At 59.0% G+C, this 57,671-nt stretch carries 40 protein-coding genes, 1 tRNA gene, 3 rRNA genes and 1 pseudogene (1 of these 45 running past the window's edge); 25 read left to right on the top strand and 20 right to left on the bottom strand.

The genetic code is table 11. The features are described from left to right. On the top strand, positions 1–92 hold the 3' end of the coding sequence (locus BN3002_RS00255) for a DMT family transporter (protein ID WP_082628453.1). Its footprint begins 295 nt before the window's first position; the window shows 92 of its 387 coding nt (coding positions 296–387); the start codon falls outside the window, past its left edge; the stop codon is at positions 90–92. A gap of 2 nt (positions 93–94) precedes the next feature. Here BN3002_RS00255 and BN3002_RS00250 read toward each other — a convergent pair whose 3' ends face one another. Then, on the bottom strand, positions 95–1,438 hold the full coding sequence (locus tag BN3002_RS00250) for a nicotinate phosphoribosyltransferase (RefSeq protein ID WP_058236060.1): 1,344 nt from the start codon (positions 1,436–1,438) through the stop codon (positions 95–97). 175 nt (positions 1,439–1,613) lie between these two features. Between BN3002_RS00250 and clpS the strand changes: the two genes are divergently transcribed. Genes clpS through BN3002_RS00230 form a run of 4 tightly spaced genes read left to right on the top strand, consistent with a single transcriptional unit; the run spans position 1,614 to position 4,220 of the window. Further along, positions 1,614–1,928, top strand: a complete 315-nt coding sequence (clpS, locus tag BN3002_RS00245; protein WP_227469160.1) for an ATP-dependent Clp protease adapter ClpS — start codon at positions 1,614–1,616, stop codon at positions 1,926–1,928. Next, positions 1,925–2,509 carry a DUF2017 family protein gene (locus tag BN3002_RS00240; protein ID WP_058236059.1) on the top strand — a complete coding sequence of 195 codons (585 nt, stop codon included), beginning with the start codon at positions 1,925–1,927 and terminating at the stop codon, positions 2,507–2,509. The genes clpS and BN3002_RS00240 overlap by 4 nt, the downstream gene beginning before the upstream one ends. 9 nt (positions 2,510–2,518) lie before the next feature. Then, positions 2,519–3,433, top strand: a complete 915-nt coding sequence (murI, locus tag BN3002_RS00235) for a glutamate racemase (RefSeq protein ID WP_058236058.1) — start codon at positions 2,519–2,521, stop codon at positions 3,431–3,433. Between the two features lie 10 nt (positions 3,434–3,443). Beyond that, positions 3,444–4,220: an MBL fold metallo-hydrolase gene (locus tag BN3002_RS00230; RefSeq protein WP_058236230.1), complete on the top strand. Its 777-nt coding sequence runs from the start codon at positions 3,444–3,446 to the stop codon at positions 4,218–4,220. 59 nt (positions 4,221–4,279) lie between these two features. On the opposite strand, the gene rdgB is transcribed toward BN3002_RS00230, so the two are convergent. Further along, positions 4,280–4,915, bottom strand: coding sequence for an RdgB/HAM1 family non-canonical purine NTP pyrophosphatase (rdgB, locus tag BN3002_RS00225; protein ID WP_058236057.1), 636 nt, complete (start codon positions 4,913–4,915; stop codon positions 4,280–4,282). Between the two features lies 1 nt (position 4,916). Beyond that, positions 4,917–5,699, bottom strand: coding sequence for a ribonuclease PH (rph, locus tag BN3002_RS00220; protein ID WP_058236229.1), 783 nt, complete (start codon positions 5,697–5,699; stop codon positions 4,917–4,919). 1 nt (position 5,700) lies between these two features. Here rph and nudC point away from each other — a divergent pair, with 1 nt between their 5' ends. Then, positions 5,701–6,786 (top strand): NAD(+) diphosphatase, encoded by a 1,086-nt coding sequence (gene nudC, locus BN3002_RS00215; protein ID WP_257525338.1) that lies wholly within the window; start codon positions 5,701–5,703, stop codon positions 6,784–6,786. A 12-nt stretch (positions 6,787–6,798) separates the two neighbouring features. Then, complete coding sequence (locus BN3002_RS00210) at positions 6,799–9,018, top strand: ATP-dependent DNA helicase UvrD2 (protein ID WP_257525337.1); 2,220 nt, start codon at positions 6,799–6,801, stop codon at positions 9,016–9,018. A 90-nt stretch (positions 9,019–9,108) separates the two neighbouring features. Here BN3002_RS00210 and BN3002_RS00205 read toward each other — a convergent pair whose 3' ends face one another. After that, positions 9,109–10,062 carry a hypothetical protein gene (locus BN3002_RS00205; protein WP_058236055.1) on the bottom strand — a complete coding sequence of 318 codons (954 nt, stop codon included), beginning with the start codon at positions 10,060–10,062 and terminating at the stop codon, positions 9,109–9,111. Positions 10,063–10,193: 131 nt separating this feature from the next. Continuing rightward, on the bottom strand, positions 10,194–11,792 hold the full coding sequence (locus BN3002_RS00200) for a zinc-dependent metalloprotease (protein WP_058236054.1): 1,599 nt from the start codon (positions 11,790–11,792) through the stop codon (positions 10,194–10,196). Positions 11,793–11,918: 126 nt separating this feature from the next. Between BN3002_RS00200 and BN3002_RS00195 the strand changes: the two genes are divergently transcribed. Then, positions 11,919–13,247 carry a YlbL family protein gene (locus tag BN3002_RS00195; protein ID WP_157843489.1) on the top strand — a complete coding sequence of 443 codons (1,329 nt, stop codon included), beginning with the start codon at positions 11,919–11,921 and terminating at the stop codon, positions 13,245–13,247. Positions 13,248–13,325: 78 nt separating this feature from the next. Here the strand turns inward: BN3002_RS00195 and BN3002_RS00190 are convergent, their stop codons facing one another. Further along, positions 13,326–13,898 carry a PPA1309 family protein gene (locus BN3002_RS00190; protein ID WP_058236053.1) on the bottom strand — a complete coding sequence of 191 codons (573 nt, stop codon included), beginning with the start codon at positions 13,896–13,898 and terminating at the stop codon, positions 13,326–13,328. A 401-nt stretch (positions 13,899–14,299) separates the two neighbouring features. On the opposite strand from BN3002_RS00190, the gene BN3002_RS00185 reads away from it, so the two are divergent. Beyond that, positions 14,300–17,332, top strand: coding sequence for a UPF0182 family membrane protein (locus BN3002_RS00185; protein WP_058236226.1), 3,033 nt, complete (start codon positions 14,300–14,302; stop codon positions 17,330–17,332). 294 nt (positions 17,333–17,626) lie between these two features. Next, a tRNA-Met gene (locus BN3002_RS00180) sits at positions 17,627–17,703 on the top strand. 407 nt (positions 17,704–18,110) lie between these two features. Here the strand turns inward: BN3002_RS00180 and BN3002_RS00175 are convergent. Both BN3002_RS00175 and BN3002_RS00170 read right to left on the bottom strand, forming a co-directional pair. After that, positions 18,111–18,491 carry a YbjQ family protein gene (locus tag BN3002_RS00175; protein ID WP_058236052.1) on the bottom strand — a complete coding sequence of 127 codons (381 nt, stop codon included), beginning with the start codon at positions 18,489–18,491 and terminating at the stop codon, positions 18,111–18,113. 128 nt (positions 18,492–18,619) lie between these two features. Continuing rightward, positions 18,620–19,216 (bottom strand): mycothiol-dependent nitroreductase Rv2466c family protein, encoded by a 597-nt coding sequence (locus BN3002_RS00170; RefSeq protein WP_058236051.1) that lies wholly within the window; start codon positions 19,214–19,216, stop codon positions 18,620–18,622. A gap of 139 nt (positions 19,217–19,355) precedes the next feature. Here BN3002_RS00170 and BN3002_RS00165 point away from each other — a divergent pair. Then, positions 19,356–20,513: pseudogene (locus tag BN3002_RS00165) on the top strand (alpha/beta hydrolase); the annotation flags it as partial. 274 nt (positions 20,514–20,787) lie between these two features. Here the strand turns inward: BN3002_RS00165 and BN3002_RS00160 are convergent. Together BN3002_RS00160 and BN3002_RS00155 are read right to left on the bottom strand one after the other, a co-directional pair. Beyond that, positions 20,788–21,870: a glycosyltransferase family protein gene (locus BN3002_RS00160; RefSeq protein WP_058236049.1), complete on the bottom strand. Its 1,083-nt coding sequence runs from the start codon at positions 21,868–21,870 to the stop codon at positions 20,788–20,790. After that, positions 21,867–24,326, bottom strand: a complete 2,460-nt coding sequence (locus BN3002_RS00155; RefSeq protein WP_371935760.1) for a sodium-translocating pyrophosphatase — start codon at positions 24,324–24,326, stop codon at positions 21,867–21,869. The genes BN3002_RS00160 and BN3002_RS00155 overlap by 4 nt, the downstream gene beginning before the upstream one ends. Positions 24,327–24,697: 371 nt before the next feature. Here BN3002_RS00155 and BN3002_RS00150 point away from each other — a divergent pair, with 371 nt between their 5' ends. Then, positions 24,698–26,008 (top strand): DNA recombination protein RmuC, encoded by a 1,311-nt coding sequence (locus tag BN3002_RS00150; protein ID WP_082628449.1) that lies wholly within the window; start codon positions 24,698–24,700, stop codon positions 26,006–26,008. On the opposite strand, the gene BN3002_RS00145 is transcribed toward BN3002_RS00150, so the two are convergent. From BN3002_RS00145 to BN3002_RS00125, 5 genes are all read right to left on the bottom strand, one after another. After that, the gene (locus BN3002_RS00145) at positions 25,977–26,606 is read right to left on the bottom strand and encodes a dihydrofolate reductase (RefSeq protein WP_058236047.1); all 630 of its coding nucleotides are present in this window, start codon (positions 26,604–26,606) and stop codon (positions 25,977–25,979) included. The genes BN3002_RS00150 and BN3002_RS00145 overlap by 32 nt on opposite strands. Then, positions 26,603–27,436: a thymidylate synthase gene (locus tag BN3002_RS00140; RefSeq protein WP_058236046.1), complete on the bottom strand. Its 834-nt coding sequence runs from the start codon at positions 27,434–27,436 to the stop codon at positions 26,603–26,605. Before BN3002_RS00140 ends, BN3002_RS00145 begins: the two co-directional genes overlap by 4 nt. 36 nt (positions 27,437–27,472) lie before the next feature. Beyond that, entirely contained in the window at positions 27,473–28,240 is a 768-nt protein-coding gene (locus tag BN3002_RS00135) for a VPDSG-CTERM exosortase interaction domain protein (protein WP_082628448.1), read from the bottom strand. Between the two features lie 4 nt (positions 28,241–28,244). Next, positions 28,245–28,694: an OsmC family protein gene (locus BN3002_RS00130; protein WP_058236045.1), complete on the bottom strand. Its 450-nt coding sequence runs from the start codon at positions 28,692–28,694 to the stop codon at positions 28,245–28,247. A gap of 168 nt (positions 28,695–28,862) precedes the next feature. Further along, entirely contained in the window at positions 28,863–29,363 is a 501-nt protein-coding gene (locus tag BN3002_RS00125) for a DUF2505 domain-containing protein (RefSeq protein ID WP_058236044.1), read from the bottom strand. 67 nt (positions 29,364–29,430) lie between these two features. Between BN3002_RS00125 and BN3002_RS00120 the strand changes: the two genes are divergently transcribed. Then, entirely contained in the window at positions 29,431–30,894 is a 1,464-nt protein-coding gene (locus BN3002_RS00120) for a sensor histidine kinase (RefSeq protein ID WP_058236043.1), read from the top strand. A gap of 113 nt (positions 30,895–31,007) precedes the next feature. On the opposite strand, the gene BN3002_RS00115 is transcribed toward BN3002_RS00120, so the two are convergent. Further along, positions 31,008–31,256, bottom strand: a complete 249-nt coding sequence (locus tag BN3002_RS00115; protein ID WP_058236042.1) for a WhiB family transcriptional regulator — start codon at positions 31,254–31,256, stop codon at positions 31,008–31,010. A 254-nt stretch (positions 31,257–31,510) separates the two neighbouring features. Next, entirely contained in the window at positions 31,511–35,122 is a 3,612-nt protein-coding gene (locus BN3002_RS00110; protein WP_070725626.1) for an FtsK/SpoIIIE domain-containing protein, read from the bottom strand. A gap of 216 nt (positions 35,123–35,338) precedes the next feature. Between BN3002_RS00110 and ligA the strand changes: the two genes are divergently transcribed. After that, on the top strand, positions 35,339–37,936 hold the full coding sequence (ligA, locus tag BN3002_RS00105; protein ID WP_070725625.1) for an NAD-dependent DNA ligase LigA: 2,598 nt from the start codon (positions 35,339–35,341) through the stop codon (positions 37,934–37,936). Here the strand turns inward: ligA and BN3002_RS00100 are convergent. Then, complete coding sequence (locus BN3002_RS00100; RefSeq protein ID WP_058236040.1) at positions 37,859–39,127, bottom strand: phospholipase D-like domain-containing protein; 1,269 nt, start codon at positions 39,125–39,127, stop codon at positions 37,859–37,861. The two genes, ligA and BN3002_RS00100, sit on opposite strands and share 78 nt — an antisense overlap. A gap of 109 nt (positions 39,128–39,236) precedes the next feature. Here BN3002_RS00100 and gatC point away from each other — a divergent pair, with 109 nt between their 5' ends. From gatC to BN3002_RS00070, 6 genes are all read left to right on the top strand, one after another. Beyond that, positions 39,237–39,533: an Asp-tRNA(Asn)/Glu-tRNA(Gln) amidotransferase subunit GatC gene (gene gatC, locus BN3002_RS00095; RefSeq protein ID WP_058236039.1), complete on the top strand. Its 297-nt coding sequence runs from the start codon at positions 39,237–39,239 to the stop codon at positions 39,531–39,533. After that, positions 39,533–41,041 (top strand): Asp-tRNA(Asn)/Glu-tRNA(Gln) amidotransferase subunit GatA, encoded by a 1,509-nt coding sequence (gatA, locus tag BN3002_RS00090; protein WP_058236038.1) that lies wholly within the window; start codon positions 39,533–39,535, stop codon positions 41,039–41,041. The genes gatC and gatA overlap by 1 nt, the downstream gene beginning before the upstream one ends. Further along, positions 41,041–42,543: an Asp-tRNA(Asn)/Glu-tRNA(Gln) amidotransferase subunit GatB gene (gene gatB, locus BN3002_RS00085; protein WP_058236223.1), complete on the top strand. Its 1,503-nt coding sequence runs from the start codon at positions 41,041–41,043 to the stop codon at positions 42,541–42,543. The genes gatA and gatB overlap by 1 nt, the downstream gene beginning before the upstream one ends. 282 nt (positions 42,544–42,825) lie before the next feature. Then, on the top strand, positions 42,826–44,379 hold the full coding sequence (locus BN3002_RS00080; RefSeq protein ID WP_058236222.1) for an ATP-binding cassette domain-containing protein: 1,554 nt from the start codon (positions 42,826–42,828) through the stop codon (positions 44,377–44,379). Between the two features lie 19 nt (positions 44,380–44,398). Next, positions 44,399–45,793 (top strand): ABC transporter permease subunit, encoded by a 1,395-nt coding sequence (locus tag BN3002_RS00075; protein WP_082628447.1) that lies wholly within the window; start codon positions 44,399–44,401, stop codon positions 45,791–45,793. Between the two features lie 127 nt (positions 45,794–45,920). After that, the gene (locus tag BN3002_RS00070) at positions 45,921–47,075 is read left to right on the top strand and encodes a substrate-binding domain-containing protein (RefSeq protein ID WP_058236037.1); all 1,155 of its coding nucleotides are present in this window, start codon (positions 45,921–45,923) and stop codon (positions 47,073–47,075) included. 45 nt (positions 47,076–47,120) lie between these two features. Here BN3002_RS00070 and BN3002_RS00065 read toward each other — a convergent pair whose 3' ends face one another. Continuing rightward, complete coding sequence (locus BN3002_RS00065) at positions 47,121–47,873, bottom strand: ATP-binding cassette domain-containing protein (protein ID WP_058236036.1); 753 nt, start codon at positions 47,871–47,873, stop codon at positions 47,121–47,123. After that, positions 47,870–49,030 (bottom strand): ROK family transcriptional regulator, encoded by a 1,161-nt coding sequence (locus BN3002_RS00060; protein WP_227469152.1) that lies wholly within the window; start codon positions 49,028–49,030, stop codon positions 47,870–47,872. Before BN3002_RS00060 ends, BN3002_RS00065 begins: the two co-directional genes overlap by 4 nt. A 173-nt stretch (positions 49,031–49,203) precedes the next feature. Here BN3002_RS00060 and BN3002_RS00055 point away from each other — a divergent pair, with 173 nt between their 5' ends. From BN3002_RS00055 to rrf, 5 genes are all read left to right on the top strand, one after another. Next, complete coding sequence (locus BN3002_RS00055; protein WP_058236035.1) at positions 49,204–50,418, top strand: ABC transporter permease subunit; 1,215 nt, start codon at positions 49,204–49,206, stop codon at positions 50,416–50,418. Between the two features lie 190 nt (positions 50,419–50,608). Continuing rightward, positions 50,609–52,036 (top strand): NAD(P)-dependent malic enzyme, encoded by a 1,428-nt coding sequence (locus BN3002_RS00050; protein ID WP_058236034.1) that lies wholly within the window; start codon positions 50,609–50,611, stop codon positions 52,034–52,036. Between the two features lie 439 nt (positions 52,037–52,475). Then, positions 52,476–54,026: ribosomal RNA gene (locus BN3002_RS00045) — 16S ribosomal RNA — on the top strand. A gap of 261 nt (positions 54,027–54,287) precedes the next feature. Continuing rightward, positions 54,288–57,388 (top strand): 23S ribosomal RNA (locus BN3002_RS00040). A 122-nt stretch (positions 57,389–57,510) separates the two neighbouring features. Next, positions 57,511–57,629: ribosomal RNA gene (gene rrf / locus BN3002_RS00035) — 5S ribosomal RNA — on the top strand. Together the 16S, 23S and 5S rRNA genes form the textbook arrangement of a ribosomal RNA operon. The last annotated feature ends 42 nt before the right edge of the window (positions 57,630–57,671 follow it).

Below are 57,671 nucleotides of genomic sequence, written 5' to 3'. Positions count from 1 at the left end.
GCCTCAAGCTCGTGTCCGGTGACGACGGTGTCGCTGCTGCCGCACCATCAGAGGGCGCAGGGGTGACGTCCACCACCGCCGGCGACAACTAAGATCAGTCCAGCTCCACGTAGCGCGTGGAGACTGCAGCTTCACCTTCAGACAGTCGCCACGCCTGGTAAGGCAGCTCGTTGCGTGATTTCAAGTGATGGTCGCGTGCCTGCTTGAGCGCATCGATGCTCCACAGTTCACTGCGAATCTCACCGTCGACAACCAGCGGGATCTGCAGAGGGCGCGCCTTCTGCTTCGTCAGCTCTTCTTCGGCAGCCTTCCGTGTCGAAGCCGTGACCAGGAGTTCCTCGTAGGCGTAGCCTTCCTCGTCGTAGAGGCGGCCGGCGTACTTGCGGCCACCGACCGTGCTCTTGGACTGCGATTTCTTGGCAACGGGCTGCATGACGCCGTCTGAATCTTCACGAGCCACCATCTTGTACACCAGCGCCGCGGTCGGAACCTTGGACCCGGTCACCAGGCGAGTGCCCACGCCGTAGGAGTCCACGGGTGCCGCGCCCAGGGCGGCTATCGCATATTCGTCGAGGTCGGACGTGACGGTGATCTTCGTGGATGTGGCGCCCAGTGAATCAAGCTGGCCGCGCACCGTGAACGCCTGCGCCACCAGGTCACCGGAATCGATGCGCACGCACCCGAGCTCCTGACCCACTGCGCGGGCAGCCTCAACAGCGTTGACGACCCCTTGCGGAATGTCATAGGTGTCAACCAGCAGCGTGGTCGAGGCGCCAAGCAGATCGATCTGCGCGTCGAAAGCTTCGCGCTCGCTGTCATGGAGCAGCGTGAACGCGTGAGCGGACGTGCCGATAGTCGGAATGCCGTAGCGGATACCTGCTTCCAGATCCGAGGTGCCGGCAAATCCGCCGATCACTGCGGAGCGGGCAGCTGAAACGGCGGCGCGTTCATGGGTGCGGCGCGCACCCATATCCAGGCAGGGACGGCCGTGAGCTGCGATCGTCATGCGGGATGCCGCAGATGCGATCGCACAGTCATGGTTGAGGACCGACAACAGCAGCGTTTCCAGCAGCACACATTCTGCGAAGGAGCCCTCCACGGTCAGCAGTGGCGAGCCGGCGAAATAGCATTCGCCTTCCTGGTAGCCGTCGATCGTGCCGCCGAAACGGAAGCCTCTGAGATAATCCAGCGCATCGTCGGACACGATTTTCTGATCGTGGAGCCAGTCGATTTGCTGGTCGGTGAATTCGAAACGCTCCAGCGCCTCGAGGATGCGGCCGGTGCCCGCAACGACACCGAAACGGCGGGTTGCTGGCAGGCGACGACCGAACAGTTCGAAGACCACTTTGCGGGACGCGGTTCCGCGTTTCATCGCAGCGTCCAGCATGGTCAGCTCATACATGTCTGTTAACAGAGCAGTTGAAGGTGAAGCAGGCATACCCTCAATCTACTCTCTTCTCACCGGAAAGACCGACTCGCCGGCAATCCGCTTGCCACTCAAAAGGCCAGTGGAAGCACCATGAAATGAGTGTGAATGGCCAGAAGCGGCGCGCGCGAAAATGCACTGCGTCAAAACGGCACGGCTAAACCTGCGGGGCCATACGCTTAGGAGCATGAGCGGGAGGTCTATGACAACGTCGTTTCACGACCGTGCGGTTCCTGATCAGCCGCGCGAGGATGCCTCGTCATGCCCATTGGCACAGTGGCAAACCGTGGTGTGGGATGACGTGGTGAACCTGAACGACTACGTGGTAGAAGTGCTGATTCGACACTTCGGATACTCGCGTCACGCTGCCGACGAACTGACTGCGCAGATCCACACATTCGGCCGGGCCGTCGTGTCAACTGGAATCAGAGAACGCATGGAAGCTGATGTGCTGGCCATGCACGGATACGGCCTGCACGCCACGCTGGAGCAACTCACATGATCACTGCGTTCGCACTGCAGGAAGCCGGATACGTCTGCAACGTGTCGACGCAGTTCCTGCACCTGTTGCGCCAGCTCATTGAAGAAATACTGGTCGTCCTCGACGAGCCGGGCGAACTGTCCACCTTCGTGCTCGCCGCCACCGAAGTGGAAACCACGCGCGATGAGCCACACGACCCGGCACTGGGGAGCCTGCTCCCGCCCATGAGCGACGACCCACCGGAGGCGGCGAATCTGCGGGCCCTGACCGAAGACTTCCTGCGTGCGGAAAAAGCGGCGCGACTGCGGCGGATCCACACCGAACTCTCGTCTGCAATCGGCACAGACACGGTGGTGATAATGGTCACCCACCAGGAAGTGTGGGACTGGCTCGCTGCCCTCAATGACGTGCGACTGGCTCTGGCGGGTGAACTGGGTATTGACTCACGTGAAGCGGAGAATAAAGTCGCTGAGCTTGCGCACGCATGTGACCTGGAGCAGCCGCTCAGCGAGGCAACGATGAGTGCCGGAATGTACATGATGGTCACGTGGTGGCAGGATTCACTACTGACAGCGGTGCGCGAGGAGGCCTGGTCGCATTAGTCTCCAAACATGGACAGTGCTCCGATAGGGATCTTTGACTCAGGTTTAGGCGGCTTGACGGTCGCCCGCGCCGTCATGGACAAGCTCCCTCACGAACGCATCGTCTATCTGGGGGACACAGCCCACACGCCGTACGGTCCGCGCCCAATCGCACAGGTCCGCCAGCTCGCGTTGACCTGCCTGGATGAACTGGTCGAACGCGGTGTGAAAGCACTGGTCATCGCCTGCAATACGGCGACCGCAGCAGCGCTGTCAGATGCCCGCGAACGCTACACGGCGCAGCAGGGAATCCCGGTCATCGAAGTGATCACACCGGCCGCGCGCTCAGCGATCCGTGCCACCCACAACCGCCGAATCGGCATCATCGGCACCTCCGCAACCATCCAATCCCAGGCATACAACCAGGCGCTCGCAGCAGTTCCGGACGTATCCGTCTTTTCAGCCGCATGCCCCCGCTTCGTGGAATTCGTCGAAGCAGGCATCACCACCGGGCCGGAGCTCGAGGCCGTCGCACGCGACTACCTGGCACCACTGATCGACGCCGACGTCGACACCGTCATCCTGGGGTGTACGCACTACCCGCTGTTGACTGGCATCATCAGCCAGACGATGGGTGAGGACGTCGCCCTCGTCACTTCGTCGGAAGCAACGGCCAACGACACGTACAAACTGCTGGTGGAGCGCGACATGACCGCTCCCATCCCCGAACAGGCCAGCACAGAGCAGTCGGTGCTCACCGAGCCTGCCCACGAATTCCTGACAACGGGAGCTCCTGAGACGTTCGAACACCTCGCGCGCCGATTCCTGGGACCGGAAGTGCGCTCGGCTCATAACATTCACGGTCCTGCATCTACCGCCGATGCACGGCTTGCGCGAGACGGAACGCCTCCGGATGCCGCACCCGACACACCACGGAAAGAGTGATGACATGTCAATGACGCTGACCATCATCGGATGCACCGGTTCAATGTCCGGCCCGCACTCACCTGCGTCCTGCTACCTGCTGCAGACGCAGGAAACACGTGAGGACGGCACGACGCGAACGTGGAATATTGCATTGGAGATGGGGCCGGGTGCCTTCGGGCAGCTCTGGCGCGTCATTGACCCGGCAGACCTGGACGCAGTGATCTTTTCGCACTGCCACGCCGACCACATGGGCGACGTGATTTCCCTGCACGTGCACCGCAGGTGGGGGCCGGGACGAGGCTGCGGCACACTCCTGCTGGCAGGTTCAGAACAACTGCCTGAACGGGTGCGCCAGATTGACGGGTGTGACCCGGCGGAGACGTACACCGATGAATTCGAGTTCTACCGGATGCGCCCGGGCGTTCCCTTCAACGTGGGCCCCCTGACCATCACGCCCAGCACCGCTCAACATACCGTCGAAGCCTTCGGCGTGCGCATTGAGGACGAGGGTGGCGCCACCATGTTCTTTACCGGCGACACCGACCAGTGCGACACGATTATTGAGGGTGCGCGCGGTGTCGACCTGCTGCTCAGCGAAGCCGGATTCACCGAGGCTGACACGACGCGCGGCATCCACATGTCGGGTGTACGTGCGGGCGAGGTCGCCACGCAGGCCGGTGTCAGGCGAGTGGTGCTCACTCACATTCAGCCGTGGACCCCGGTCGACACGGTGATGAGTGAACTGCGCCAGACCTGGCAGGGGGAGGCGCAGATCGCCCGCGCTGGTGACGTGTTCGAAATCTGAGGCGACCAGCCTGCGGCTGTGGGCAGTGAGCCTGCGGCTGAGGCCAGTTTCTTCAGAATTTAGGACGCCAGTACGCGTGCCACATGCGGGGCAAGCGCACGAAACGCAATGCCGCGGTGACTGATCGCATTCTTGTCCTCGGGGCTCATCTGGGCGGTTGTGCAGTCGAAGCCGTCGGGAACAAAAATCGGGTCGTAGCCGAATCCGCCGCTGCCGTGGCGTTCGCGCAGCAGGTGGCCGTGCACCTCGCCGCGTTCCACAAAAGTCTGCCCATCAGGTGTGACGAGCACTGCCGCTGACACGAATGCGGCACCGCGATGCCGATCGGGCACATCCGCAATCTGACTGAGCAGCAAGTCCAGATTCGCCGCGTCATCACCGTGATGTCCACTCCAGCGCGCTGAGAAAATCCCGGGCGCCCCGCCCAGCACGTCCACCGTGATTCCTGAATCGTCAGCGATAGTGGGCAGGCCGGTCAGTTCACACAGGTGACGCGCCTTGATCAGCGCATTGTCCTCAAAGGTGATGCCGTCTTCGACAGGTTCATCTGCGCCGGCCTGCGCCAGCGTCACGATGTATCCGTCGTGAACTCCCGGCACGAACGGATCCAGGATTGCGCGCAGCTCTGAGACCTTATGCGCGTTCGACGTGGCAAATGCCAGGACTGGTGTGGCCAGCGCGTCGCCCTCGTTCATCTCAATCCTCCAACGAGACGGTTGTGCCGACCTCGGCTTCCAGTGCGCGCTGCTGCAGGTTATGTAGCGTCGCATTGCCGGCGGTGGCCAGGTCGAGCAGCTGCCCGAGCTCCTCCCGGTCAAAGAGGGCGTGCTCAGCGGTGCCCTGAACTTCGACGAATTTACCGGAACCGGTTTGCACGACGTTCATGTCAGTCTGGGCGCGCACGTCTTCCTCGTACGGCAGGTCCAGCATGGGAACGCCGTCGATGATTCCCACTGAAATGGCGCTGACTGAGTCGGACAGCACGGGAGCGGACGCCTGTGGATGAATGAGGCCGTTTTCAGTTCCCCACCTGACAGCATCGGCCAGCGCAACCCATGCGCCGGTCACAGATGCGGTGCGGGTGCCACCGTCGGCGCGCAGCACGTCGCAATCCAGCACGATCGTGTTCTCACCGAGGGCTGCCATATCCACCACTGCGCGCAGTGAGCGACCGATGAGCCGGGAAATCTCCTGAGTGCGCCCCGAAATCTTGCCTTTGACAGATTCACGCTGACTGCGGTCCGACGTTGCGCGCGGCAGCATCGCGTATTCGCCGGTCACCCAGCCCAGGCCGGAGTCCTTCCGCCAGCGCGGGACGCCGGCAGTCAGGGATGCCACGCACAGGACGCGGGTGTTGCCTGATTCGATCAGTACGGAGCCTTCACCGGTCCCGGACCATCCGCGGGTCATGCGAACGGAACGAAGCTGGTCGAGTGCGCGCCCGTCGGCGCGAGTTTCTTCATTATTTTCAAGTGTCATAGTGACCACGGTAGTGCGAACCGTTACTGTGGTCATTATGGAACTCGATCTTCCACTGGCGCGCGGCGCACTCGACGCGATGACGACGATGCGCGAAAAATCCACCATCTCGCAGATTCTGGACGACGGTCCTGCCGCATTTCACGGCCTTGTCGACGGGGAAGTCAGCAATATTCGTCTCTTCTTCCTCGATTCGACAGGATCTGTCGGACTCATCCCATCAGGTGACGGACTTCACGTCTTCAGCGTGCCTGCCTCGTGCGCGTCCCTCTTCTCTTTCCCCATTGACGAGGACGACGCTGCCCTGATCGGACGCACTGGCAACGGGGTTGCCTACATCGCCATTGCACTGCCCACAGGACAGGAAGATGCTCTTGAAGAAACGCTCGGCGAGAGTGGGCAATCAGAGGGCATTTGCGATCTGAGTTGGCACAGCGTGCGCCGCGTCGGGCACCTGCTGAGTGACGATGACAGTGCCATGACAACCGCCGCAAGCGCCCTGCTGTTCTGGCGCGCCGCCACCAGCTTTTGTGCCCGATGCGGCGCAGCGGTGCGGCCCACAGGCTGCGGCTGGACCGTCACATGCAGTCAGTGCGATCACATCGAATACCCGCGTCAGGATCCGGCAGTGATCGTCGCCATCGTTGATGACGATGAGCGATTGCTCCTGGCACACAATTCAGGATGGAAGACGGGGTACTACTCGTTGATCGCCGGCTTCATGGAAGCGGGTGAGGCACCCGAACGTGCAGTGGCGCGTGAAGTGCGTGAAGAAGTCGGACTGGATGTGAGGCAGGTTCGATATCAGGGTGCGCAGCCGTGGCCATTTCCGCGCTCGCTGATGCTGGGATTCACCGCTCATGTCACGGGCGGGCACGACAGTGAGCCGGACGTGCGTCCCGATGGTTCCGAAATAACGAATGCCGCGTTCTATTCGCGCGACGAGTTCGCTCAGTGTCTGCGCGATGGTCGGATCATCGCATCAGGGCCGACGGCAATTGCACACGGGCTGATCGAACAGTGGTTTGGTGGCCCGTACCTGCATCTGCAGCAGGGCACACGGTCCGCAGATGCACGTGCCCACTGAGACAATGCCTCTATGACAGACAGCATGATGGAAGCGGAGCAGCTTCTGGACGCCCTCGATGAGGATCAGCGGCGCGTTGCCCAACAGGTACGCGGCCCGATGGCTGTCCTCGCGGGGGCAGGAACAGGGAAAACCCGCGCAATCACGTACCGCATCGCATACGGTGCGGCTACCGGCGCGTACGATCCGGTGAGCGTCCTGGCCGTAACCTTCACACAGCGCGCTGCAGCCGAGATGCGTCAGCGACTGCGGGATCTGGGCGTGGCTGCGGCTCAGGCGCGCACTTTCCATTCCGCTGCGCTGCGCCAACTGACGTATTTTTGGGAAACAGGGTTTGGCGGTAGGCGCCCGGACTTGATCGAACACAAGGCATCACTGGTTGCGTCAGCTGCCGCGCGCTGTGGGATCAGGGCGGACAAGACCACGGTTCGTGACCTGGCGGCAGAAATTGAATGGTCAAAAGTCTCCATCGTAGATGCCGAACGCTATGCGCCAGTGGCGCGCAGACAGGGACGTATCCCCCCGGCGGGCCTGGAGCACTCAGAGTTCGCTCGCCTGTTTGACGCTTACGAGGAAGCGAAAATGGATCGCGCCGTCATCGACTTTGAGGACGTGCTGATTTTGATGTGCGGCCTGATGGAAACACGTGAGGATATTGCCCGGCATATCCGCTCTCAATACCGCAATTTTGTGGTCGATGAGTACCAGGACGTGTCCGCGCTGCAGCAGCGCCTCCTGGACCTGTGGCTGGGGGAGCGCCATGACGTGTGCGTGGTCGGTGATGTCGCTCAGACGATCTATTCCTTTGCCGGGGCAGACGCATCCTATTTGGCCAGGTTTGCGCAGCGTCATCCAGGGACGCGCGTAGTGGAACTGACCCGTGATTACCGCTCAACCCCTCAGATTGTGTCGATAGCGAACCGAGTGATGGAACGGGCTGGCAGGTCGCGACTCAGTGCAGGCACCGCAGCAAGTGGTGCTTCGGGTGACGGCTCAGGGGCCCGTCCCTCGACAGGTGCGATGGCAGGTGCCGTCCACCTGGTGTCGCAGCGGCCATCCGGCGCTGCAGTGGCGTTTCGGACCTATGGCGATGACATGGAGGAAGCTGCTGGTGTCGCGCAGCGCATCGCAGCACTGGTCAAGTCCGGTGATACCTCCTTGCATTCATGCGCGATCCTGTACCGCACGAACTCGCAGTCAGAAGTTTTTGAAACGGCCTTGTCGCAGGCCGGGCTGTCATGTGTTGTTCAGGGCGGCAAACGTTTCTTTGAACGTGAAGAAGTCAAACGCGCCATGCTGGTTCTGCGGCGCGAGGCAACCGCGCAGCGCCGTCACGACGGTGAAGACTTTACCGACGGAGCAGATGACGGCGCAGACGGGGCGCACGCCCCTGATTCTGTGGACGTGAGCGGCGACACCGAACTGGTTGCCACGGTTAAAGAGCAGCTCGCCCTGGTGGGGTGGAGCCCGGACGCTCCACAAAATGCCGGTGCTGAACGTGAACGATGGGACAACCTCAATGCGCTGGTCAGCCTTGCTGAAGAACGCGCCCACCTGACGTTGCCCAAATTCGTCGATGAGCTGGGGGAACGCTCTGTTGCTCAAGCTGCCCCCACAGTCGATGGCGTCACGCTGTCCACGCTGCATGCAGCGAAAGGACTGGAGTGGGACAACGTGTTCCTGGTCGGTGCCAGCGAAGGGTTGCTGCCGATCTCACTGGCCACTACTGCGCAGGCACGGGAAGAAGAACGACGCTTGCTCTATGTTGGGTTGACGCGTGCGCGTGATCGCCTCGAAGTGTCGTGGGCGCGTTCCCGTGGCACTGGCCGCAGCCATAAGAACAGGTCACGCACATCGTTGCTCGATGGTATCTGGCCCAAGGAAGATAAATCCGCGCGCAGCGCCTCCCGTTCACGTGCGCGATCATCTCAGCCACGCCGCAAGGCTGACGATATGGAAGCCTTTGAACACGAGTTCGGGCCGCAGGCAGTGGCAGCATTTGAAGCGCTTAAACAGTGGCGTCTTGAACAGGCTCATGCCCAGTCGAAACCAGCATTTACCGTCTTTGTCGATTCCACGCTGCGCGACATTGCGTCGGCTCGTCCCAAGACGCTGCGTCAGCTTGGAGTCATCCGAGGCGTGGGTCCTGTCAAACTTGATGCCTATGGTCCTCAGGTTCTGGCTATCCTGCGCGGTCTGGACGACGCGGAGTCTGACGGGGCCTCGAAATAAGCAAGAAACCGACAGTGGGCGCGGATCCTGGTCGACCACACGATCTGGCACTTCACCACGCATCTTGCCGGGCGCGGCTCCAGAGCAGATTCACGAATAGGCGCGGATAGCGACCGGCTCGTGGGATGGAACGGCGTCTTCAAAGGGTGTGCCGTAAGCCCCGCACCCGCAGCGCTCATGTGGTGCGATCGCACTGAGCCTCACCTGCCCGTCGGAATCAACATGCGCGGTTAAGGCATCTGGCCCGCACATTTCGGACTCACCAAGTACCGAGTACCCCAGCGTTCGGGCGACGGCCGTGGCCGCACACAACGCTGCCTGACACTCACATGCCGGTGGCAAGGGGCCAACCGGCCACTGTTCCATCTGCGTGGCCAGCAGCGGCCACGACGCATCAGTATCAACTAAAGCCAGTGCCGCACACTGCGCGCACGGGGTGTGCCCAGGTATCACCAACGGTCCGATGACTACGGAGCGTTCATGGCGCGTCATCACCAGGTGCTGCTGGTCATCAGCCAGTAAGAACCCGCACGCAGCCAGGTCAAAACTTCTGGGCCGAGACACCACCGTCAGATCACTGCGCGACAGGGAACCGACAAACACGTGTGGAAAACGCGCTCGGATCATCTCGCCTGCAGCGTACGCGCGGCACGTTGCGAACGTGTCGGCGGGCATCAGATCAGCGAACCTCCCGATCGATGGTCGCGGATCACGAAACTCAAAACGTGAAAAACCGCTGCGTATCAGCAGTTCAACGAGGCGCACGCTCAGGGCATCCAGTCCGTCAATGCAGATCCCTTCACGCATGGCGGGTGCCTCACCCTCGTCAATGAGATGAGCCGCGCGCAAGCGGGAGACAAGAGGAAGCACGTGCGGCAGCATGCGGACAGGAGGGTCCTCAGGTGAACATGATGCAGCCTGCACGAGCCACTCGCGTTGCGCGGATGTGACCTGGGTGAACACGACACACTTGGATGGATCTGAACCAATCTGAACGGTCGTCGGGTCGCGCCAAAGGACCGCTGTTCCTGGGGTGATGCGCATACTGCCTCCTCGCATGTCATGGTGTCCTCATGGTCGGGACGGTCACCGGTAGTGCCAGTCCAGATTGTGACGCCCATGCATGCCTGAAGTCAGCAGCAGTGCGAGATCTGTGGATAACTGCGGGGCGGCGGCTAGTCGCGTGAGTCGGAGTCGTCAGGATCCGTCGGGTCAGAAGTGTCAGCGTCGTCAGGGCGGTCGGCCTCGTCGGACGTGCTGGCCTCGTGGGACGCGCCGGTATCAGCCTGGCCGTCTGACTCAGGCTCATCGTCGAGGATCACACCGGCTTCGCGCAACGAATCCATCTCCGGATCGTCACTCGGGCTCAGGCCCTCCGCCCAACCGAGCGTGCCATCCAACATGGCGCTCAACGCTTCATCAATGTCAGCCGATTCCTCGCGCTCGCGGGCACGTCGATCCAGGAACTCCGTCGGCTCGTCAAGATCCTGAGCGGTCGGAATCATGTCAGGGTGGTGCCACAGTGCTTCGCGAGCCTCGGTGCCCTGAGCCTGTTCAACAATCGTGAACAGCTTCGCTGCACCGCGCGCGCGACGAGGACGCATGGTCAGGCCGATCAGCGACCCCAACATCTGCTCGGCGGGACCACCCGTTGCGCGCCGGCGACGCATCAATTCACGCAGGCGATCCGCATGCGGCAGATACGGAGCGACGGCGCGGGCAGTGGTCACCTCCACCCAGCCTTCGACCAATGCCAGCAGCGTTTCCAGGCGTTCGAGTGCTTCGGTCTGACGCTCAGTTGGCTCTGTGGCAAAAATCTGATCAGTCATCGACGTGCTAAAGGATGACGGGTCCGCCGGATCGATGTTGCGAGCCGCGTCAGCGATCGCGTCCGTGTCGATCGCAATCTCAGCAGAGTACTTTTCCACCGCGCGTACAAGATCGGAACCAAGCCACGGAACGGATGCGAAAAGACGCTGGTGAGCACATTCACGCACAGCGAGGAACTGCTGGACTTCCTCACGCGGCATTTCCAGATCCTTGGTGAATTCGTGAATATTGCCGACGACGAGCGCGGTCTGATCCAGGCCCGCCAATGGAATACCCACATCGGTTGAACTCAGTGCTTCGCCGGCCAAGCCTCCCAGTGCCTGACCGATCTGCATGGCGAAAACCATTGCCGCCAGTTTCGGCATCATCTCACTGGTACGCCCGGCCAGCTCTCCAATACCTTCGGGCATTCCGGGCATGTGGAGCTGCGCCATCATCTGCGAATCACCGAACTGTTCCTGCATGGCCTCGACCAGTGCGCGAGACACATTCGACGCGACCGGTTCGCACATGCGTTTCCACATGTCGAGCGTGTGATCAATCCAGTCGACGCGTGTCCATGCCTGCCTGTCGCCACCGCGGTGCGTAAAAGACGTCACCGGGTCAAGCCACAAGTCGGCAACCGTCATCGCTTCACGTGCCTGCGCAGCTTCAGCTGCCGTCACGTTGGGGGACTGGCCAAAAGTGCTCTGACGTGCCAGATCGGAGGCAACTGACCAATTGACTGGGCCTGACGTCGTGTTCATCAGCGCGTTGAACTGACTCATCATCGCCTGCAGCTGGCCAGGGTTACTCATGAAAGACGGCATCTTCGATGAGTCAAACCCCTGCTCACGCATAGCACGTGCGGCCTCCTCGCCGGCATCTTCACCAAGCAGGCGGCGCAAAATTTCTTCCAACGGGTCGGGGGCAGAGTCATCCGGGCGGTCAGTTTCATCGCTCATGCCCTGAGCCTACTCGTTCAGATGCCCCAGCGGAACACGGGTGCGATGCGTGCGCTGTCAGCGGAAAAGCACAGGAGCGACGTATCGACTGATGCCGGGCGCCTGACAATATGTCACGATTGGATCGTGCACATTCATCGCGATCACTCATCTGCCGACTTTGAGACGACACCGGGCGGTACAGGAAACCAGCCCGAAGAAACACTGAAAGACAGCGCCGAGACGGCGAACACTGCGCGTGAAGTGACAACTGCAGATGCTGAAAACGATGAGAACCGGCAGCCGGCTGCAACCGGCAAGAAACGCCACGGTCTGCTGCGAAACCTGTGGTGGATAGTGCCGGGCATCGTCTTTCCGATCGTGTGCGCCCTCATCACCCTGATCCCGGTGCCCTATGTGGTCAATGCCCCCGGGCCCACAATCAACATTCTGGGAACTCACGAGGGCGCCCCTACCATTCAAATCAGTGGGAATGATCCGAAAACGGGCAAACCTGTCGAACTGGATCCCGTGCACGAAACTGAACAAGACGACGGTGACCGAACCGGGCAGTTACGTATGGTCACGGTCCTTCAACGCGGCGGACCAGGCAACAGTCTGGCAACGCTCGATCTGATTCGGGCATGGTTCTCCGGTCACGACGAAATTATTCCGTACCGGGAGGTTTTTCCTCCGGACGTGACCAGCGAAGAGGCCAAGGAAGCCGCTCAAATGCAGATGAAATCATCGGAATCAGCAGCGTCCGTGGTTGCCCTCGAGCATCTGGGATGGGACGTGCCCGCTGACGTGCAAGTTGAGGGCGCCGTTCCCGGATCAGACGCTGTAGGCAAGGTGGAGCAAGGTGACCAGATCGAATCCATCACCACGCCAGATGGCACAGTGCATCCAGTTGATTCGGGAGCTGTCCCGTTTGCGCTGATGCGGACTGTTCCGCCCGACTCGCAGATGACGCTCACGGTTGTGCGTAACGGGAAAACGATCGATATCCCGATCGTATCCAGCAAGAAAGCGCTGCCGGATCCTGACTCTGAAGAAGCCACCTCGTCATCGCTGCTGGGTGTGTACCTGTCTGTTCATCCGCAGCTCCCACTCGATATCGACATCACGCTTCAGGATGTGGGCGGTCCTTCGGCAGGAATGATGTTTGCACTGGGAATCTATGACCGGCTGACCCCGGGAGACCTGACCGGGGGAGTGACAATCGCCGGCACCGGAGCCTTGTCATTTGACGGCCAGGTGGAGCCGATCGGCGGCATCCAGCAGAAAATGGTGGGCGCGAACAACGACGGTGCTCAGTGGTTCCTGGCCCCCGGCACCAACTGTGACGAGGTAGTGGGGCATATTCCCGACGGACTGAACGTGACGCGCGTGGATACGTTCGACGATGCGCTCACCGCCGTCACAGCAATTGCGGCTGGAACAACGGATTCGTTGCCCACCTGCGAATCCAGGTAACAGCGCGCAGGTTCCCTCGTCACTTCGCTGAAGGCGCCGCGACACGCCACAACATGACGAGCTGCGCAGGTCCCCTCGTCAATCCTGACCGTCGTCACTCAAGGACGCGAGCAGTGCCTGCGACAGGCCCGGAACCAGATCCTCACCCACCGCAACCGCTTCATCCGTGTCGAAGGTACGCGTGCGCACCGCAGACCACGTCAGCCCCGTTCGCATCGCACCGACGACCAGGCGCACCTCCGTGCGAGACGGGTGCTCCGCGATGAACGCCAACGCCTCATCGGGATCATCAGGCGCCGCAGCCTCCACCTCAGGGGGCACCACGATGCGTTCAACGCTCAGAGCTGCGCCCGCAACGGAGCGCGGCCATGCCAACTGTGCCAGCACCGATTCCAGATCGTCAGAGTCGAGCGGCTCCTGAGCGATGGCAGACAGGTGTTCAGAGGAACCATCCCACCCACTCTTGAGCTGCTCGACCACGTCAGCTGGCATGGCGGGTTCATCTATAAGCTGACGCGTGGGGACCAGGGCGTACAGCATCGGCGGGCGGTCCCACCCCAGGCGCGCAGCAGCCCGCTCAATTTCACGCACACACGCCGCGAGGGCGCGTTGAGCAGGAGACAGGTCACGGTCACGTTCAGCTTCAGTCATGGTCTTATCGTGGCACGAGGGCGGCCCGGATGCGAGGAACGACCAAGCTTGAGGCGCCTAATAACGGTAGAATGGACAGCACATGCGGAAATCGAGTAAGAGAGGATGACGCGGTGAGCGCCTTCCCGACTAGCAGGTCCAGCTCCGGTGATTCGAAGCCTTCGGACGGAAACGGGCCATTTGATACCAGCGAGATCCTGTCTGCGCTGTTCGGCCAGCAAGCCGGCTCAGCAGCCGGACGATTCAAGGGGACAGGCCCCTTCCGTCAGCGTGCCGAAGACGGTGATGACGGTTCAGGCGACTCCGGATCAGGAGACGGCGGCGGTCGCGGTTCAGGTGGTGGACGCGGCTCAGGTGGCGGCTCCCACAGCTCATCATCCGGTAAGAGGCGCTTCGGTCCGCTGGCGACGACTCTTGCGATCCTGGCTGCCATTTTTGTGATCGTCTACGTTGCGTCATCATTTTGGACGGAGATCCTCTGGTTCAGCCAGATGAAGTCTACGCGCATCCTGTGGACCCGGTGGGGAACGATGGCGGGCCTGTTCGTCCTCGGTTTCGCCATCATCTTCGCTGCGATCTCGGCGGCGGTTCAGATTGCGTACCGTCACCGCAGCGATTCCAGTCGAGGTGACGAGGGAGCCAACCTGCGGCACTATCGCGACACCATCGAACCGATGCGCAAACTCGTTTTCTGGGGAGTCCCGGCGCTCATCGCGCTCATCAACGCCGGACGACTGTCCTCGCAGTGGGACACGTTCCTGATGTTCTTCAAACGTCAGCCCTTCGGCAAGTCTGAGCCGATCTTCGGAATCGACAACTCGTTCTTCGTTTTCACGCTGCCTTTCTTCCAGGCAATCGTCTCATTCTTCATGTCAGTGACAATCTGGTCGCTGATCGCCGCGGTGATCGTGCACTACCTGTACGGCTCGTTAGCCCTGAGCCCGCGCCCGCATGCCACAAAATCCGCACGCATCCACCTCGGTGTCATGGCAGCAATCATTTCCTTGCTTTTCGGCCTGAACTACTGGCTGGGTCGCTACGGTCTGCTGACCAAGATGGGTGAGCCAACCGACGGCGCGCTCTACACCGACATCAACGCTCAGTTGCCCGCCCAGTCCATCCTCGCCGTTATTTCCGTGCTGGTGGCAGTCCTCTTCCTGGTCGCCGCATTCAAGGGAACGTGGCGTCTGCCCCTGACGGGGGTGGTGGTCACAGTGGTGTCCGCCCTCGTCATCGGGATGGCGTACCCGGCTCTGATTCAGCGCCTCTACGTCACGCCGAACGCCCGAAACGCAGAGGCTCCCTACATTCAGCACAACATCGATGCGACGCTGGAAGCCTACGGGTTGAACGACCTCGAGTTCCAAAGCTACGAGGCGCGCACCACCGCTGCGCCCGGGCAGTTGCGCGAGGACACGGAATCAACCTCGCAGATCCGACTCCTGGACCCGCAGGTCATCACCCCCACCGTCACCCAGCTGCAGCAGTCGCGCCCGTACTACGACTTCGGATCGGGCATGGCCGTGGACCGTTACGTGGTTGACGGCGAGCGCCGCGACACGGTAATCGCCATGCGTGAGCTCAATCTTGAGGGCCTGTCATCTGAGCAGCAAACATGGGTGAACCGCCATACGGTCTACACGCACGGGTTCGGTGTTGTGGCCGCATACGGTAACCAGGTCACCACGGATGGCCTGCCCGCCTACTGGGAAAAGTCCATTCCATCTGAAGGCGAAATGGGAGACTACGAACCGCGCATCTACTTCTCGCCCTCGTCTCCGAACTATTCGATTGTGGGCGCACCTGAAGGCGCTGAGCCGCAGGAACTGGACTACCCCGATGACACGGCGGCATCCGGCCAGGTGCGCTACACCTTCCAGGGCGATGGCGGCCCCTCGGTCGGTAACCTGTGGAACAAGTTGCTGTATTCGATCAAGTTCGGGTCCTACGACATTTTCTTCTCCTCGCAAACCAACTCGCAGTCACAGATTCTGTACGATCGTGATCCACTGACTCGTGTGGCCAAGGTTGCGCCGTACCTGACGCTGGAGCAAAAGCCTTATCCGGCAGTTGTCGACATGGACGATGATCCGTCTACGCCGAAGCGTCTGGTGTGGGTCGTTGACGCGTACACAACGTCAAACGCCTACCCGTATTCGGCGCACCAGCAGCTGGATCAGTCGACAGTGGATTCGCTGTCCTCCGACGCCAGCCAGTTCGTCAGCGCCGGTAACACGGTCAACTACATGCGTAACTCCGTCAAGGCTGTTGTCGACGCATATGACGGGCATGTGCGCCTGTTCCAGTGGGACAACGAGGATCCGGTTTTGAAGACCTGGATGGGTGTCTACCCGAACACAGTGGAGCCGTTGTCTGAGATTTCCGGTGATCTGATGGCGCACCTGCGCTACCCGGAGGATCTGTTCAAGGTGCAGCGCGACCTGTTGACCTCGTACCACGTGACCGAGGCTGCCCAGTACTACACCGGTGGTGACCTATGGAGGCTGGCGCAGGAAACGTCAACGGCCGCGCTGGCGAGCGCTCAGCAGCAGGGTGTGGAGGGTATCCAGCAGCCCGGACAGTCCACTCCTCAGATCCCGCAACCGCCGTACTACCTGACCATGCAGATGCCTGGGCAGGAAAGCGCAGAGTTCTCGCTGACATCGGTATTCGTGCCGGGCGGTGCGTCCAAGCGTGAAGCTATGGCAGGCTTCCTTGCGGTTGATTCGGAGACGGGCAACGAGCCGGGCAAGGTGCGTGAGGGGTACGGCAAGCTTCGACTGATCGCGTTGCCGTCTGACCTGACGGTGCCTGGCCCCGGTCAGGTTCAGAACGCCTATGACTCGAACCAGCAGATCGGTTCGCAGTTGAACCTGCTGAACCAGTCGGATTCGACGGTTATCCGCGGCAACCTGCTGACACTGCCTGTTGGCGGCGGTTTGCTGTACGTCCAGCCTGTCTACGTTCAAGGTAAGGGCACGGCCTCGTATCCGGTGCTGCGCATGGTGCTGACAGCGTTCGGTAACCAGGTCGGGTTTGCGCCCACGCTGCAGGAATCGCTCGATCAGACCTTTGGTGGTGATTCAGCGGCGACAGTTGCTGACGAGGTTGGAAGTTCGGGCAACGAGGGAGACTCCACTTCTCCCGCTGTTCAAAGTGCGCAGGAGAAACTCAATGCTGCGCTTGTTCAGGCATCCCAAGCCATGCAAGAAGCCGATGCGGCGATGAAGGCCGGTGATTGGGCTGCCTACGGTACGGCTCAGAAGAAGCTGGACACTGCGCTGACGAACGCGTTGAACGCTCAAGCTGAGATGGGTGAGGACGTCAGCGGTGCTGCGGTGCCGGGACTGGGAGGAGCCGATGGCGCTCAGTCGGGCGCGACGAACAGTCTGACCGGAGACTCGCAAAGCGATGACGGGGGTGGAAACGGCTAGGGAGGTAATCGCGCGGGCTGACCTGCCTGACCGGTAGGCCGGACAGTCGAACCCGTAGCGGAAGGCACGCACCAGTGGCGGCTTGCAGGAAGGTTGTCAGACCTGAAGCGAGCCGCCACTGGCATATCTGACGCCATGTCTTCTTCTTGCTCGACATCTTGTGCGCTGCCACAAGACTTCCTGGAAGGTGAGGCAGTTGACAGATGCGCAGTCCTGTCATGATGCATCTCACCGCTGCAGCTCTTGCCGGGCTGGAAGCGCCCTATTACAGTAGAAGACACAAGGAAATACAGACGCGGGGTGGAGCAGTTCGGTAGCTCGCCGGGCTCATAACCCGGAGGTCGGAGGTTCAAATCCTTCCCCCGCTACCAATCGAGACTCTTGATCAGCACGAGCGCTGATCAAGAGTTTTTCTTTCCCGTTTTTCTTTCCCGTTTTTCTTTCCCGTTTTTCTTTCCCGTTTTTCTTTCCCGTTTTTCTTTCCAACCATCGCCGTTTCCTTACCCGCCGCCGATGAGCGAAAGCGTCAACCTCGAACGAGAGCGTCAACCAGTCAAGGTAAGAGAGCCGTTGCGGGCTGTCTCACCATTCGAGAATCGCATGATAGCGCGGAAAAGTCGATGTCAGTTCCGCCGCAGTAGTGCGTCGATGGCGCTTCTACCTTGACCGGTTGACGATCTGGCAAAATCCAAGGCGTTTGCCTACCCTAGACGCACCTTGAAAGGCCGCGTTGGTGTTTGCGTGGGCAGTAGTCGATTCCGATCCAGCGGTAGGCGACTCACCGGCGGGCACCTTGGGTCTGATCCATGGACTGCAGTGTGGCACCGGCTTGGCCCTGAGGAATCGGTAAGACAACAACTGCCGTTCCATACACGCAAACCTCCGTCATTTGCTCGGCAAGCTCGCCGGTGTCGAAGCGCATCGCGATGACCGCGTTGGCTCCTCTGCGGGCAGCCTGATCCACCATGCGTGACATCACCTGTTCGCGCGAGTCGATCATGATGCGGGTGTACTCCGGGATTTCGCCTCCGCCGATGGTGCGGAACGAAGCAGTAAAGGTCTGGCCTATACTCGCGGAGCGAACCGTCAGGCCCATCACTTCTCCCAGAACCGCATCGATTCGGTACCCGGGAATGTCATTTGTTGTTACAACAATCATATGAAATACAGTAAAACACTCCGGGCGATAACGGTATACCTCAGGGGGGGATTCCGCGGCCACTTCTCCTGACGGCTACCTCATCTGGCAGGGCGGCTGTTAGCGCACTGCGCCAGGTGAGAATCAGATCAGTCGAACTGCGGGCCGGTTGTGCGCGTGCGCTTCAACTCGAAGAATCCGGGCGTACGTGCCAGAGCAACGCAGCCGTCCCAAAGATCCAGTGCCGCCTGACCATGCGGAGCAGGAGAGATCACCGGCCCAAAGAACGCGACACCGTCAAACGCGATGATGGGAACGCCAACCTCGTCACCGACCAACTCCAACGCATGCGCTACAGAGGAACGCAGTGCCTCGTCCGATGACTCCACACCGTTGGTGATAGCCTCGGGAAATCCGGCTGCCTTCACCGCGTCGGCGATGACATCACTTCCCAACTTTTTTGACTGATTATGCAGGCGCGTACCTACCTCGGTGTAGAGGGAGGCTACAGCCTCACTGCCGTGAGTGTCCGCAACCTTCTGAAACAATAACGACAGGCCGCGCCCCTGCTCGACATGTGCACGATACTCCGCATCAATGTCCTTGCCTTCATTCAGAATCGCCAGAGAGAACGGGTGCCATGTCACTTCAAAATCGCGTGCGCGAGCCACTTCTTCGACCCAGCGAGACGTGATCCACGTCCACGGGCATGTTGCATCGAACCAAAAATCTACGTGAGTACTCATATGTCTATCGTGGCGTATAAACCACGATCGCGCATTGCATTCTTGAAGGAAGGCCCGCTCTTCGCGCTGATTTCGCGAGGCGAGTCGCGCTTTACGGCATTCTCACAGGTAAGTAGTGCACACTGAGCCTGTGAATCTCATGAGTGGTTGGGTCGTCCTATTTGCCGGAGTACTGGCGCTGTGCGCACTTATTGGCACGTCCACGCTTTTGCGCCCTGCCGGACATCTTTCGCCCAATCGCGAGGGAGCGCGCACGTCGTTCATACGTATCCTCAGACGCCAGGTGACAGCTTTTATCGCCCTGTGCATTACGACGAGTCTCATGTGCACCACATTCGCTTTGCTGGCCAACCGCACCATGTCATTCCTTCGTACTCCTTCTGAGGTTGTGGAATTGGTCAAGAATGCGCTCGGTGCAGGCGACACTCGCGTATCAGCGTTTGCGCCACCCAGACAAGGCGAACAGGACCAACACGTCGATCCACCGGAACTCGCCTACGACGCGCAGCTGCACGTATGGCGAGGAACGCTGAGCGGCGCGCAGTCCGGCTTGACGCGCGAAGTTGCCGTCTGGGCGCCACCCGGCTACGCTCCGGTCGGAGCGATACCTACTGCCTCCCAGAGTGACAGCGCCGACACGCCTATCCCGCTTTCGCGGGCCATCGTGCTTTATCACGGGTACGTGGGAACAGCGATTGGCACAGTTCAGTCACTCGAACTCACCGAACGCATAGCACCACTGGTCGAACGAGGCGAGATTCCTCCAACGCTGCTGATCTTCCCTGACCTGTCAATGGGCGGGGCAGAGCCGGACTGCGTTGACGTTGACGGGCACCCCAAAACTGAAACCTTCGTTGTCACTGATCTAGTCCCAGCGATCCGCGCAGCATTCCCAAGTATTCCGTATGATCCCGACCATTGGGCCGTAGGCGGATTTTCATCAGGCGCATACTGTGCGCCTGTTATACATGTGCGCCACCGTGACGTCTTTGGGACAGCTGTGGCGATGGGCGGGTACGATACTCCAGAATTAGGCGCTCTGAAAAATGCCGATCAGGCGACAAGGGACGCTTTCACCATTTCACACTTGCTCGCTCAGCCGCATGATGTGCCCCTCAGAGTCCTCGCGATGGGCGTATATGCGGACAGGGATGCCATGACTTTTGGCACTGCCTTGCAGAAACTGGCGCGCACACAACCTAACGATACCTTCGTATCGGTCATGAAGTCCGAGGGAGCCCACGGCTGGACAACATGGCGCGAGGATCTGCCCTCAGCGTTGAAATGGTGGAGCGGTAGGGAAGTGCAGTCGGACGCTCCGACAGCCCCGCCATGGTGGCAGATCACCCAAACTGTGCCGCTAATCGGGAGCTTTAGCGCGTGGGGGATTGCCATGGCGACATCCCTGATGCGTGTGCGGATGAGGATGCGTACCGGACGGGTGCGGCGCGCTGTGACGGACTTTTTCCTCGCGGCACTCACCTGCATACTCGGGGCGCTTGTTGCGCTCCTCTTGGTCAATAACTCCGAGGTTTTCTTCTACTCGTGGGATGATCTGTGGACGAATTTCCTCAGCTTCCTGCACTAGCCTGTGATCGGCTGAACCACTCCTTGACCGCGGCGAGTATCTCACGGTCGAACGCGTCATCACTGTGACGGTCGTGGATCCATGACACGAAGCTGCCCGACACAAGCTCATCGAGCTGCGCACGACACCGATCAGTTTCCGTCAATGCCCGGCGCAGCAAGTTAGCGGCCGCATCCTCGTCGCCATCGGGATACATGAAGGGATACCCGTCCGGCAGCAAAGCCCTGGCCCACGGAAGATCCGGGAAAATTCCGATCGCTCCGGCACCCATCGCCTCCACATAGGACAGGCCGTAGGATTCCTCGCTGGCGGTCGCCACAAACGCCGTCGTGTGCGACAGCGCCTGCCAGTATGACGCGCGCGAGGCGGTCAGCGGCCCCACCCAGATCCACGGCAGCTGTGAATACTCCATCGCCTTCTCAGAAACCAGGTGTGACTCGTGCAGTCGCATCTCCACACGCAGATCCGTGTCTTCCTGCACGGCGGACACAATATCCATGAACATGTCAGGGCGCTTGCGGTTGGCAAGGTAGATTGCCGGATACAACACCACGGGCGTGTCAGGTTCGTGACGCGGCTGCACATGCTCCAGGCGGAATCCCAGGTTCACCCACGACAACTCAGCCTTCTGAGCTAACGGTTGAACGGTCCACCGCTCCACGACTTCACGCACTTCAGCCGCTGTGCGTTCCGAGTTTGCGAACGTGGGGAACAGAGCGCACGACAACGCGAGGGCACACACCTGGACGTGCTGCTCAAGCGTGTTAACCGGGAACCACACGAAGTTCATGATCTTCGGAATATTGCCGCCCGAGGCATGGTAGACGGTGTTCCATGTGCCCAGTGAGTCCACCACATCCATATTGATGATGACCGTGTCATCGGGATTGATTGATTCGAGCGGCATCACGGTGAAACCCTTGCAGCGCCGTGCCACAGGGCCGATGATGCTGGAATCGGGGAAGATGCGCAGGATTCGCCTCACCAAAGTGGCACCGGCGTCATGACCGGTGACTCGGCCGCCCTCGTCAATGAGGGTCGCATCGCGTTTGATGGCAATTCTCATTGCTGTGCTCCAATCTGAGATGCAGGGGAATCAGCGGGGGAGTCCTCGCCGTCGGCCGGATCCTCCATCGGCGCCTGTATACGCATGTGGTAGAAGGAACGGTAGACGAAGAACGCGGACACCAGTGCGAAAATGACGGCCAGCGTGTAGACGAGGGCGCTCAATCCCTGTCCAGTCAGTGACACTGCCAGTTCCACTGCCAGCAGACCGAACAGCGTGGTGAACTTGATGATCGGATTCAGGGCAACGGAGGACGTGTCCTTGAACGGATCGCCGACCGTGTCACCCACGATCGTCGCGTCATGCAGAGCGGTTCCCTTGGCGTGCAGGTCAACCTCGACAATCTTCTTCGCGTTATCCCATGCACCACCCGCGTTCGCCATGTAAATAGCCTGGTACAGGCCGAAGATGGCGATCGAAATGAGGTAGCCGATGAAGAAGTACGGCTCAACGAATGCGAATGACAGAGTGGCGAAGAAAACCGCCAGGAAAATCGTCAACATGCCTTGTTGCGCGTACTGTGTGCAGATCTCCACTACGCGGGTCGAATCCTTTTCGGAGGCTCGTTCCGTGTCATCGTCCAGTTTGATGGACGTCTTAATGAACTCGACGGCACGGTAGGCGCCTGTGGTGACTGCCTGAATCGATGCGCCGGAGAACCAGAAGATCACCGCCCCACCCATAATCAGGCCCAGCAGGAACGGAGCATGCAGGATCGACAGATAGTTCAGACCTTCTTCGAGGCGATTCGTCAAACCGATGATGATCGAGAAAATCATCGTCGTCGCACCTACAACAGCGGTGCCGATGAGGACCGGCTTCGCAGTGGCTTTGAAGGTGTTACCCGCACCATCGTTTTCTTCCAGCATGAGTTTGGCGTTATCCCACTGCGGGGCGAAACCGTCGGAGCGCTGAACTTCCTCGTCAATTCCGTCGATCGCTTCAATGCGGGAAAGCTCGTAGACGGATTGCGCGTTGTCGGTCACAGGGCCGTACGAGTCGACTGCGATCGTCACTGGCCCCATTCCCAGGAAACCGAACGCCACCAGGCCAAAGGCGAAGACAGCAGGTGCCAGCATGTAGTCGCCCAGTGTGACCTCGGAAATCAGGAACGCGCCACCCATCAGGCCAACAATTGTGATGCCCAGCCAGTAGGCAGAGAAGTTGCCGGCGACCACGCCTGACAGAATGTTCAGCGATGCTCCGCCCTGGCGTGAACTCTTCACCGTTTCACGCACGTGGCGCGACGTCGTGGAGGTAAAGACCTTCACCAGCTCGGGGATAAGTGCGCCAGCCAACGTGCCGCACGTGACGATCGTGGCCAGCTCGACCCACAGGGCGCCGCCTTGCGGTGCGAGGACCAGCCACGACATCAGGTACGTTGCAGCGATGCAGATAATCGAGGTGAACCACACCAGCGAGCTCAACGGGGCCTCAAAGTTCATTGTTGTGGCATCGCTGTATCGCGACGCCACGATGCGCGCGTTGATCGCGTAGGCCAGAGCCGAAGCCAGAATCATGGCGACACGCACGGAGAACACCCACACCAGCAGCGTTGCCTGAAGAACGGGGTCATTGACGGCCAGGATAATGAACGTCACCAGAGCCACGCCTGTCACACCGTAGGTTTCAAAACCATCAGCGGACGGTCCCACCGAGTCGCCTGCATTATCGCCCGTGCAGTCAGCGATAACACCGGGGTTGCGCGGGTCGTCCTCGTCAATTTTGAACACGATCTTCATCAGATCCGCGCCGATGTCGGCAATCTTTGTGAAGATGCCGCCGGCTATACGCAGGGCCGAGGCTCCCAGAGACTCACCGATGGCGAAGCCGATGAAACAGGCACCGGCAACGTCATTGGGCAGGAACAACAGGATGATCAGCATCATCAGCAATTCGAGGGAAATGAGGACCATTCCAATCGACATGCCGGACTTCATGGGGATTCTATGGATCGGCAGCGGCTTGCCCCGCAAGGAGGCGTAGGCGGTGCGCGCGTTGGCGAACGTGTTGACGCGGATACCGAACCACGCCACGGAGTAGGAGCCAGCCATTCCCAGAAGCGAAAATGCGACCACAATGAGCATCTTCCCCCACGGGAAGCCGACCAGAACCTTGTAGTAGATGACGATAACTGCGGTGATGAAGACCCACAGAATCAGCAGGAAACGTCCCTGTTTCTTCAGGTAGGCCTGGCATGTTGCGTAGATCAGCTCCGCGACCTCCAACATGGAGCCGTGTACCGGCATCTTCTTGAGCTGCATGTAGGTGGCGAGGCCGAATCCCAGTCCAAGCAGGCAGACGATCAGGCCGATAATCAGCAGAGTCTGTCCCGAAAATCCACCGATGACAGTGACTTGTGACAGGTCAGGGAGCACGAGGTTTGCTTCACCGCCGTGCACGTTTGATGACGGGTCTTCGGCGGCGGGGAGGGGTCTGGCGAATCCGCACAGCAGCAGTGCGAACGGCAATGCGCCCAGTGCACCTAGGAGTGTGCGGCGCGAGCGCGGCGGCGTGGGCGAGGTGGAGCTCACGGCGCTGTAACGCGAGCGAAGTGAAGTGAGGGGAGGCCATATGGGGGTATGAGTGATGCGTGTCATCGGTCCTCGATTTACAGGTAGAGCATCATTGCTGTACTTGTCACCCTAGACATTTGTTGCTCACCCCGTTCGCAAACAATGCGGCCAATGTCACACGACGATTGGAAGAATGTGAGCCAGGTCATTATGAGGGTTACCTGCTGGGTCCTTGGTCCCATCGGAGTGCGGAGTGGCTGGTGAGAGACCTATGGGCTCCAGATGCACACGGTGGTTCGTACAGTGAAGCCATGAATATATGGATGGTTGTGGTACCCCTTCTCGCACTGGTGGTGGGCATCGTTTCAGGGTGGTTTGCCGGGGTCAACCTGGGGGCGGGGCGTGCGCTCGATTCGCTGCGTATGCGCGTATCGCAGGCTGAACATGAGCGTGATATGCGTGGTGAGCAGACACGAGCCATTCATGACCAGCTTCGTCAGCGCCTGGAAGAGGCGCATGAACAGCTCGCCAATGAGCGCGAACGATCCGAGCGCATGCGCGTGGAATATGAAGACCGCCTGGCAGATCAGGCTCAACGCAGCCTGGGGCAGCAAAAAGAACGCGCACGGATTATGGAGGCGCTGGCACCTGTCAGCGACATGTTGACGAAAATGACGCATTCCATGTCGGCGATGGAACGATCCAGAGCTGAGGAGTACGGGGTTATCCGCGCGCAGCTTGAAGCATCGACCACGATCGGCGAGCAATTACGGGTGACCACCTCTCAGCTGCATGACGTCATGGGTTCGACGTCTGTGCGCGGCCAGTGGGGCGAGATCCAGTTGCGACGCCTCGTTGACATGTGTGGCCTGATGGAACACGTTGATTTCGACGAACAGGACACGCAGCGTTGTGAGCGAAACAGCGGAGAGGAATCGGGGCGTCAGCGGCCCGACATGGTGGTGCACTTGCCGCAAGGGCGCACATTGGTCATCGACTCCAAAGTGCCCTTCGACGCGTACATGAAGGCATGTGATATTCCCGACTCGGCAGGGGAGAGAGAAGCAGAACAGAAGAAGAAACTGCTTGCCCAGCATGTTCGAGCCGTGCGGTCCCACGTGGACACACTGTCGAAGAAAGAGTATTGGAAGAGGTACGAGCAGTCACCTGACCTGGTCATTGCCTTCATTCCCCTCGAATCCCTGCTGTCAGCCGCGCTACGCGAAGATCCGCAGCTGCTGGAATACGCCTTTTCGCGAGGTGTGGCTTTGGCGTCTCCCAGCGCGCTGTGGGCGTGCCTGAAGGCAGTGGCATATACGTGGCGCGAAGAATCAGCCGTTGCGCAGGTTCGCGAGTTCTACGCTCTGGCCAGCGAACTGTATTCGCGCTTGTGTACCCTCGCAGACCATGCTGAGCTTGTTCGAAAGACGATTGATGATCTGACTGAACGGTGGAACAGATTCGTCGGCTCGTTGGAAACGCGGGTGCTGGTCAGTGCCCGCAAAATGTCCCAATTGGATGAATCACATGTCATCGCGCACATCGAACCAGTAGAGAAGAAAGCGCGCAGCTTGCGGATCAGTGATCAGCTCAGCGGTGAGAAGGGCGAACAAATGTCGTGATTCTCCACCGAGCGTCACCCGACACGTCTCGCCACGACGAATCGGACCGATCAGGATCCACGTGCCAATGCTCGGGATCGACGTGCGGCGCGTACACCAGCGGCGTGTTCTGCCCGCTGAGCGGGCGTACATCCAGATCAAGGTCTGTTACGACCAGTTCATCCACCCGATCCATCGTCTGCTCGTAGATCTGGGCTCCGCCGGTAATCCACACCACGGGAGCTGGGTCCCTATCCATGTCGGGTGTCGTCGCAGTGCTGGCGGTGATGGCTGCTCGCTGGTCACGGTGATCCGCCAGGTGAGCGGTTGCGACCTCGAGCGCCTCATCCAGGTTGGCAACGACCAGTGCCCCGGGGGTCTCGTAGTCGCGCTGGCGCGTCATGACGATGTTGGTGCGTCCGGGCAATGGCTGACCGCCCAGAGCCTCGTAGGAAGAGCGCCCCATGATGATCGGGTAGCCCAGCGTCATCTGTTTGAAATGCGCAAAATCAGCCGGAACATGCCACAGCATCGATGTGCCAGTTCCCAAGATGCCGTTTCGATCCTGCGCCCAAATCGACGCCAGCGTGAAATTGGGGCGCGCCACAAGTGTGCTCATACGGCGACTGGTGCCTTGATCGTCGAATGGTGCTGATAATTGTCGATGTGCACATCATCAAAGTCATACTCGAACAACGAGGGTGCCTGATCCAACGTGAGCGTCGGGAACGGATACGGATCCCGTGAGAGCTGCTCGGTGACCTGGTCGACGTGATTGTTGTAAATGTGGCAATCTCCACCCGTCCAGATGAAGTCGCCCACTTCAAGCCCAGCCTGCTGGGCAAACATATGTGTCAGCAGGGAATATGAGGCGATATTGAAGGGGACGCCCAGGAACAGATCCGCGCTGCGCTGATACAGCTGCAGGCTGAGACGCCCATCGGCCACGTAGAGCTGGAAAAGAGCGTGGCACGGTTCCAACGCCATATACTCCAGGTCGCCCACGTTCCACGCGGACACGATCATGCGTCGTGAGTCCGGATTTGTGCGCAAGGTGTCCATGACGTGCGAAATCTGGTCGAAGGTTCGGCCCCCCTCCGCATGCCACGAGCGCCACTGGACACCGTAAACAGGTCCCAAATCCCCCTGATCGTCGGCCCACTCGTTCCAGATGCGGATACCGTGATCCTGCAGCCACTTCACATTCGAATCGCCTCGCAGGAACCATAAGAGCTCACCCACAACCGACTTCATGTGGACGCGTTTCGTTGTAATCAGTGGGAACCCCTGAGACAGCGGATAGCGCAGCTGCGCGCCGAAAACGGAGCGGGTGCCTGTGCCGGTGCGGTCAGCCTTGGAAACGCCTTCGTTCATGACGCGCGTCAGCAAATCCTCGTACTGGCGATCCGCGCCCACAGGTGTCTCACGCCCTTCAGATGTCTGAGTCATCAATCGTCGCTCACTTCTTCATTTGGCTTGATCGTATTATTCCTCATCAGGTAGGACGATCGCCTCGTACAGTTCATCATCTGCGGCAGGATCCTCAACCGGCTGCACATCGATCACAACGTCTTCAACGTTTTCCGAAGGTGCGGGTCCCAGCGCTGTCTGCACGCCCTCAACGACAGACTTGGCCATCGAGCGGCCCAACTGCCAGCCCACAACAGCTCCCACACCGAAGGGCAGCAGGCGTCCCAGTGTTGTGGTTGCAGCTTTCGAAACTGCCTTCTTGCGCAGCCACTTGGACAACAGACGGTTGAACTGCTGGGCGGTGCCCGTGCGAATCGACAGGAACGAGTTGCGGAACCAGGCCAAAGTCTGGATCCCGACCTGCGCCGTAATCATTTCCGCACCTTCCCGCCCAGTCAAGGCGGCCAGAACCAGTGCCGTGCGCTTGGCGGGATCCCTCAGATCAATGCCATACAGGTGCGCCACGGTCATCGCGTAGTGAGCAGACTCTGACACGAAGGCGGCAAGCTGAGCGCCCGATGCTGCTGCAGAAACTGCGGTGCCGGCACCAGGGTAGGCCGCCGCCGCACCCACAGCACCTGACTCCATCCCGATGCGCCGCAGGTACGAGCGGGTGGCGAGCTGAACCAGCTCGTCAGGAGCAAGGTCAGGGAACTGTTCACGCAGCTTGCGCGCCGCCTTTAAACTGGTTGCGTGAGGAACGTTCAGCGCCTTCTGCCACACACTTTCCGGCAGAGACAGCGGCATGCGTGAGCGCTCAGAATCTGAAGAACGAGGTGACATATCGTTACATTTTCTCTGATGTGAAAGTTGCCGAATAGGTGGCCGACTGTTCAACCGTGTGGCCCACCGTACAGTTCTTGTGAATAGCGCGCGTGGCTCGTTCGATCAGGTCAGCGCGATCCTCATCGCTCAAGGCTGACAGGTCCTGCACCAATTCAACCTGGAACGATTCGTAGCGGTTCTCCTCTTTGTTGGAGACCGCGGAAACGCCGGTGAACTGCTGGAAGTCGTCACCAAGCACGGAGCTCAGACGCGAATCGGACGACATCGCATTGCATGCTGCCACGGCGATCTTCAAGAGCTCGCCAGGAGTGAACTCTCCCGGTCCATCTCCGATATTCACGGCCGCGTCGCGATGGTTGCGCGCAACGTATTGCCTTTTCCCGGTGCGCTCAATGAACAGTGACTCAGATGGGCCGCCCTCGGCAGCCGGTGCCGTCGTATGTGTATCCATAGCTATATTGTTTCACTCTTGTTCGAGGAGGACCGTCTTTCGCCCTCGTTCATTTCCAAGGGCGAACATGCAGAGGTGATTTCCCTTAGGTCCTGGCCGGACTGAGCCTTGCCGGATCAGGCAAGCGCGCCTCGTCGTCGCCCTTTATCGGTGAGGTCGTGCCGATTCCTAATGAGCCTGATCCTGGTTCCATTTCTCAGCCAGGCCGACCTCAGCCTCGAAGATCCGGGAGATCTGCTTCATTGCCATATTCTCGATCGTCTTACCCACCAGTGGAATCTTGACGGTAAATTCGCCGTCCATCTGGCGCACTGCTTGCGCGTCATTGCCGGAAAGTTTCGAGGTGAAGTGGCCGCTCGCGTTCACGCCTTCGACGGTCAGCATGGTCGATCCCACCCGTTCGCGACCGCTGATCGGCTCCCACTGCTCCTTCATAGTGATGGCGGGTGACTTCTTGAGGAACCGCTGCGCCGCCGGGGGAAGCTGATTGACGTCAAGTGTGCACGAGGCTTCAATAAGGAGGCCTCCATCGGCGGTGGAATGCACATTGGCCTGAGGGTCAGTCACTCCGGGCTGATCCAGACGCGCGTAAGTGAACGCAGGATCTGCATACATCGCGTTGACCTTGTCAAAACCCAGGGGGTAGGCGTAGGTTTCGTTAATTCGCATAGTTTCTCCGCTCCGGTTTGCGTGTTCGAGGCACCCATAATGGCCTCCATACCACTACAGTGGTGCCATGCGTTCCCTGATGCAACTCGCCGGACAGGCTTCCTCGCGTGTCCTCGCGGAGCAGGATCTTGACTGGCTCCACCTCTTGCTTGCAGATTGGCAGGTCCTGGCCGATTTGGCTGCTGCCGACCTTGTGTTGTGGCTTCCCACCGATGACGGGCGTTTCATTGCTGTTGCGCACTGCAGGCCATCGACCGCTACGACGGTGCACCTCGATGACATTATCGGCCTGTATCTACCGGCCGCGCGCGAAGCAAACCTGCGCCAGGCAATGGAGACCAACTCGATTGTGGAGCCGTCAGGGACGCGCTGGGCCGGCACCTACTCCATGACGGAGGTGTGCGTCCCGATCAGTCACGGAGGCTCAGTCATTGCGGTCGTGACGTGCGAATCGAACCTGGCCTCACCGCGCCCGACCGTCGGGATGGGTGCCTGGACGCAGAATGCCTCGCGAATCCTGCTGGAGATGTGTGCGCGCGGTGAGTATCCCTACACGTCTACACCAACAGTTCTTGCGCACGGCGTGCCACGCGTTATGGATGGCGTGATTCTCATTGATGGTGACGGCACGGTTCAGGAGCTGACTCCTAATGCGAGCTCATGCCTGAGGCGCCTGGGGATTCGACACTCGGTCATTGGGCGCGTGCTGGCCGAAGACATCACAGACGTTATATCCAATGACGCGCTTGTTGAGGAAACACTGGCTGTCGTTGTGATGGGGCGGGCAGCGTGGCGCGTGGAGATCTCGGCGCACGCCTCGACAGTCAATATGCGCGCATTGCCTCTGACCAATGGGCGTCATCGTCTGGGGGCGGTCATCTTGACACGCGACGTGTCTGAGATGCGTCGGCGTGAAGAAGAGCTGATGACGAAAGATGCCACGATTCGGGAGATTCACCACCGCGTCAAGAACAATCTGCAAACCGTGTCGGCCCTGCTGCGACTGCAGGCCCGCCGCTCTGATTCGCAGGAAGTCAAGGATGCCCTCAAAGAGGCCGAACGCCGAGTGCAGTCCATCGCCACAGTTCACCAGGCGTTGTCGCACACGGTCGATGAGGAAGTTGATTTTGACGAGGTCGCCCGCTCCGTGTTGCGCCTGTCTGGCGCGGTTGCCTCAACGGACCATTCTGTTGAGGTTATTACGACGGGTAAATTTGGCGTGATCAGCGCGGATCAGGCTCAAGCCCTGGCCACAGTGCTCAACGAGCTTGTTGCCAATTCTGTCGAGCATGGTCTGGCAGGGCGAGACGGCGTGATACGCATCGATGCGCAGCGCGACCACGACAACGACAAACGTATGACGGTTCGCGTGATTGATAACGGCGTAGGATTTGAGCCAGGTACTCCACTCAGCGGCTTGGGCACGCAAATTGTGCGGCAAATGGTTCGAGGGGAACTGGGAGGCACGATCGAGTGGGAACCGGGAGAAGAATCGGGCACAGTTGTCACGCTGCGTCTACGCGTGGAGTGATACAGAGGTGTGCTCGGTGGAATGCGCGCTGTGAGGGCAGTGTTCGTGCACTGAATAAACGCGTAGCCGAGTTCGTGGTGAACCCGGCTACGCGTTGAAGTCAGTGAGGAGTTTCAGGAAGCGCGGCGTGCACGTGCGGCGCGGCGTTTCATTGAGCGGCGCTCTTCTTCGCTCAGACCGCCCCACACTCCGGAATCCTGGTTGTTGTCCATTGCCCACTGCAGACACACGGTCTCAACGGGGCAGTTATGGCATACAGCTTTGGCTTCCGCAGCTTGTGTCAGGGCTGGACCAGTATTGCCGATTGGGAAAAACAGCTCCGGGTCAACACTTAAGCAGGCTGCTTTACTCCGCCAGTCCATCTTCCCTCAAACTCCATTTCCGTTAACGTTTTGTTAAACAACTCGACGCTTAACGTATAACTTGTCGATAACTTGATCAATTGTCGACGAATCATCACCGAAGGGCAAGGGGAAAAAGGGCCCAACTCCCGTTTCACGCATGTGTCAATAGTCACGAGGATTTACGCGCGGCGGTGTGAGGGGACGAAAATGTGGAGAAGACCAGTGTGACGCGCGTGTCTCGAACGCCTGCGGATGACCGAAGCCGGTGTGCCTTAGGAATCGAAAGGTCTGGATCTTTCCTGAAGAAGGGCTGTGTTGAGACGGAAGCGCTCAACTCGTCCTGCATGCATAATGATCCCATTGTGAGCTCCCCACCGCTCCGCACGAACAGCGACAGGAACGCTGCGCGCGACCTGTGCCAATGCTCGAATCAAATCAGGTGACGGATCCAGCGCGATCACTGTGTCATGCGCGTGTGAGCGTAGTTGTGTCCACTGATGAGATCCAAGCAGCGTGATCTGGGCTGGATCAAAGCCTGGCCGACAATCGCGTGGGCCTGACACCATATGCCAGTGCGTCTCGAGAATGCGGCGCGCATCCTCCAGATCATCACCGATCAGCACGCACGACCCGTGCGGATAAGAGAGTGACTCAAGTGAGGCTCCTACCCAGCCCAGACATGGCGCAGCGGGCTCCCCGTTCCCTGCTGGAGCTGTCCTATCTGCTCGCTGCGCCTTGCCCTCCGCCTTATCTCCTTCTGTCAGCTCGGCCCCTTCTGTCGACAATGCTGTGTCAGGGCGAGTCCGCAGCATTGAAAGAGGGGCATTCAAAGACAGCACCGTCCACGGCTCCGCACTCTCAGTGACAGAGGCTGCATGTGTGTCGCGCTCGGCATTGGTGGGGATCGCGTGGGGGAGTGCACATAACACCCCTGTCAGGTCAACAGGTTCACCGATTCGTCCGTCGCATGAGGAGCGGATACGTGACGGAAGAGAGGCAAGAATGAAATGGCCATCGTGGCGAGTGAGCGGTGTGCGCACACCAAGTCCTGCGCGCAGCGCTTCATCTGACGAATGGGCTGCGACAAAACGGGTAGAAAAAGCTGAACTGCAGCTTCCCCCGGTGCCAAACTCACCCGGAGTTGCGGCAACGATGGTGATACCGCTGGCGCGAGCCTGCGACAAGCACTCACTCCACACAGTGTGTGCCGTGCCCGCTGACAGCACGCGGTCCAACGATCGCATCATGTCGGGAACATCGGTGACGATCAGGACGGATGGGCCGTGTGCCGCAATGCCGGTGAGCAGGTGCGTAACGGCGCCTGCATCATCGAGTGAGAGACGGGAAGCAAACAGCTGCGTGCTCATCGCGTGGCCGGCCAGCGATGTGCTGTCACACAGGTGGATTGGTATCCCGCGAGCTTGCCCGATCCTCACGCCCAGCGCCTGTGCACACTGCGCCAGATCAGCGCTGCGATAGTGAGGCCCTTCCAAGCGGATATGCCCATCCTCAAAGAGCACGTTGTAATGGCGTCCGATATCGATCCCATCAGCCACCCCAATCGCAATGCGCCGATCAGCCTCCCCGCTGCATCCACGTACTGCCACCTGGCTAAGGTAGGTGGCGTCAACCTCGTGCCATGAAAGGGGCGAGGGAAGCTCGGGCGCCCATAGAGGCGGGCAGTCATTTTCACGCCCCCACCTGTCGCGCACGCGCCGAACCACCCGCTCTATGTCACCACAGTACGCAAACTGTATGTGCGTCCCACCATTGATAAGCGCACGACCAGAGTGACGAGGAAGTGAAGCAGCTGCCGGGGTGCCGATCGCATCGAGCGAATCTGCCTCGGTGGCACAGCGCAATGCGATGCGAATGTCAATGTTGGAGCGCATGGCCGGCGTGATCGCCCCTGACGGGCGCTGGGTCGCAGCAATGAGATGCAATCCCAGGGAGCGTCCCTGGGCAGCCAGCCTGACCAGCGCATCCAAAGTGTCGGGATGCGAATCAGCGAGGACCCGGAACTCATCGATCGCGATAATGATGCGCGCGGGAGGTTCGGGCGCCGCGCCTCGGCAATGAGCCTCATGCCAGCGGCGAATGTCGGGAAAGCCGAGGCGCGCAAGGTCGCGTTCGCGTTCTCGCAGGAGCGATGACAGTCCTCGAATCGCCCGACTCGTGGCATCAGGCTCTAGGTCTGTCAGGACCTGGCGGGTGTGGGGCAATCGCGTCAATGGCGTGAATGTGGCTCCTCCCTTGTAGTCAATGAGGACGAGTTGCACCTGACGCGGGCTGAAGCGTTCACACATCTGCGCCAGCCACGTCGTCAGCGCTTCCGATTTTCCAGATCCCGTTGTGCCGGCAAGCAACGCGTGAGGACCGTCTGAGACAAGGTCAATGCTGACGAGTCGGTGTCCGTCGTGTCCGATGGGTACGCGCAGGCACTGAGAGTGCGATTCGTCCGGCTCCCACTGAGCAAGGTCCTCCCATGTTACCGAGTCCGGAACACTGTTGTGGGTGCCTTCATCAGCGGACTCGGTGCACGTATCCCACCATCGGTCAGTTACGAGGACGTGGTTCGGGCGAATGATGTGGTCACACCATTCGGGTAAATCTGCATATCCTGCTCCAACACCAATATGTACCACGCGCCGACCATCTCCAGCACGTCTCAGTTCGGATACGCCTCTATCTGCACATGCCACGCAGGCGGACCCGCGGACAATGTGAATGTCGATTGCGGGCGAACCGATGCGGCGCGCGTGACTATCTGGATTGATGATGCGGGCGCCGCCCAGTCGGGCAGCGATTTGAGCTGCCCACCAGTAGGCACCCGACACAGCGTGCTCCCCAATGAAACCGACGACACGCACCTGCGCTCGCTCTCCAGTTCGGCGCGAATGGCCCCGACGCATCGGCGCGCGTCGGGGCCCTGAAACGAGGAAGACAGGTGCAGGTGACGAGCCGTATATCTCGCTCAGATTCAGCTCCAGTGCAGGGGATTTTCCAGGCATGCCGGGCCACACAGGGAGTGCATCTGGCAACGTACGATCCCCGCTGCCGCTGTGTTTGTCTGGAGACGACAACGGCGCCGAAGATGAGTGCGAATCGCCGCGAGGCAGTGCGCTGAGCGCGACGGCGAGGGAGGCTGCGTCGTAGTGCCTCCAGAATCTCCGACTCCTGAGTAAGCGAAGCGCGAATATTCCTGCCACCAGCGCCACCGCCACACCCAATGCGCCGACCAGCCACCCACGCGCAGCACCTCCCCACATGGACAGGCGCCACACCATCATGGGGATGAACAGCATCATGGGGATGATGCCCCATCGCACGAACCGATTGCGAACGGGGTCAGGCTGTGGCCAGGAGGAGTTGAGAGGCCTGGCACGCACCTCGAATTCGTTTCCACCAGCGAAAATACGATGCCCCACTGATAGGGGCAGCGCACGTGTGCCGACTTGTCGAGAAAAGCGCCGCGGAAGCATGCCGACGAGGGGGAGGCGCCGCGCCACACGTGTTCCGTTGGTGGAGTCGCAATCGGTGATGGACAGTTGTGCGCGCTCGCGGCGCAGCCAGGGCCATCGGGGTACGTGATCTGATCGCACTCGTCGTGTAAGTGAGCGGGCCACGGCACCGTGTTCCTCAAGAAAAGCGTGCGTGCGGGACAAATGTTGCGAGGTCAGACCGTGCCCATCTGCTCTGCCAATCAGCGTACAGGCTTCGATCGGCACCACCAGTCCCACATCCGGACCACTCACGCACGCCAGATGAAAAGCTGTCTTTAACGGGTGAGCGGCAGCCGCAGTGTCGTCCTCTCCGGCCGGCGCTATTTCAGCGCGGGTGAATTTCGCCGCGCGTGCGGGTGCGTCCTCTCGTTCGCGAAGCATAGGAAGTGTCAACGTCGTCATGTCAACATGGTGATGTCCTCACCGCCGCGCCTCCACTCAGATGACCTGGACTGTGGACAGGCAGTAACACGCGTACGCCCTGTGGATAACAGTCGCCCTCCACAGCACCTACGTCGATTCGCGCAATTCGCGCCCAGACATCCACAGGTCGCCCTCGTCGACCAGCCGGAACGCGAACAGTGGAACAATAGTCGTATGGAAGATCAGCATGCCGCCACCGCGGGCACCCCCGCAGCTCAGCCGCCCAGCATCTCGCAGAGCTCCCAGTCCGATCAGAGCGTCCCACCGTCGGCACGCGAGCAGTGGGTCGACCTGGTTGAACGGATCGAGCAGGCACGCCACGACTACTACGACAAGGATGCGCCTCAACTGAGCGACGCGGACTACGACACCCTCTTCCGCCAGCTGGAGGACATAGAGCGCACCTACCCGCAGCTATCAGGACCTGACTCGCCTACGGCCACGGTCGGTGGCACACGCAGCGAAGCATTCGCGCCGGTCGAGCATGCAGAACCCATGATGTCGCTCGAGGACGTCTTCTCGCTGGACGAACTGCGCTCGTGGTGGCAGCGCACGATTGACGAGGTTGGCTCTGCGAGTACCGCGATGACGACGGAAGTTAAAATCGACGGCCTGGCAGTGTCGCTGCTGTATCGAAACGGGTTCCTCATCCAGGCGGCAACCAGGGGTGATGGGCGCGTGGGTGAAGATGTGACCGCGAATGTGCGCACTATTTCATCCATTCCGCATGTCCTGTCCGGCGGTCCGCACCCTGAAATGGTGGAAATTCGCGGCGAGATCTACATGCCGTTGGAAGACTTTGCGCAGATTAACGAGCAGCGCGCTCGCGCGCACAACGAGTACGCGGAAAAACTTGAGCAGTATCGTGCTGGAGAACTGAGTCGTCAGCCCCACAAGCCTCCGGCACCTTTTGCCAACCCACGCAACGCTGCAGCCGGATCACTACGGCAAAAAGATCCGGCGATCACTGCGCAGCGCTCGCTCGCTCTGTTGGCGCACGGCATTGGCGCTATCGAGGCTGGTGAGTCTTTCACCGCCCCTACACACCTGTTCGGCTGGTACGAGCTGTTCCAACAGTGGGGAATCCCGGTGTCGCCTCACACGCGGCTGGTGCATTCCTATGACGAGATTGCTCAACGCATTGACGAGCTGGGTGATCAGCGTGCCGGACTGGATCATGAGATCGACGGCGTCGTGATCAAAGTTGACGATCAGGGGCTTCAGCGTCAGATGGGGGCCACCTCGCGCGTGCCGCGATGGGCAATTGCCTACAAGTTCCCACCTCAGGAAGTCACGACGCGCCTGCTCGACATCCACGTCCAGGTTGGACGCACGGGTCGCGTCACGCCCTACGCGGTGATGGATAAGGTGTTCGTGTCCGGCTCGCATGTGCAGAGAGCGACACTGCACAACGCGGGCGAGGTGGCGCGCAAGGGAGTGTTGATCGGTGACCTGGTGATTGTGCGCAAAGCGGGAGATGTCATCCCTGAAATTGTTGGACCGGTGGTGGACGAACGGGATGGAACTGAGCGGGAATTCGTCATGCCGACCGAGTGCCCGTCGTGCGGCAGTACGCTCAGGGCCGAGTCTGAAGGCGATGCGGACCTGCGCTGTCTGAATCGCGCGCTGTGCCCGGCGCAGCTGACTGAACGCATTGAACATATTGCGTCACGGTCCGCATTGGACATCGAGCATCTGGGGGCTGAGGCCGCCCTCGCGCTGACGCAGCCTGAGAACCATCGTGACGAGGTCGCGGCGGCGCTGATTGCGGGGCATCGAGTCGTGCTCGAAGACGGCACGCACATTGTGCTCACCGACGTTGACCACTTAAGTCACGGTGAGCAGATGGAAGCGGCAAATGCGATGCTGCCATCCGCTCAGGACCCGGTTGTCACCTCTGAAAGCGAAATCTTTACGCTCACCGCCGATGATGTGAAAGATGTGATGATCTGGCGCCAGGTACCTTCCAGCGAGGACTGGGCGTACGTCCACTTCTTCTGGACACAGCCGTGGGTCACCAGGACGCGGTCAGAAAACAAGGTGAAGATCAAGTTCCGCGAACCGGCTGAGTCTCGCCCTCGTGACACGCTGACGCAGATGCTCGAACTCATGGACAGGCAGGCACGCACTCAGCCACTGTGGCGCGTGCTGGTTGCACTGTCGATTCGCCACGTCGGCCCCACGGTCGCCAGGAAACTGACAGCGGCAATGCCCTCGATGGAGGCGATTTCCTCGGCCAGTGAAGAACAACTCAGCGCAATCGACGGGGTAGGCCCGATCATTGCGCGCGCGATTGGTGACTGGTTCGCACAGCCTGACAATCAGGAGATTGTGCGCCGGTGGGCAGCCTCAGGGGTGCGCATGCACGACAGTGACGAGGGTGGATCCGCATCCACTCACGCAGCCACGCTGGAAGGACTGACGATCGTCGTCTCCGGATCGGTGGAAGGGTACACGCGTGACAGCGCGAAGGAAGCCATCACGGATCGGGGCGGGCAGGCAACCAGCTCGGTCAGCAAGAAAACGTCACTGGTTGTGGCAGGCCCTGGGGCCGGGTCAAAAGTGGCGAAAGCCGAAGAACTCGGCGTCCCGATTCTTGACCAGTCCCGCTTCGACGAACTGCTGGCACGCGGTATGAGTGTCCTCGAAGAAACTGACGCGCAGGCTGACGAGGCACACGCTGCTTCAGTCGACTCAGACGACCCACTCGAAGGGGTGGAGGAGCCGCTCAATGATGCGGGTGGGCAGGCCTCGTCTCTCCCACTCTTCTAGCGTCAGCTGCCTGGACGTCGTGAGGTCTTTGGCGAAGATCTCTTCCATGCGCTCTGCCAAAGCGGTGGAACGGAACTGCAGATTGACTTCAAAATTGCCCTGCATCGACAGGCGATCGATGTTGGCAGTACCAATCGTTGACCAGTGCGAATCAATCGTCATGGTCTTGGAGTGGATCATGGCGTGCTGATACAGCCAGATTTCAATACCGTTGCGCAGCAGCTCTCCGTAGTAGGGGCGCGCAACCCAGTCCGCCATGATGTGGTTGGAATATTCAGGGATCAGCACCTTCACGCGCACGCCTCGCTGCGCAGCCGCAACCAGGTTGTGCAAAATTTCCTTATCGGGAATGAAGTAAGCAGTGGTGATCAGGATCTGGTCACGCGCGCGGTCAATGGCATCCAGGTACAGGCCCCGCACGGGGAACAGTAATCGTGAGGGCAGATTGAATTCGGCACTGATGGGTGGGAACCAGTCCTTAACCCCGCCGTCAGGTAGAGCCGGCTGCCACGGCCGCTTGAAATGATTCCAGAATTCAGCGAACCCGTCCGCCAACTCCATCACCGCCGGACCGGTGATACGGACGTGAGTATCTCGCCATTCGATGCCGAAACGCTCACCAATGTTGTAACCACCAACGAAGCCGTACTTCCCGTCGGTGACGAGAATCTTGCGGTGATCACGCCCTGTCTTGCGCAAATTAAGCGTGAACAGGCCCGAACGAATCTCAGGGATACGCCGGTGGAACAGGTTCGGGTGCCTGGGGAAAATCTTGAACAGTGGATTCTGATTCAGCACTCCGAAACCGTCGTAAACGATGTAGACCTGAACGCCTCGATCAGCAGCGGCATAGAGTGCATCCTTGAAGGCGCGTCCAATCTCGTCGGCCGCCCAGATGTAGGTCTCAAAGCAAATCGACTCACGAGCCTCGTTGATCGCGTCCAGCATGTCGGTATAAAGCGACTCGCCCTCGGTGTAGGTTCGCACAACGTTCGAATCGATTTGGACATCGCTGGGGGGCAAAGTGGGGAAGCCGTGACGGCCACCGGGAATACGTGCGATTCGGACTCGGTCAACGGCATGAACCGTGACGACGGCAGCAGCTTGCGCAACGAGCAGCCCGATACCGACACCTTTGAGAATCTTCCACCCCGTCTGGTGGTTTAAACGCCACTTCCGTGCAACTGCCATGCCGTTAGCCTAATTCCTTCCCGACAATTTGAGAACTTATACATGTCAGACACGTGCCTTCGGGCCCGCTGGGTCGAATATCTGCTTCGTGCCACATAGAATTGGCACCATGTCACGCATCAGTACTGAAGAAGTCGCCCGCGTCGCCGGGCTGGCCAGGATTGCGCTGACGCAAGAAGAAATCGAGCGCTTCGCCGGTGAACTTGACGTCATCGCTACATCCGTTGCACAAGTGTCCGAAGTTGCCACCCCTGACGTTCCCGCAACGTCGCACCCCATTCCGTTGGCGAATGTGTGGCGCGAAGACGAAGTCGGCCCCACCCTCGACCGTGATGAGGTTCTGGCGCAGGCACCGGCTCAGGACCGCGGAATGTTCCTCGTCCCGCAGATTCTCGAGGAGGACTGATGAACGACCTGCTCAAGAAATCCGCACTCGAACTCGCCGACATGCTCGAGGCAGGTCAGATCACATCCGTTGAACTGACGACAGCATGCCTGGACCGGATCGACGCTCTGAATGAACACGTCAACGCCTTCCTGCATATTGACCGCGAGGGTGCCCTCGAAACAGCTCGTCGCGTTGACGAGCGCCGCGCAGCGGGGGAGAAGCTCCATCGCCTTGCAGGCGTCCCCATCGCAGTGAAAGACAACATGGTCGTACGTGGCATGCCCACCACCTGTGCCTCCAGGATCCTCGAGGGATGGCTGCCACCGTACGACGCAACTGTCGTCGAAAAGATTCACGAGGCCGGCCTGCCGATCGTCGGCAAGACCAACATGGACGAATTTGCCATGGGATCCTCAACTGAGCACTCCGCATATGGCGCAACAGGAAACCCGTGGGATCTTGGCCGTATCCCCGGCGGATCCGGCGGCGGGTCAGCTGCCGCTGTCTCAGCGTTCATGGTGCCGCTCGCCCTCGGCTCCGATACTGGCGGGTCGATCCGTCAGCCAGGTGCAGTGACGGGAACTGTGGGGGCAAAGCCCACCTACGGTGCGGTTTCACGTTACGGTCTGGTTGCGATGGCCTCGTCGCTCGATCAGATCGGGCCTGTCACCCGCACAGTTGCGGACGCTGCCGCCTTGCAGGAACTCATCGGTGGTCACGACCCACACGATTCCACATCCTTGACTGACCCGGTGCCGCCCCTTGCTGACAGTGTGCGCGCCGTGGCAGACCGTGGCAGCATTGCCGGACTGAAGATCGGCGTCGTGACGGAACTGTCCGGCGAGGGGTATGAACCCGCGGTGCTCGACGCGTTCAACGCCAGTGTGGAGGCCCTCAAGAACGCAGGCGCTGAAGTCATCGAAGTGTCCTGCCCGAGCTTTGCATACGCGCTCGCGGCCTACTACCTGATCATGCCGGCCGAGGCATCCTCGAACCTGGCACGTTTTGACGGCATGCGCTACGGCATCCGTGTTGAACCCGCCGAAGGTAATGTCACAGCCGAACGCGTCATGGCTGCTACCCGCGAGGCTGGTTTCGGTGATGAGGTCAAACGCCGCATCATTCTGGGCACTCACGTCCTGTCGGCCGGTTACTACGACGCGTATTATGGATCCGCGCAGAAAGTCCGCACCCTCGTGCAGCGCGATTTTGCGCGCGTCTTCGAACAGGTCGACGTCCTCGTCTCGCCGACCGCGCCGACCGTCGCCTTCGAGATGGGTGGAAAGATCAACGACCCGATGGCGATGTACCTCAACGACATTGCCACCATTCCGGCCAACCTTGCAGGCGTCCCCGCAATGACGATTCCGAATGCCGTGACCGAACAGAATCTGCCCGTCGGATTCCAGGTGATTGCACCGGCACGTCATGATCAGAAGATGTACGAGGTGGCAGCGCTTGTTGAACTGCTCAGCGATGATGTTGCGGGCAGATGCCCGGCTGCCGACTGGAAGGTGAGCGAATGATGGAAGACCTCATGGATTATGAAGACGCGGTCAAACAGTTCGACCCTGTTCTCGGTATCGAGGTTCACGTCGAGCTGGGCACGAAGACCAAGATGTTTGACGCTGCGCCCAACGCGTTCGGTGGCGACCCGAACACCTTTGTTACGCCAGTGTCCCTCGGATTGCCAGGTTCCTTGCCGGTCGTCAACCACAAGGCTGTTGAATACGCCATCAAGATTGGCCTGGCACTGAACTGTGAAATCGCGGAGTACTGCCGTTTTGCCCGAAAGAACTACTTCTACCCGGATCTGACGAAGGCATTCCAGACTTCGCAGTACGATGAGCCGATCGCGCACGACGGTTATGTCGACGTCGAACTCGAAGACGGCGAAATGTTCCGCGTCACCATCGAACGTGCTCACATGGAAGAAGACGCTGGCAAGAACACCCACGTCGGCGGCGCGGACGGCCGTATCCACGGTGCCGACCACTCGCTGGTGGACTACAACCGCGCCGGCGTGCCCCTGGTTGAGATCGTCACGCGTCCAATCGAAGGCGCCGGCGAACGCGCTCCGGAGGTTGCCGCAGCATACGTGCGCTCACTGCGTGACATTTTCCGCACGCTGGAAGTCTCGGAAGCTCGAATGGAACGCGGAAACGTGCGCGCCGACATTAACGTGTCGCTGCGTCCCAGCCCCGATGCGCCGCTTGGCACGCGCTCAGAGACGAAGAACGTGAACTCTTTCCGCGGTATCGAGCGCGCTGTCCGATTCGAAATTCAGCGCCACGCTGCGATCCTGTCGGCGGGAGGCACAGTCATCCAGGAAACGCGCCACTTCCACGAGGAGGACGGGTCGACCTCGTCAGGCCGCGAGAAGTCTGATGCGGAAGACTACCGCTACTTCCCTGAACCAGACCTGGTTCCGCTTGCTCCGTCGCGCGAATGGGTCGAGCAGTTGCGCGCCGAGCTGCCTGAATTGCCGGTAGCGAAGCGTCGGCGCCTGCGCACCGAGTGGTCTTATTCGGATAAGGAAATGCGCGACGTCGTCAATGCCGGAGCGCTTGAGCTGATCGAAAGCACTGTTGAGGCCGGTGCCTCACCTGCCGCTGCACGCAAGTGGTGGATGGGTGAGCTGGCACGCACGGCGAAGCAAAATGAGGTTGCGTTGGAGGATCTGACGGTCGCACCCGAGCAGATTGCGCAGCTTCAGAAGCTCGTTGACGATGGACGCCTGACCGATAAGCTTGCCCGCCAGGTCCTCGAAGGTGTCCTGGCCGGCGAGGGCGATCCCGAGCAGGTCGTGCAGGCGCGTGGCCTTGAGGTGGTCAGTGACGAGGGCGCACTGACGTCTGCCGTTCAGGAAGCACTTGACGCCAATCCCGACGTCGTTGAGAAGATCAAGGGTGGCAAAGTGAAGGCCGCTGGCGCCCTGGTCGGAGCAGTGATGAAGGCGACTCGAGGCCAGGCCGACGCTGCGCGCGTGCGTGAACTCATCATGGAAATGGTGGGTGTCGAGGAGTAAAACCCGACCGATTTCAGCCCCTGGAGTGGGAATGTGAGGTGGCGGCGGAGCTGGCAGGCTCTGCCGCCACCTTCTTGCGTTAGCGGCTACTGTAATGAAGGGAAGAGACGCGGTGGTCTCTGCTGACATTCCACCATATGTGCGCGGCGACAATATTTGGATTTAAAAGTTAAACACAAATGCGTAAATTGACTTCATGAAGTGAAACTGGCGTGTATTGTGGTGGTGCCTGAGGGCATTGCAGCTCGCGGCATCACAGTCCATCAGTTCACTGGAGAACGAATGATCGATGAAGCACAAGACACGCTCCTGGAGATGAAGCACATCACCAAGGCGTTCCCCGGAGTCATCGCACTCGACGATGTCAATCTAAGAGTGCGTCGCGGCGAGATTCACGCAATTTGCGGGGAAAACGGCGCAGGTAAATCCACATTGATGAAAGTTCTGTCCGGTGTGCATCCCCACGGCACCTACGACGGCCAGGTTGTATACAACGGTGAGGAAATGAGGTTCGCGACAATTCGCGACTCTGAAAGAACCGGAATCGTCATCATTCACCAGGAACTTGCTCTCATCCCGACATTGTCGATAGCGGAGAACATGTTCCTGGGAAATGAGGTTCGCAGCAGTTTCGGAATTGACTGGCACCAGACACGACTGCGGGCAGCCCGATACCTGGCGGAGGTTGGACTGGACGAGTCGCCGGATGAGCTGATTTCGAACATCGGGGTCGGCAAGCAGCAGCTCGTTGAAATCGCGAAAGCTCTTGCCAAGGACGTCCGACTGCTGATTCTGGATGAGCCGACCTCTGCGCTGAATGAGGAAGAATCAGCACATCTACTGGAGCTCATGCGCAAGCAGCGCGGTCGTGGAATCACCATGATCATGATCTCGCATAAGCTCGACGAAATCGCCCAAATCGCTGATTCAGTCACGGTCATTCGTGATGGGAAAACCGTGGGATACATTGACGCACAGAATTCACCGATCGACGAGGATCACATCATTCGTCTCATGGTTGGGCGTCCGCTTGACCGCCGCTTCCCCGAACGTGAATCGCACCCCGGTGACATTCGATTTGAAGTGGATGACTGGTGGGTTCGCCACCCTGTCGCCGCAGATCGATGGGTATGCAAGGGATCGAGTTTCTATGTCAGGGCAGGGGAAGTGGTCGGCTTTGCGGGCCTGATGGGTGCCGGGAGGACTGAGCTGGCGCGCTCCATTTTCGGCCGATCTTACGGAGTGTGGGAATCGGGCAGTATGAAGATCGACCACCAGCCAGTTAAGGCTGATACCGTACCTCGCGCCATCGAAGCGGGACTGGCTTACTTGCCTGAAGACCGCAAGACCCTCGGATTGAACCTGCTGGACGTTATATACGAGTCCGTTATCTCGGCACGCCCGGAAAAAATCACCCATAACGGGATCATGAATATTGACGAAGGGGTCATGGCAGCCGAGCAATATCGTAAAGAATTGCAAATCAAGACCCCATCTGTCATGACAGGGGTCGGCACGCTGTCCGGCGGGAACCAGCAAAAAGTGGTTTTAGCGAAGTGGATGTTCACTGACGCCGACGTCATGATCCTCGACGAGCCAACCCGTGGGATTGATGTGGGCGCCAAGTATGAGATTTACACCTTCATTCAGCAACTCGCCGCTGCAGGAAAAGCTGTGATCGTCATCTCTTCTGAATTGCCCGAACTTTTGGGAATCACCGACCGAATCTACACGATTTTCGAAGGTCAGATCACCGGCGAGATGCCGTCGGATCAGGCAGACCAGGAAACACTCATGCACCTCATGACCTCATCAACAACACCCCAGTCCGCGTAGCAGGAGAAAAGGACACACTATGAAAAAGAATTTTCGCGCTCTTTTCGGGGGCGATTTTCGACAATTTGCGATGATCGCAGCGCTACTGGTGATCGTCGTGTTTTTCCAGGTCTTTACGGGCGGCAAAGTCCTGCAATCACAGAACCTCATGAACCTGATCATGGGCAACGCATACGTGCTGATCCTGGCGATGGGGATGGTACTGGTCATCATTGCCGGGCATATTGATTTGTCGGTGGGATCGGTAGCAGCCTTCGTTGGCATCATCGTTGCCAAATTGACGACTGAATCCGGGTTGCCGCCTGTTGTCGGCTTGCTGGTAGGACTGGGCGTTGGCATCCTCGTGGGATGCTGGCAGGGTTTCTGGGTAGCCCAATGGGGAATCCCGGCGTTCATCACAACCCTGGCGGGCATGATGCTGTTCAGAGGCGCCAACCAGTTCATTGGGAAATCCATGACAGTACCTGTCCCTGAGCTTTTCCAGACCCTTGGCGCGGGCTATATGCCCGATATTGCTCCAGATGTCTTAGCCTTTAACTTGCCGACGATGGTCCTTGCTGTTCTGATCGTCGCCGCGCTGGCATGGGGCGAATTTAACCGTCGGCGCAAGAGCCTCCGGGCCCAGTCAGATGTGCCGCCACTGTGGGTACCGATTGTGCGTCTTGTCGTCGTAGGCGGTGCCATCCTGGGCGTGATGTGGCTCTTCGCTACAGGCAGGCCAGGCACGTCGTTCCCGATACCAGGACTCATCGTGGTTGTCCTTGTCATCATTTTCCACTTTATTTCGACACGCACAATCATCGGACGGTCCGTCTATGCGATTGGTGGCAACCGTGCTGCAGCAGCTTTGACAGGCATCCGCGTCAAACGCACGAATTTCGCTGTCATGTGTACCTCCTCCGTTCTAGCCGCTATCGCAGCGATGGTGTTTATCGGCCGATCCACCTCATCGGGGCCTCAGGACGGAAATATGTGGGAGCTCGATGCGATCGCAGCCTGCTTCATCGGCGGCGCATCCGTGTGGGGCGGAATTGGAACTATCGGTGGAACGATGGTAGGCGCTCTGGTAATGGCATTTCTGAACAACGGTCTTCAGCTGCTGGGCGTGGGCTCTGACTGGACACAGATCATTAAGGGACTCGTTCTGCTCCTGGCCGTCGCAGTTGACGTCTACTCCAAGCGTCAGGGCAAGCGCTCGCTGATCGGTACGTTCCAAAACGCGATACGAAACAGGCGAGCCATCGAATCGGCGGAGAATTCTCCTGGCAGCAGCCCGGCAAAATTAACTGCCGGCTCGCCAACCATTGACGAAGCGGACGAGTCAGCCCTCATGCAAATCAGTAACGACGCTGGAAAAACATCGGTCGATCCTGTCACGAAAGGAGAATCGCCTACGGGCAGTTCACCTGCCTGATCCATGAAACCAAACAGATGCTTGTCGGCAAACTCACGCGGTTGGAGTGGATCAAACGTTCCGAGCGCGCGTGGATTCTCACAGACGAGCATTCACTGACAGACTCACTTATCGAAAGAAGGAAGACATGAAACCTCTCAAGAAAATTGCGACGGTCTGCGCAGTTTCCACCCTCGCCTTTGCTATGAGTGCGTGCGGTGGACGAGGCGGGGGCACCTCGGATCAATCCGGTGTTGCTGCGGACTCAGGTGCGTCAGGAGAATCGGCGGGAAGCGCCGGTGGGGATATTTCGTTGGGCATCGCTATGCCGCAAAAGACGTCCCAAAACTGGGTTGAAGCCGAGCAAATGTTTAAAGATGACTGTGCCGAAGCAGGCATCACGTGTACCTTGCAATTCGCAAATGGCGGTGTCGCCGAACAACAGAACCAGATTGCCGCAATGATTGAGAACGGCGTTGATGTTCTGTTGATTGGCGCTATCGACGGGTCCCAACTGGGCACACAGCTTCAACAGGCGAAGTCGGCGGGCATCCCCGTCATCGCCTACGACCGACTCTTGACGAATACCACGGACGAGGACTACTACATCGCCTACGACAACTACGGTGTTGGTAAGCTGCAGGGCCAGGCACTGCTGGAAGGACTTGAGGCGAAGGGTACGCCCACGCCCTGGGATATTGAACTATTTGGCGGCTCGCCCGACGATTCGAATTCCTTGAAATTCTTCAACGGTGCGATGGAAGTGCTTCAGCCCAAGATCGATGACGGTACCCTGGTTGTGAAATCTGGCCAAAACGATTTCACCAAGGTCGCAACTCAGGGGTGGAAGCCCAATAACGCGCAGGATCGCATGTCTTCGTTGCTGACGTCCACCTATCAGGGGGATGAAGTTCCCGACGGTGTACTCTCGCCCAACGACACACTGGCGCGCGCAATCATCACCGCCGTTGAGCAGGCTGGAAAACCTGTTCCAGTAGTGACGGGTCAGGACTCTGAAGACGAATCTGTAGGCTGGGTTGTCCAGGGCAAGCAATATTCCACGATCTTCAAGGACACTCGTCTCCTGGTCAAGGGCGCCATTCAGCTGGCTATGGAGGCAGCACAGGGAAATGCTGACCCAACCGTTGACGGCGCGACTGTGGACAAAGAACAGTATGAATCCATGGAAGGTCATGCTGTCACGTCCTTCCTGCTGACTCCGCAGATTGTTACTCAGGACAATGCGGAGGAGATCTACAAGGACGACGCCCACCGCATGGAGCTCGTCAACGCAGCCAAGTAGACGTTCTGTCATCGACGAGGGCGGCCTGTGGGTCGCCCTCGTCCCTTATCTGGGGGACTGAACACGTGTTGCTCCGGTCATGGCAGCAATGATGTCTTCGTAGGAGGTGGAGCGGGCGTTGAACGAGCCGTTGTTGCGCCCGTGACGGAGGACTTCGACGCGATCAGCTGTTGCACGCACGTCCGTGAGATTATGCGAAATGAAAATGACGCCCAACCCGAGATCCCTCAGATGCTCAATGTAAGTCAGTACCTCAGCCGTTTGAGTCACAGAAAGTGAAGCGGTTGGCTCATCAAGGATGACTATTTTCGGGTGTGCGACCAGTGTGCGCGCGATCGCCACACACTGACGCTGTCCTGCTGACAATTGATAGAGCGGCGTATGGACATCGGGGATTCTCGAATTCAACGATTCCAGATACTCGCGGGCTAATGCGTCCATCGCGTCGTCGTCTAGTAAGTGCGAGGTGCGCATTTCGTTTCCGAGAAAAATATTGGCCGTCACATCGAGGTTGTCGCACAGTGCCAGTTCCTGGAACACTGTGGCGATGCCGAGCTGGTGAGCATGCGACGTTGACGAAATCGTGACAGGTTCGCCGTCGATCACGATGCGTCCACGTGAGGGAGGATAAACTCCGGCAATCATCCGTGCCAACGTTGATTTGCCTGCCGCATTATCGCCAACGAGCGCCACGACCTCATGTCGGTGAACTGTCATGGAGACGTCGACGAGCGCTTCGACGCCGCCGAAGAAGCGGCTGACGTTGCTGATTTCCAGAAGCGGAGCGGATGTTCTCATGACATCTCCTCGTGGCTGGAGCGATGGCCGAACGTGTCCATGGCGAGGGCGAAAGCACCGATCACCTCTGAGCGCGGTCCAAGCTGCGCGGGAACGACGTGGATACCTGCCTGAGTAAGCAGGGGGCGGTTGTTGACTGCATCGCGGATAGGGTCGATGAGGATGTCGCCAGTTTGCGCCAGTTCTCCTCCGATGGCGATTACTTGCGGATCAGACCACGTCGCCAGATCTGCCAATACAGATCCGAGGGTCGCTCCCGCATCTGAAATCGCCTGGCGGCACCCGGCATCTCCGTCGTTGGCCAGTGCAATGACATCTCGCAAGGTGAGGTCGCCTCGTGAGAAGCGAAGGGAATCGATCAAAGCGTCGGCGCCGACAACTGTGTTCAGACACCCTCGTGCGCCGCAGCGACAAATGGGGCCATGAGGGGCGACCTGAATATGTCCTATTTCGCCGACGGTGCCGTGGGCGCCGCGGTAAAGCTGGTGGTTGATCAGTACGCCTGCGCCGGTTTGGTAAGAGACCCGTGCATAGATGCTGTTGGCGGCCCCACGGAGTGCGCCGTAGCGACTTTCAGCGAGGGCACCTACATTCGCGTCGTTGTCAACAACGACTTCGCTTCCTAAGCGACGCGAGAGCACGTCGCGCACGTCCACGTTTTCCCAATCGCGCATGATGCCGGGAATCGTGATCTTGGTGTTCGAGGGGTCAATAGGGGCCGGCAATGCAACTCCGATGCCGACCAGTTCGTCAAGAGTGGCTCCAATTTTGTCTGTCAATTCCAGGATCAGCAAAGCGGTCCGGTCAAGGGTCGTGTCAACGCGATGATCTATTGGCAAAGGTAGAGACTGATCGGTTCGTGCACGTCCTGTAGCATCCGAGATCGTGATATGCAGCGCACGTCGGCCGATATAGACGCCAGCTGCCAGTCCGGTTTCGCGGGCTAGCGTCACCAGCTGAGCACGCCGACCTGATCTGATGGTGTTGCGTGTTTCAACTATTCCCTGCGACTGAAGTACTTTGACGATGTTGGAAATCGTTGCAGGTGACAGTCCCGTTGCGCTGGCAAGTTCGACTTGTGTGATCTGCCCATAGCGCTGCACAGTATCGATCACGCGCGCTGAATTCGCTTCACGTAAGGATACTTGGGAACCCACGGGTCCACTTGTCACACTCACGTAATCACGGTACCAAACCACGATGCCTAAACCTCGGGATCGCTGTGAAACGTGGCGCGCATGTCACAGAGTGCGCCGAGCGTTTAGGATGAAAATGGCAGTATCCATTTCGGAAGAACTCAAAGGTGCGTATCGCCCAGGTAGGAGACGCGATGAGCTTGTACCGTCGCTTGTTTGGTGAGCACACGCAGCTACACCTCATGGTCGCTTTGCTCATCGCTCTGACGTTGTTCTTCAATATCGCTACGTCAGGACGGATGCTGACGGCGCAGAATGCATACAACCTACTGGCCGGTAACGCCTATATTTTAGTGCTTGCCATCGGGATGCTCATGGTGATTGTCATCGGCCAAATCGACTTGTCGGTGGGATCTGTTGCGGGCTTCGTCTCGATGACGGTGGCCTTGCTTTTTGAAGGGATGGGCGTGCCATGGTGGCTCGGACTTGTCTGCGGACTTCTGATAGGTGGACTGATCGGAGTGTGGAACGGGATATGGATCTCGCGTGTAGGGATCCCGGGGTTCATCGTGACACTGGCAGGAATGATGCTCTTTCGGGGAGCGATTGTGTGGGAGTCGCGTTCACTGTCGTTCCCGCTGCCTCGTGAGTTCCAGGTTCTGGGCGCTGGAACGCTGCCTCAATGGGGACCGTCATGGACGGGGATGAATAATTCAACGCTGCTGGTCGGTGTGGTAACGGCCTCGGTTTTGGTCGTCAATGTGATTCGTCGGTATCGGCGTCGTGTCGTTCGCGGAGCCATTGAAGCTGAACTCTGGATCCCTGCAGTGCGCTGTGCGCTCATCATGGTCGCTGTGGGAGCACTGACATGGCTTTTCGGAGGCGACACCTCGACGAGTGCTTTCCCCGTTCCCGGGCTGCTCCTGCTCATCCTCGTGTTTGCATATGTGCTGCTCACTGAGCACACTGCGTTCGGCCGGCACGTATATGCAGTAGGTGGAAATGCTCATGCCGCGGCCTTGTCCGGCGTTAATACCCGCGCAGTCCAATTCGCTGTCATGGTCAACATGGGCGTTCTTGCAGCGTTGGCCGGAATGATGTTTGCTGGTCGAGCGACAGCTGCCGGTCCCCAGGACGGCACCCTGTGGGAACTCGATGCGATCGCTGCAGTCTTTATTGGCGGCGCAGCAGTTTCCGGGGGCGTAGGAACGGTGACGGGAGCTGTACTTGGAGGACTGGTGATGGCGGTACTCAACAATGGTCTTCTCCTATTGGGGGTCCCTTCTGACCGAAGTCAGGTGATTAAGGGCCTCGTCCTGCTCATGGCGGTGGCATTTGACATGTACTCGCGTAGACGTTTTGACGTGTCATTGTCGTCCCGCCTGTTTGCCGCGCAGGTGAGGCGCTGACTCATCGGGTTTGCGGACAGCGCCGCTGAGCTGGGGTGTGTGGATGCGCCGATCAGTCTTCGCCTGTTGAGCGCGAAGATGTCCACATAGTGCGATCGTTAACACCGTCGTTCCGAAAGGCTTGTACGATACAAAACGAACGAACTGACATACCGCGTGAACATTACGCTTTTGAGGAATGATTGTTTGTATGCGTACTTCTCCGTCATATACCGCCTCCTACAGGCTTGAATTTGATGAATCACAAGCGTCCATCGCCACCATCATCGATACGGTGACCGCCACAGGTGCCCAGGTGAAGGGATTCGATGTCGCGGATTCAGATCGCGGCCATATGACCATTGATCTGACTTGCGATATGCGTGATTCAAACCATCGACGCGAAGTGGAAGCTACCCTCGACGCCCTGCCTGGCATTCATACTGCAGCCGTGTCAGACCAGACCTTCCTCGCTCATATCGGCGGAAAAATCGCCATCGCTCCGCGCGTCCCGCTGCGTAACCGCGACGACTTGTCGCGCATCTATACCCCGGGTGTGGCTCGTGTATGCACTGCCATTCACGACATGCCGGAAAAAGCCCACCTGTTGACCATGAAGTCCAATACGGTGGCCGTCGTTTCAGACGGGACGGCTGTGCTGGGGCTGGGAGACATTGGTCCTGCTGCTGCGCTTCCAGTGATGGAGGGCAAGGCGGTCCTGTTCAAACAGTTCGGTGGTGTGGACGCGTGGCCAGTCGTCCTCGACACAAAGGACACCGAGGAAATCATCTCGATTATCAAGGCGATCGCACCGGCCTATGCGGGCATCAACCTGGAGGACATTTCAGCACCTCGCTGCTTCGAGATTGAGGAACGCCTGCGCGAGGAACTTGATGTTCCGGTTTTCCACGACGATCAGCACGGCACCGCGATTGTTGTCCTGGCAGCTTTGCTCAATGCGCTCAAGCTGGTGGACAAGAAGATTGACGAGGTCCGCATCGTTGTGTCGGGTGTGGGGGCCGCCGGGTCAGCGATTATCCGTCTCCTGATGGCTCAGGGAGCAAAGGATATCGTGGGGTATGGCCGCACTGGAGCGCTGTGTGCGGATAACGTTGCAGGCATGCATGCTTCGCGTCGCTGGCTTGCTGAGCATACGAACCCGCGTCGGGTAACCGGCAACCTTAAGGATGGTCTGCGCGATGCTGATGTGTTTATCGGTGTCTCACACGGCGGCCTGATTACCGGCGAAGATGTGGCGACGATGGCTGATGACGCGATTGTCTTCGCGCTTGCCAACCCGACACCCGAGGTTGACCCGCTCGATGCCGCTCGATACGCACGCATCGTTGCGACGGGGCGTTCCGATTACGCTAACCAGATCAACAACGTGCTGGCTTTCCCAGGGCTGTTCCGCGGGTTGCTTGATGCGAAGGTCTCCCAGATTACGACGGAAGTCCTGAGGGTTGCCGCCGTGGCGATCGCATCCGTCATTTCGGATGACGAGCTTTCGCCCAGCTACATCATTCCCGGTGTCTTTGATGACCGCGTGCCGGTGGCCGTGTCCAAGGCGGTTCGCCAGGCTGTTCGTGATCTTCCCACCGTGGACATTCCGAACCAGGAGCACCTGGGTACTCGCTGAGTACAGTGCAAGCGCGCGTGGCCGCTTTCGTTGATCGTGCATCAGGATTGACGAGGGCGGCCGCCGCATGTTCCACGCACTTCACTATGAGTGGAGACCGTGGAACGGTCGCGACCCGGAGGAGTCGTTTTCGTTGGAAATAAGCGCTTTTGATTCAATGTGTCGATGCTCACCCTGCCAAAGTTTGACCTCGAGTGGCAAGGTGAGTATATTTAATTCTCGCCGCTGATGGTGGAGCCGAGAGGTTCTGGTGTTAGTGGTTTTACTACGCTAGAGGGCTTTCTTAAAAGTTCTTGACCGTATGTAGGTGTTGTTTGTGAACTCGATAGTGTGTTTGTTTTGTTGATGCTTGTTTTTGTTTTTTGAGTTTTTTTTGGTTGGGATTGGCTGCCCTGTTGTGGGGTGGTTGTTTTCTGAGCAGATTATGGTTTTTGTTTTTTGTTTGGAGAGTTTGATCCTGGCTCAGGACGAACGCTGGCGGCGTGCTTAACACATGCAAGTCGAACGGGATCTGCGTGGCCTTTGTGGTTGTGTGGTGAGAGTGGCGAACGGGTGAGTAACACGTGAGTAACCTGCCTTTTTCTTTGGGATAACGCTCAGAAATGGGTGCTAATACTGGATGTTCTGCGCTTTCCGCATGGGGGGTGTGGGAAAGGGGCCTTTGTGGTTTCTGGAGGGAGATGGGCTCGCGGCTTATCAGCTTGTTGGTGGGGTGATGGCTTACCAAGGCTTTGACGGGTAGCCGGCCTGAGAGGGTGGGCGGTCACATTGGGACTGAGATACGGCCCAGACTCCTACGGGAGGCAGCAGTGGGGAATTTTGCACAATGGGGGGAACCTTGATGCAGCGACGCCGCGTGAGGGATGGAGGCCTTCGGGTTGTGAACCTCTTTCGCTCGTGTGCAAGCCGCTATTTGGGTAGTGGTGAGTGTAGCGGGTAAAGAAGCGCCGGCTAACTACGTGCCAGCAGCCGCGGTAATACGTAGGGCGCGAGCGTTGTCCGGATTTATTGGGCGTAAAGGGCTTGTAGGCGGTTTGTCGCGCCTGTCGTGTAATCCTCTGGCTTAACTGGGGGTGTGCGGTGGGTACGGGCAGGCTTGAGTGCGGTAGGGGAGATTGGAATTCCTGGTGTAGCGGTGGAATGCGCAGATATCAGGAGGAACACCGGTGGCGAAGGCGGGTCTCTGGGCCGTTACTGACGCTGAGGAGCGAAAGCGTGGGGAGCGAACAGGATTAGATACCCTGGTAGTCCATGCTGTAAACGTTGGGCACTAGGTGTGGGGGCCGCCCTTGGTTTCTGCGCCGTAGCTAACGCTTTAAGTGCCCCGCCTGGGGAGTACGGCCGCAAGGCTAAAACTCAAAGGAATTGACGGGGGCCCGCACAAGCGGCGGAGCATGCGGATTAATTCGATGCAACGCGAAGAACCTTACCAAGGCTTGACATGCGCCCTGAGCGCCTAGAGATAGGTGTGCATTTGGTTGGGGGTGTGCAGGTGGTGCATGGTTGTCGTCAGCTCGTGTCGTGAGATGTTGGGTTAAGTCCCGCAACGAGCGCAACCCTTGCCCTATGTTGCCAGCGCGTTATGGTGGGGACTCGTGGGGGACTGCCGGGGTTAACTCGGAGGAAGGTGGGGATGACGTCAAATCATCATGCCCCTTATGTCTTGGGCTTCACGCATGCTACAATGGCAGGTACAGAGGGTTGCGATGCTGTGAGGTGGAGCGAATCCTTTAAAGCTTGTCTCAGTTCGGATCGGGGTCTGCAATTCGACCTCGTGAAGGTGGAGTCGCTAGTAATCGCAGATCAGCTACGCTGCGGTGAATACGTTCTCGGGCCTTGTACACACCGCCCGTCACGTCACGAAAGTTGGTAACACCCGAAGCTTGTGGCTTAACCTTTTTGGGGGGAGCAGGTGACGGTGGGATTGGCGATTGGGACGAAGTCGTAACAAGGTAGGCGTACCGGAAGGTGCGGCTGGATCACCTCCTTTCTAGGGAGCCCTGTTTGTGCGTTTGTTTCTGCTCTTTTTGGGGTGGGGCGCGTTGTGGGGTTGCAAGTGTTGGCGGAGCAGACACATTGTCGGGTTTTCTTTCAATTCCTGTGTGTTTTGGAAGTGTGTGTTGCCTGCGTCTGGCTGCTGTTGTGGTGGTTGGGTGTGTGGTGGGTTGTTTGTGAACTGTATAGTGGTTGTGAGCATCTTTATTGTGTTTTCTGTGTTTTGTTGTTTTTGCATGTTTTCATGTTTGTGTTGTGTTTAGTTTTTGTGGGCATTCGGTGGATGCCTTGGTACCAAGAGCTGATGAAGGACGTGGCGGCCTGCGATAATCCTTGGGGAGTTGGCGAGCGAGCGTTGATCTGAGGGTGTCCGAATGGGGGAACCTGGCTGGGGTTGTGCCTGGTCACTATCATCTGAATTCATAGGGTGGTAGGGGGAACGCGGGGAAGTGAAACATCTTAGTACCCGTAGGAGAAGATATTTCGTCAGTAGTGGTGAGCGAAAGCGGATGATGGCTAAACCGTGTGCGTGTGTGACTCGGCGGGGGTTGCGTGTGCGGGGTTGTGGGGCTCTTTTTTCTCATCTTCTGCCGGGGGTGGGGGTGTGTGCGTGTGCGTGTGGTGAACATCTTGGGATGGGTGACCGAAGTGCGTGATAGTCGTGTAGCTGTGTGTGTGCGTGTGTGCCAAAGGGGTGCCCGAGTAGTGCGGGGCTCGTGGAATCTCGTGTGAATCTGCCAGGACCACCTGGTAAGCCTGAATACTTTTTGGTGACCGATAGTGCATAGTACCGTGAGGGAATGGTGAAAAGTACCCCGGGAGGGGAGTGAAATAGTGCCTGAAACCGGGTGCCTGTAAGCCGTCAGAGCCTGCTTTTGTTGGGTGATGGCGTGCCTTTTGAAGAATGAGCCTGCGAGTCAGTGATGCGTGGCGTGCTTAACCCGTGTGGGGGATGCGTAGCGAAAGCGAGTCTTAATTTTGGGCGTGTGTCGCGTGTTGTGGACCCGAAGCGGGGTGATCTACCTATGGTCAGGGTGAAGCTATGGTAAGACGTGGTGGAGGCCCGTACCCACCAGGGTTGAAAACCTGGGGGATGAACTGTGGGTAGGGGTGAAAGGCCAATCAAACTCCGTGATAGCTGGTTCTCCCCGAAATGCATTTAGGTGCAGCGTCACACTGGGCTTGGTGGAGGTAGAGCTACTGGTTGGTTGATGGGCCGTGTTGGTTACTGACGTCAGCTAAACTCCGAATGCCATTTCAAGTGGGTGTGGCAGTGAGACTGCGGGGGATAAGCTTCGTGGTCGAGAGGGAAACAGCCCAGATCATCGGCTAAGGCCCCTAAGCGTGCGCTGAGTGGGAAAGGATGTGGAGTCGCGTTGACAGCCAGGAGGTTGGCTTAGAAGCAGCCATCCTTGAAAGAGTGCGTAATAGCTCACTGGTCGAGTGGTTGTGCGCCGATAATGTAGCGGGGCTTAAGCGTGCCGCCGAAGCCGTGGCAATAACTTTTTGTTTTTGGGTAGGGGAGCGTCCTGCTCTGGGTGAAGCTGCCTGGTGATGGGTGGTGGACGGGGTGGGAGTGAGAATGCAGGCATGAGTAGCGTTTCGTGGGTGAGAATCCTACGCGCTGATTGACTAAGGGTTCCAGGGGCAGGTTTGTCCGCCCTGGGTTAGTCGGGTCCTAAGGCGAGGCCGACAGGCGTAGTCGATGGGTGACCAGTTGATATTCTGGTACCGTTTGTTTTCCGTCTAACGCTGCATGCTTTCGCGTCGTGTGCTTGCCGTGCGTGGTGTTGTCTTTCGGGATGATGCTGAGTGTGGCTGTGTGTGGTGTGGGGTGTGTGGTGAGCATTGGGGTGACGCAGGGAGGTAGTTGCTGCACACTGGTGGTTATGTGTGTCTAAGGTTGTGGCCTGTTTCTTGGGTGAAATCCGGGAAGCTGCGTTTGATCGCGTGGGTGAGGGCTGATGGGGCTGCCTGTTGGGGTGGCTAGTGGTGATCCTGTACTGCCGAGAAAAGCCTGGATGTGAGGAAGATGAGCGCCCGTACCCTAAACCGACTCTGGTGGTCAGGTAGAGTATACCGAGGCGTGCGAGTGAATCATGGTTAAGGAATTCGGCAAATTGCCCCCGTAACTTTGGGATAAGGGGGGCCCTGCTGGTGTGCCTGCTGTGCGTGGGTGGTGCTGGTTGGGGTCGCAGAGAATTGGGAGAAGCGACTGTTTATTAAAAACATAGGTGTGTGCTAAGCCGTAAGGCGCTGTATACGCACTGACGCCTGCCCGGTGCTGGAAGGTTAAGAGGACGACTTAACTGCTTTTTTGTGGTGAAGGTTTGAATTTAAGCCCCAGTAAACGGCGGTGGTAACTATAACCATCCTAAGGTAGCGAAATTCCTTGTCGGGTAAGTTCCGACCTGCACGAATGGCGTAACGACTTCTCCGCTGTCTCGACCGTGATCTCGGTGAAATTGCAGTACGAGTAAAGATGCTCGTTTCGCGCAGCAGGACGGAAAGACCCCGGGACCTTTACTATAGCTTGGTATTGGTGTGTGTTTGTGCTTGTGTAGGATAGGTGGGAGACTGTGATGCCGTGCCGCTAGGTGTGGTGGAGTCGTTGGTGAAATACCATTCTGGTTCAAGTATGCATCTAACTTGGAGCCCTGATCGGGTTTGGGGACAGTGCCTGGTGGGTAGTTTAACTGGGGCGGTTGCCTCCTAAAGGGTAACGGAGGCGCTCAAAGGTTCTCTCAGCCTGGTTGGTGATCAGGTGGTGAGTGTAAGTGCACAAGAGGGCTTGACTGTGACACTGACGGGTGGAGCAGGTACGAAAGTAGGAACTAGTGATCCGGCCATGGCTTGTGGAAGCGTGGTCGCTCAACGGATAAAAGGTACCCCGGGGATAACAGGCTGATCTTGCCCAAGAGTCCATATCGACGGCATGGTTTGGCACCTCGATGTCGGCTCGTCGCATCCTGGGGCTGGAGTTGGTCCCAAGGGTTGGGCTGTTCGCCCATTAAAGCGGTACGCGAGCTGGGTTTAGAACGTCGTGAGACAGTTCGGTCCCTATCCGCTGCGCGCGTTGGAAACTTGATGAAGGCCCGTCCCTAGTACGAGAGGACCGGGATGGACGAACCTCTGGTGTGCCAGTTGTACTGCCAGGTGCATTGCTGGTTGGCTACGTTCGGTTGGGATAACCGCTGAAAGCATCTAAGCGGGAAGCTTTCTTCGAGATGAGGTTTCCGTGCCCCCTTTTTTGGGGGGTGGGAGGTCCCCAGTAGATGACTGGGTTGATAGGCCAGAGGTGGAAGCATTGTGAGGTGTTGTGAGCCGACTGGTACTAATGGGCCGATTCTAAACCAACACTCCACACTAGTGTGTGGGGCGAAGCGAGAAAACACGTGCACCCTGTGTTTGGGGTGTGGTGCTTGCAATCACTGTGCGGTACACACTCAACCCACATACGGTGGGTGGGTGACATTTTTTGCGGTGGCTCATGGCAGGCGGGAAACGCCCGGCTCCTTTCCGAACCCGGAAGCTAAGCCGCCTTTGCGCTGATGGTACTGCGACCGGGGGGTCGTGGGAGAGTAAGACACTGCCGCAATCAACCGTGAGTTGGGGGTGGGGTACAGGCCTGGAGACAGGC

Source organism: Actinomyces ihuae, from assembly GCF_001457875.1.
Lineage (GTDB): Bacteria > Actinomycetota > Actinomycetes > Actinomycetales > Actinomycetaceae > Pauljensenia > Pauljensenia radingae_A.
The sequence above is the reverse complement of the archived record's forward strand: the minus strand, read 5'-3'. Positions and strand labels throughout refer to the sequence as shown.

Excerpts from the sequence above, each read along its gene's own strand:
- BN3002_RS00250 (WP_058236060.1), bottom strand. The coding sequence starts at position 1,438 with ATGCCTGCTTCACCTTCAACTGCTCTGTTAACAGACATGTATGAGCTG.
- BN3002_RS00070 (WP_058236037.1), top strand. The coding sequence starts at position 45,921 with ATGAAACCTCTCAAGAAAATTGCGACGGTCTGCGCAGTTTCCACCCTC.
- BN3002_RS00075 (WP_082628447.1), top strand. The coding sequence starts at position 44,399 with ATGAAAAAGAATTTTCGCGCTCTTTTCGGGGGCGATTTTCGACAATTT.
- BN3002_RS00115 (WP_058236042.1), bottom strand. The coding sequence starts at position 31,256 with ATGGACTGGCGGAGTAAAGCAGCCTGCTTAAGTGTTGACCCGGAGCTG.
- BN3002_RS00150 (WP_082628449.1), top strand. The coding sequence starts at position 24,698 with ATGAATATATGGATGGTTGTGGTACCCCTTCTCGCACTGGTGGTGGGC.
- BN3002_RS00135 (WP_082628448.1), bottom strand. The coding sequence starts at position 28,240 with ATGTCACCTCGTTCTTCAGATTCTGAGCGCTCACGCATGCCGCTGTCT.
- ligA (WP_070725625.1), top strand. The coding sequence starts at position 35,339 with ATGGAAGATCAGCATGCCGCCACCGCGGGCACCCCCGCAGCTCAGCCG.
- BN3002_RS00230 (WP_058236230.1), top strand. The coding sequence starts at position 3,444 with ATGACGCTGACCATCATCGGATGCACCGGTTCAATGTCCGGCCCGCAC.
- BN3002_RS00240 (WP_058236059.1), top strand. The coding sequence starts at position 1,925 with ATGATCACTGCGTTCGCACTGCAGGAAGCCGGATACGTCTGCAACGTG.
- BN3002_RS00205 (WP_058236055.1), bottom strand. The coding sequence starts at position 10,062 with ATGCGCATCACCCCAGGAACAGCGGTCCTTTGGCGCGACCCGACGACC.
- BN3002_RS00130 (WP_058236045.1), bottom strand. The coding sequence starts at position 28,694 with ATGGATACACATACGACGGCACCGGCTGCCGAGGGCGGCCCATCTGAG.
- BN3002_RS00110 (WP_070725626.1), bottom strand. The coding sequence starts at position 35,122 with ATGCTTCGCGAACGAGAGGACGCACCCGCACGCGCGGCGAAATTCACC.
- BN3002_RS00160 (WP_058236049.1), bottom strand. The coding sequence starts at position 21,870 with ATGAGAATTGCCATCAAACGCGATGCGACCCTCATTGACGAGGGCGGC.
- gatB (WP_058236223.1), top strand. The coding sequence starts at position 41,041 with ATGGAAGACCTCATGGATTATGAAGACGCGGTCAAACAGTTCGACCCT.
- rph (WP_058236229.1), bottom strand. The coding sequence starts at position 5,699 with ATGACACTTGAAAATAATGAAGAAACTCGCGCCGACGGGCGCGCACTC.
- BN3002_RS00175 (WP_058236052.1), bottom strand. The coding sequence starts at position 18,491 with ATGATTGTTGTAACAACAAATGACATTCCCGGGTACCGAATCGATGCG.
- BN3002_RS00200 (WP_058236054.1), bottom strand. The coding sequence starts at position 11,792 with ATGAGCGATGAAACTGACCGCCCGGATGACTCTGCCCCCGACCCGTTG.
- BN3002_RS00050 (WP_058236034.1), top strand. The coding sequence starts at position 50,609 with ATGCGTACTTCTCCGTCATATACCGCCTCCTACAGGCTTGAATTTGAT.
- BN3002_RS00140 (WP_058236046.1), bottom strand. The coding sequence starts at position 27,436 with ATGACTCAGACATCTGAAGGGCGTGAGACACCTGTGGGCGCGGATCGC.
- gatA (WP_058236038.1), top strand. The coding sequence starts at position 39,533 with ATGAACGACCTGCTCAAGAAATCCGCACTCGAACTCGCCGACATGCTC.
- BN3002_RS00055 (WP_058236035.1), top strand. The coding sequence starts at position 49,204 with ATGAGCTTGTACCGTCGCTTGTTTGGTGAGCACACGCAGCTACACCTC.
- BN3002_RS00145 (WP_058236047.1), bottom strand. The coding sequence starts at position 26,606 with ATGAGCACACTTGTGGCGCGCCCCAATTTCACGCTGGCGTCGATTTGG.
- murI (WP_058236058.1), top strand. The coding sequence starts at position 2,519 with ATGGACAGTGCTCCGATAGGGATCTTTGACTCAGGTTTAGGCGGCTTG.
- gatC (WP_058236039.1), top strand. The coding sequence starts at position 39,237 with ATGTCACGCATCAGTACTGAAGAAGTCGCCCGCGTCGCCGGGCTGGCC.
- BN3002_RS00170 (WP_058236051.1), bottom strand. The coding sequence starts at position 19,216 with ATGAGTACTCACGTAGATTTTTGGTTCGATGCAACATGCCCGTGGACG.
- BN3002_RS00210 (WP_257525337.1), top strand. The coding sequence starts at position 6,799 with ATGACAGACAGCATGATGGAAGCGGAGCAGCTTCTGGACGCCCTCGAT.
- rdgB (WP_058236057.1), bottom strand. The coding sequence starts at position 4,915 with ATGAACGAGGGCGACGCGCTGGCCACACCAGTCCTGGCATTTGCCACG.
- BN3002_RS00190 (WP_058236053.1), bottom strand. The coding sequence starts at position 13,898 with ATGACTGAAGCTGAACGTGACCGTGACCTGTCTCCTGCTCAACGCGCC.
- clpS (WP_227469160.1), top strand. The coding sequence starts at position 1,614 with ATGAGCGGGAGGTCTATGACAACGTCGTTTCACGACCGTGCGGTTCCT.
- BN3002_RS00065 (WP_058236036.1), bottom strand. The coding sequence starts at position 47,873 with ATGAGAACATCCGCTCCGCTTCTGGAAATCAGCAACGTCAGCCGCTTC.
- BN3002_RS00080 (WP_058236222.1), top strand. The coding sequence starts at position 42,826 with ATGATCGATGAAGCACAAGACACGCTCCTGGAGATGAAGCACATCACC.
- BN3002_RS00125 (WP_058236044.1), bottom strand. The coding sequence starts at position 29,363 with ATGCGAATTAACGAAACCTACGCCTACCCCCTGGGTTTTGACAAGGTC.
- BN3002_RS00100 (WP_058236040.1), bottom strand. The coding sequence starts at position 39,127 with ATGGCAGTTGCACGGAAGTGGCGTTTAAACCACCAGACGGGGTGGAAG.
- BN3002_RS00120 (WP_058236043.1), top strand. The coding sequence starts at position 29,431 with ATGCGTTCCCTGATGCAACTCGCCGGACAGGCTTCCTCGCGTGTCCTC.